Below are 57,671 nucleotides of genomic sequence, written 5' to 3' on the forward strand. Positions count from 1 at the left end.
AAAAGGCCAGCACGTCGTCATCAATGCACCCGCAGGCGGGGTGGGGCACCTAGCGATACAGCTATTGATGGATAAAGTAGACAACGACGATATCAAGGTCACGGTCATTTGCTCACCTGAGAAGTATGACAGGCTTGCAGACTTAATCGATAAAGACAAGCTGGCAGGCTGGATTGACTATACCAAAGACGCGGCGTTTCCTGATCTGCAAGCTGATGTGCTACTGGATCTGGTCGGTGATGAGGCAGGCGTACGAGCGCTGAGCGTGCTCAAGCCTGCGGCTCGGGTTTTTGTGTTGCCGACTATCTGGGTTGATAAACTCAAAGCAGCAGGTGAGCAAAAGCAGCTAACGGTCACAGGCTACAAAGCGCAGCGCAGCGGTGATGATATGGCGCGCGTTTTACAGCTCATCGCTGATGGAAAGTTACGCTTAAAGATTCAAAGCGTCTACCCACTCTCGGAAGTGGTGGCGGCGCATCATGAGCTACAAAAAGGCGATGCCTTTGGCAAGATAGTTTTACAAGTAAAATAAAAAACCGATTAGCCATACCCATGCAGTTATATTCGTTAAATTGACTGTATGTGCCGAAAGGTTAGGCTAATGCGCCCATCGGCGACGGTTTTTGTCTTAGTGATGCTGTGCTTCCAAAAGCGCTGCGTCTCGCCATGCATGACGATTAGCTGACCGGACTCAAGATAAAGCGCGACTTTGTCTTGAGTTTTTTTGTGCTTAAAAACAAATTTGCGTGTGGCACCCAGTGATAAAGAAGCAATCACAGGCCGCGCGCCCAGCTCTTTTTCATCATCGGCGTGGTAGCCCATACCATCATGACCTGTCGGATAATAATTGAGCAGACAAGAATTGAAACTGACATCAATACCGATGCTTGATAGTTGCTGTTCGATATGAAGTTTCACGTGAAACACGGTATCTGACCATGGCAGGCTGTGACGGGTATGCCCTGAGTACTGATAGCTCAGATCTTTTTCACCCATCCATACCACTTGGCGAGTGGTGATGTGCGTCTTGCCAAATAAGGTCACGCTATCAGGCTGCCATGGTAGCTCGGCCAATAATGCATCGTAGAGCTGGCAATCATCCTCGATGATACGGCCGAAGTCATTTACCCTACCATCATAAGGCAGTAAGTTATCGGTTGGGGCAGGGGCAAAAAGGTCGCTCATGGCTTATATTGCTTAGTTTAGTGACTATTTTCATAATGCTCATTGATAATTTGCGCGCACAGTTTGGGCGCTTCCATTGGCAAAAGATGGCCGTAATCTGGCAAAGAGATGATACTGTCGGCAGGGACAAATTTTTGCCACTGCTTACGGACTTTATTGCTGATAAATAAGGTTGGCTTACCCGTGATCAGTGTATAAGGGCAGCGGAGTTTTTTTAGAGCGGTGTCGATATGCGGCGCACCAAAATAGTTGGCAAGCTCTTGCTCTGGGGCAAACATCAGCGTGTGGCTACCATCAGCATTGACGCTCAAGCTTTGCTCAGCAAACACGTATAAATGCGCATCGCTAATGCGTTTGTAGGCTCGGTTGGCGCGTAGGGCTTGATAGTACGCATCAACGCTCGCCCAAATAGCGGGTTTGGTCAGCGTGCTTTTAAATGGCTCTCGACTGAGCAAAAACCGCCGCGGCAATAAGTTATATAGCCGCGCTTGGTTTTTGGTAAAGGTGACCGGCTCTATCAGATACAGCTGGGAGAATAAATCTGGGCGTTTGGCGGCGGCCATGGCGGTGGCAGTGGCACCTTGCGAATGACCGATACCAACCACAGGCCGATCTTGGGTGCGCTCCAAAAATTCAATCAATAGCTCAGCGTCTTGCTCACGAGTGAGGCGGCGTTTTTGCGGCTTATCGTACCAGTAGCCGCGTAGGGCAAGCGCACTGATATCAAACGCTGCTGCCAGCTCATGCAGCAGCGGCGTATAAGTACCGACCGTAAAGCTGTTGCCCCCATAAAAGTGCGCAGGCGCACGTTTGTTGTGCTCTGCTGCTACTGATGGGTTGAGACTGCCAAGGTCGTAGTAGCGTGCTTGTTTGCCGCTTAAGTTGATACGATGGGTAAAGGCTTCCATAAACTGCCCACTTCCTTATGTTTTATTTTTATGATGATGGCGGTCTAGGGGGTGTCTTCGCCCAAAAACCCGCCGCTTTGACGCTGCCACAAGCGCGCATAGACGCCGCCTTGTGCCAACAGCTCGTCATGGCTACCTTGCTCGATGATTCGGCCTTTTTCCATCACCACCAGCCTATCGAGCGCGGCGATGGTAGAGAGGCGATGGGCAATGGCAATCACAGTTTTGCCGGTCATGATATCGTTGAGGCTCTCGGTAATGGCAAACTCAATCTCAGAGTCAAGCGCGCTGGTGGCCTCATCCAATAACAAGATCGGCGCGTTTTTTAGCATAACACGAGAAATGGCGATGCGCTGACGTTGACCGCCAGAGAGTTTGACGCCACGTTCACCCACTTGAGTATCAAGACCTGTATTGCCTTTATCGTCATATAAGTCTTTGATAAAGTCCCATGCTTGGGCTTGTTTGGCGGCATGGATAATCTCTTCATCAGAGGCGTCGGGACGGCCATAAGCGATGTTTTCACGTACGGTACGATGCAGCAGTGAAGTGTCTTGGGTCACCATACCGATCTGCTGACGCAGAGAGTCTTGTGTGACGTCATCGATCGCTTGACCATCGATATATATCTTGCCGCGATCGACATCAAAAAAGCGCAGCAGCAAGTTGACCAACGTGGATTTGCCCGCTCCTGAGCGCCCGACCAAGCCGATTTTTTCTCCTGGTTTGATATCCAAATAAAAGTCATCAAGCAGCTTGACCGAGTTGTCTTGCGCCATGTCAGTGGTCGCTACCGACGGTTTAAACGTTTTATCGGTGGCGTGATGGGTATCGTGGTCTTCATTCTCATAGCTAAAGTCGACATGATCAAAGACGATATGTCCCTCGGTGACGCTTAGTGCAGCTGCGTTTGGCTTATCGACGATCGTCTGCGGCGCGGATAGCGTGCGCATGCCGTCTTGTACCGTGCCGATACTCTCAAAGAGGCTGGCAGTCTGCCACATGATCCAGCGCGTCAGGCCATTGAGCCGTAGCGCCATCGCCGTCGCCGCGGCAATCGCCCCGACCCCGACCGCGCTTTGTTGCCATAGATACAGGCCAATCCCTGCGGTACTACTGACCAAAATCACACTGATAAGATGGGTGAAGACCTCTAAATAGCTGACCCAGCGCATCTGCGCATGTACCGTTCCTAAAAACTGCCCCATGGCGTTTTTGGCATAACCAAGCTCTCGGCGTGAGTGGCTAAACAGCTTGACGGTCATGATATTGGCATAGGCATCGGTGATACGACCCGTCATCAACGCGCGCGCGTCTGCTTGTACGATGGCGGTTTGTTTGAGCTTTGGAATAAAATACCATATCGCCAGCGCCACCAGCCCAAACCACAGGATAAAGGGAATCAATAGTAAGCTGTCTAAATTAAATAAAATAATGCCACTGGTCACAAAATATACGGTGACATACATAAACATATCTGTGACGGTCATCACCGTATCACGCACCGCAAGCGCGGTCTGCATGACCTTGGCCGAGACGCGTCCAGAAAACTCGTCTTGATAAAACTGCATGGACTGCCCAAGCATACGCTGATGAAAACGCCAGCGCATCTGCATGGGAAACACGCCTTGCAAGGTCTGAAAATGAATAAACGAGGATAAAGCAATCCAAAACGGGCTGACAATCATCACCGCCAGCATCAGCAGCAGCATATCGCCTTTTTCTAGCCATAAGTTCTGCGGCGTATAGACGCCAAGCCAGTCGACGATATCGCCAATCCACGCAAACAGCATCGCTTCATAGATACCGATGCCTGCTGATAACACCATAAACAGCAGCAGCCAGCCGCGCAGTCCCTTTGTACAAGCCCACAAAAACTGTAGCATACCGTCACGAGGCGAGGGCAGCGGCATGGGGGTGGTGGGGAAGGCCGGTAAGCGGTTTTCAAAAAAGCGAAATAGAGCATTCATAGGCAGTGATAAAACATCAATAGCAGTACGCCAAAACAAACGATGACGGTCGTTATTTTGAATCTTTACTTTGTGATTGGGAGTGCTGGCTATTTTAGCAAAATTCCCTGTCAGACCTGCAGGCTAATTGTAATTGCGTGCATATAGATGCCATGAATATCAGCACAATAAAACACCAAAAAGCCATTGTTGTATTGGAAATATTTTGTTACGTTTTATGGTTTTTGTATTGTTTGCTATGGCTTTGCATATTGCTGACGCGCGATGTTGCTCTGACATGAATAAAGGATAGAGGTAGGGATTATGATGTATTTGGTGGTAGCAGTACTGTGCAGTGTGGCCGTCTCGGTACTGCTCAAAATCCTGCGGCAAAAAAATATCGATATTCGCCAGACCATCGTCGCAGGTTATCCTGTGGCTTTTTTACTGACATGGTTTTTATTAACGCCAGATGTCAGCGGTATAAGCACGCTTGGCAACGCTTGGGGCATCATTCTGGCGCTTGGGATACTGCTGCCGACGGTTTTTATTATCTTGGGCCGTGCGATTGTATCGGTCGGCATGGTCGCAACCGATGCCGCCCAGCGTTTGTCGTTGATTATTCCCATTATCGCTGCTTTTTTATTATTTGGTGAGGTGCTGACGGGTACGCGAGTGCTTGGTCTGGTCTTAGGGTTTTTGGCGTTGGGGGCTTTGGTTTACCGGCCCAAACATACCGGCAGCGGCGAGCACGCTAGTATAAGCCCGCCCGCCGCGCGTACCCCGCTATGGCTATTTGGCGTATGGGCAGGCTATGGCATCGTCGATATCTTGTTTAAACAAGTCGCCAAACAAGGCACGGCCTTTCCACTGACGCTGTTTGTCAGCTTTGGCGTCGCAGGATTGTTATTGCTGATTTATTTGCTTGTGACACGCGTGCGTTGGCAGGGTAGTGCCTTGGCAGCAGGGCTATTACTGGGCACTCTAAACATGGGCAATATCTATGCGTATGTGCGCGCCCACCAAGTATTGTCCGACTCTCCTAGTATTGTCTTTACTGGGATGAACGTCGGGGTCATCGCCGTCGCAACGCTCATCGGTGTGGCTGTGTTTAAAGAGCGGCTCGGTCGTATCAATGTGCTAGGCTTGCTGCTGGCGATTGGCTGTGTGGCGGTACTGTTTTTGGCATAAGGTTTTGGCATAAGAGTTTGATGTAAGGCTTTGGTGTACATGATTTGGCATAAAACTCTTATATTTATAGTCGATGCACTTTAAAAGAGCATGGCGCTACTGGGATGCTGTTTTCAAACGTAAGTTGCGCAGCCTCTGAGAACGCCGCACGCCAGTAAAATTTATACCAGTAGCGCGTTTAAGTTTATATAACCGTTTTATTTTCAACTGGCTATTTTTAACTGATATATCATAAAAATTGGCGGCGCTGTCACGCATCCTATATAGGCAGATAAAGCATCCTATGGTAAGGTTATCTACAAATAGCAAGGCTCATATAGATTGAGTCGACTGGTGATGTTTGGTTTCAATCAATAAAAATAGGATACCTTTTCAATGGAATACCAAAAACAACGACAGCGTATAAAGGATGGTTCAGGGTTTATCGCCGCGCTTGATCAAAGCGGCGGCAGCACACCAAAAGCCCTAGAAAACTACGGCATCAGCAGCGATGCCTATGACAATGATGACGCGATGTTTGGTCTGGTGCACGAGATGCGCGCACGCATCATGACCTGCGACTGCTTTGATAACGAGCGCGTGCTGGGGGCGATTTTATTTGAAGACACCATGGAGCGTGCGGTCAATGGCAAGCCAACGGCAAACTATCTGTGGGAAGATAAAAACATCGTGCCGTTTTTGAAGGTGGATAAGGGTTTGGCCGAGCAAATGAGCGGCGTACAAGTCATGCGCCCGATGCCAGAGCTAGACGCGCTACTGGATAAAGCCAAAAACTATCCGGTATTTGGCACCAAAATGCGCTCAGTCATTTATGAGCCAAGTGTCGATGGGATTGAGCTGGTGGTACAGCAGCAGTTTGATGTGGCTAAGCAAATCCTCTCCAAAGGCTTTATGCCTATCGTAGAGCCTGAGGTTAATATCGATAGCGCCCAAAAGCATGAGTGTGAAGTGATACTCAAAGCGGATATTTTGCGTAACCTTGAGCGTCTAAATGACGACCATCAAGTGATGCTCAAACTAACCTTGCCCACCGACGGCGGATTCTATCAAGAGCTGATCGATCATCCAAAAGTGCTCAAAGTCGTGGCATTGTCTGGCGGTTATAGTCGTCGTGAGGCCTGCGAAAAGCTTAAGCAAAATCCTGGTATGATTGCCAGCTTCTCACGCGCGTTTACCGAAGGGTTGAGCAAACAACAAAGCGATAAAGAGTTTGCTGATACCATGAATGCCTCGATTGCAGAGATCTATCAGGCCTCAAATGTGTAAACAGCTCTTTGGCCAAGAAATACTTATCATAAAAAAGCTCGCTTCTTATGCATGTAGAAGCGAGCTTTTTGCTATATAAAGTAATTAAATATACAGCTGTCAAATTAGAGAAGTTATACCTCTTTATACAGCTGTCGACCCTCGCTATGATATTTTTCAGTCATCTCTTGCATGCCTTGTTCAATATCAGCTGCACTCATCGCTTCTGTGCCTAAGCTTTCTGCCGCATCCAAACCCTTGGCGTACTCACGGACGTTTTGGGTGATTTTCATCGAGCAAAACTTAGGCCCACACATCGAGCAAAAGTGTGCCGATTTATGCGCGTCTTTTGGCAGCGTTTCATCGTGGTATTCGCGGGCGGTATCAGGATCGAGTGCCAGATTAAACTGATCATCCCAGCGGAACTCAAAGCGCGCTTTGGACAAGGCATTATCGCGAGCTTGCGCGCCTGGGTGGCCCTTGGCGAGATCAGCAGCATGCGCGGCGATTTTATACGTGATAATACCGTCTTTCACATCCTTTTTATTCGGCAGTCCTAAATGCTCTTTTGGTGTCACATAACAGAGCATGGCGGTGCCAAACCAGCCAATCATCGCCGCACCGATAGCACTGGTGATATGGTCATAACCGGGTGCGATATCGGTGGTCAGCGGCCCTAAAGTATAAAACGGCGCATCGCTGCAAGTCTCTAGCTGCAAGTCCATATTTTCTTTGATGCGGTTCATCGCCACATGTCCGGGGCCTTCGATCATCACCTGTACATCGTGCTGCCATGCGATTTTTGTCAGCTCACCAAGCGTGCGCAGCTCACCGAACTGCGCTTCGTCATTAGCATCTTGCAAGCAGCCAGGACGCAGACCATCGCCTAGACTAAAAGCCACATCGTACTGCTTCATGATCTCACAAATCTCTTCAAAATGCGTGTATAAAAAACTCTCTGTATGATGGGCAAGGCACCACTGCGCCATGATCGAGCCGCCACGCGAGACGATACCTGTCAAGCGATTGGCCGTCAGTGGCACATAGCGCAGCAGCACGCCTGCATGAATGGTAAAGTAATCAACGCCTTGTTCAGCTTGCTCGATAAGTGTATCGCGAAATATCTCCCACGTTAGGTCTTCGGCGATGCCGTCGACTTTTTCTAATGCTTGATAAATCGGTACCGTACCGATGGGCACAGGCGAGTTACGAATCAGCCATTCACGGGTCTCGTGGATATGATTGCCTGTCGACAAATCCATGATGGTATCTGCGCCCCAGCGCGTCGCCCATGTCATCTTCGAGACTTCTTCATCGATAGAGGAGCCGAGCGCTGAGTTACCGATATTGGCGTTAATCTTTACCAAAAAATTACGCCCGATAATCATCGGCTCAGACTCAGGGTGATTGATATTATTCGGGATGATGGCGCGACCGGCCGCGACCTCGCTACGTACAAACTCAGGGGTGATGATTTTTGGGGTGTTGGCACCAAAGCTTTCGCCGTCATGCTGACGCATATCGGTCAGCTCATGCTGCTTTTGCGTCTCACGAATGGCGATATATTCCATCTCAGGGGTGATGATACCGCGGCGCGCATAGTGCATCTGGGTGACATTGCCTGCTTTACCATTGACTTTTTTGGCGCGGCGCGGCTTATCGATATGGGCAAACCGTAGATTGGCTGTGGTGATATCACGCGCACGCGCTTGCCCGTATGAGCTGGACAAACCGCTTAGCTGCTCTGTATCACCGCGCTCGGCTATCCAGCCCTCGCGCAGTTTGGGCAAGCCGCGGGTTAGGTCAATTTGGGCATCAGGGTCGGTATAGACGCCTGAGGTGTCATAAACATAAAAAGGCGGGTTTTGCTCCCAGTCGGACTCATCAACGCCCTGAATAGGCGTGGGATCCAGCGTAATCTTGCGCATCGGCACTTGAATATCAGGTCTAGAGCCTTCGATATAGACTTTTTGCGAGGCGGGGAGAATGCGGTGTAGGTCGCGCGCGTCTTCTTCAAAGCGCGTGTCTTTGGCGCTACGGTGCGCAGGGGTTTTTAGCGCGTCAGCTTTTTTGTCAGAGGCGTTTTTCTGGGTCTTTGGAGGTAGGGTTGAGGTTGTCATATGCTGTCCTAGCGTGTTGGTTTTTGAATAAAAGCAACACCGCCAGAAGCTGCGGGGGTAGCACTTATCATCTAGACAATTTTTTCTGCGTCGTCGTTACTGGCTGTCAAATCTATCATCGCGAAAACCTGCCTTCGCGGAGGATGTCATCAACCTGTAAGCGACGCTTGGTATCCCTCATCATTATTGAGCACTACTTAACCCTATAAAGCTTAGCACCACCAAGCGGGTATTTAGGCTAACAGTCATGAGGATAACAAGGCATTTCTGCCCGTCTTTGCCATACATAATAAAGTGCTGAAGACTTCCCTGCGTCGGTACTAACCGCATCAGGTTCGGCGGGTGATCTCTCAGCGAATGTACAAAGGCAGTCAGCCATTCGTACACCGCACCCCGAGTCTGTCAGTGTTGTAAATCAGTCTCATACTAACAAACTTCTGCCATGAGGGCTACTGGTGTTTGACCATCGGTATGTCAGTCAACGTGTGCAAAATACCGTGAGTTATGACACGCAGGCTAATGAGTGTTAGCCTCAAGCGCCGACTGATTTGACCCTATTTGTCACGCACATAAAAGAGTTGGGCGGTTGTCATCAAACTGTCATAAAAACTTGTCAAGATGTCACACATGTCACCAATCATGCTTTGTTCAATCGTTGTCAAACTTTAGGAGTCCTACATGCGTTATTCGTTATTGGCAGTCGCCGTTAGTTGCACCTTAGTACTCACCGCTTGTAATAAATCCACCGACACCGCAGAGTCAGCAGCGCAGAGTGACACCAGCGCGGCGACAGTGGCCGAAACCACCAACACAGCGACATCCTCTCCAGCAAGCGATTTTAAATCAGCTGAAAACATCGCCATGAACATCACTGGTGCGGGCGCGTCGTTCCCGCAGCCTATCTATGCCAAATGGTCCTATGACTATAATGCCGCGACTGGCGGTCAGGTCAACTATCAGTCTATCGGCTCCTCAGGCGGTATCAAACAAATCCAAGCAAAAACCGTCGACTTTGGCGCATCTGACGCCCCGATGACCCCTGAAGAGCTGGACGCGGCAGGCCTTATTCAGTTTCCGACCGTTATCGGTGGTGTGGTACCGATTGTCAATATCGATGGCGTGGGGCCAGGTGAGCTAAAGCTGGACGGCGCAACCTTAGCCGATATTTATCTGGGTAAGATTAGCAAATGGAATGACCCTGCCATCACCGCCTTGAACCCAGATTTGACCCTGCCAGATGCTGCCATTACCACCGTGTTTCGCTCAGATGGCTCAGGCACGACCTTTAACTTTACCGATTATTTGGCGAAGGTTTCAACTGACTGGAAAAACAGCGTGGGTGTCGATAAAACCGTCAAATGGCCAACCTCTGCCACAGGGGCAGGCGGCAAAGGCAACGAGGGCGTATCAAGCTACGTCAACCGCATGAAAAACGCTATCGGCTACGTCGAGTATGCTTACGCCAAGCAAAACAACATGGCGCACGCTGCCCTCAAAAACGCGGCGGGCAACTTCGTGCAGCCATCTGCTGAGACCTTTGCTGCGGCAGGTGATATCGATTGGTCACAGCAAGCAGGCTTTTATAAAGTCATCACCAACTCTGAGACCGAGCAAGCGTGGCCCATCGCCGCTGCCACCTTTATCTTGGTACATAAGCAGCCAGAAAACCCGCAGCAAGTGGCTGGCGTGTTGAACTTCTTTGATTGGGCGTATGCCCAAGGTGATGATAGTGCCATGGCGCTTGATTATGTGCCTTTCTCTGATACCGCAGTGGCACTGTTTAAAGACAAGTGGAATGAGGTCAAAGGCCATGATGGACAGCCTGTCTACACTCCAGCTCAGTAGTTTGTCTATATATGTATAGCAGTACTTGTAAGCCCCTTTGAGACACCTATTCTCCGGTGGTTGTCTCAAAGGTTTTATCACAACAAATTCAAAAGTTGCGTCATCCATTACCGTTAATAGCACCCTTTATTAAGGTTTCGTTTGCTGTGATAAGACCTGATGAGTCTTTTCAAGATTTTGATTTAATATTATTTAATGCTGAGACACTTATGAATGATTTAAGGTCGCAACTGGCAAAACAAAAACGTTACGATGCACTATTTGTCAATGCCACCAAGGCATTTGCTATCCTCGTGCTGCTATCATTGGGCGGTATTTTGCTCTCTTTGATCATTGGCGCTTGGCCGAGTATTCAAGCATTTGGTCTCGGGTTTTATACCAGTAACAACTGGGACACGGTTGCCAATGAGTACGGTGCGCTGGCGCCGATCTATGGCACGCTGGTGACGTCGTTTATTGCTATTTTAATCGCTGTACCCGTCAGCTTTGGCATTGCCATATTTTTGACCGAGATGTGTCCGAATTTCTTAAAAAAGCCTCTCGGCATCGCCATTGAGCTGCTGGCAGGTATTCCCTCTATCATCTACGGTATGTGGGGGCTGTTCGTCTTTGCGCCGTTTTTTGGCGATCACATTCAGCCGTGGTTTATCGAACACGTTGGCCCTTTGCCTATCATCGGTAAGCTGTTTACCGGTGCGCCAATGGGTCTCGGTATGTTTACCGCTTCACTAGTGCTTGCCATTATGATCATTCCTTTTATTGCAGCTACCATGCGTGATGTTTTCTCTGTCGTGCCAGACCTGCTCAAAGAATCGGCTTATGGCATGGGTGCGACCACTTGGGAAGTGATGTTTAAGATTATCTTGCCCTATACCAAGGCAGGCGTGGTCGGTGGTGTCATCTTGGGACTGGGTCGGGCGCTGGGCGAGACCATGGCCGTGACCTTCCTTATTGGTAACGCCTTTAATATCAGTCCAAGTCTGTTTACCTCTGGCGTCACCATTACCTCAGCACTGGCCAATGAGTTTGCCGAAGCATCCAGTGAGCTGCATTTGGCCTCGCTGCTGCACCTTGGCCTCATACTATTTATCATCACCTTTATTGTGCTGTCGCTGGCTAAGCTCATGCTAATGCGTATGGACCAAAAAGCAGGCAACCGCTAATGATTCGATTGATTTGATAGGTTTTGATGATTATTGGTACTGATGAAAATATGGGAAATGAGTTTTATGCCTACTAATGCGATGCACTCAGCGTTACCTGCGCAGACTGGCTTTGATAGCCGCTACGACAAGCGCCTTTATAACAAACGGCGCTGGGCCAATAAGCTGGGTTTGGGTTTTGCCATGTCGGCGATGGTATTTGGCTTGATTTGGCTGTTTTGGATATTGGTGACGCTGTTTGTCGAAGGCTTTCAGGGCATGATACAGATGCCTATCTTTACCGCCGATACCCCGCCGCCGATGAGCGAAGGCGGCCTACGTAACGCCATTGTCGGTTCGGTGATGTTGGCGTTTTCAGGATTGTTTATCGGTGCGCCCATTGGCCTGATGACAGGGATTTATTTGTCTGAATTTGCGCAAGGCAGCCTGCTTGGCAAAGTGACGCGCTTTTTAAATGATATTTTGCTCTCTGCTCCATCGATTGTCATTGGTCTGTTTATTTATGCGCTGATGGTCAAAGGTCAAAGCTTCTCTGGGTGGGCGGGTGCACTAGCATTGGCACTGATTGTGGTGCCAGTGGTGGTACGCACGACAGAAAACATGCTCAATCTGGTGCCCAATAGCATTCGTGAAGCGGCCTATGCACTGGGCACGCCGAAGTGGAAGATGGTCACGCAAGTGACGATTAAGGCGGCTCGAGCGGGGCTGACCACCGGTGTGCTATTAGCCTTTGCCAGAATCACCGGTGAGACCGCGCCATTGCTATTTACGGCATTGAATAATCAATACTTTAGTACCGATATGGGCCAGCCGATTGCTAACTTACCAAATACTATCTACCAGTTTGCCATGAGCCCTTATGACAACTGGCATGCACTTGCATGGGCCGCTGCATTGCTGATTACCGCTTCGGTACTGGTACTAAATGTATTGGCAAGGTTTATCGGTGGTCGCAGCTCCAGCAAATAGCAGCCAGAGTCGATAACGCCTACCGCCAAATCACTTTACATACAGCATTTACTTAAATTTATATTCATCAAGCTAGGTTGGATAACATTATGAATGACGTCATCAGCAAAACGCGTAGCACAGCAGATAGCAGCAACTTTGATACGACCACAGCCAGCTTACTACATAGATCGATGGCGACGCCCACGCAACTGTCGCAGCCAAATTCGGCAAACTTAACCAAGCAAACACTGCATGATATTCCCAAAGACATGCCAGCAGCGAAGATGCAAATTCGTGATTTAAGCTTTTATTACGGGGAGTTTCAGGCGCTAAAAAACATCAATATCGACATTCCTGATAAAAAAGTCACCGCCTTTATCGGCCCGTCAGGTTGCGGCAAGTCAACCCTGCTCCGTACTTTTAACCGTATGTATGATTTATATCCTGGCATGCGTGCAGAAGGCAGTATCAACCTCGATGGCAAAAATATCTTAGGCAAAGACATCGATGTCAATTTGCTACGCGCGCAGGTCGGTATGGTCTTTCAAAAGCCGACGCCGTTTCCGATGTCTATCTATGACAATGTCGCCTTTGGTGTGCGTCTTTATGAAAGACTAAGCAAAGCTGAGCTGGACAATCGGGTGGAATGGGCGCTAAAAAAATCGGCACTATGGCCGGAGGTAAAAGACAAGCTCAAAGCCTCAGGTTTGTCGCTATCAGGCGGGCAGCAGCAGCGTCTGTGTATCGCCCGTAGTGTCGCTACCAAGCCTGAAGTGCTACTGCTCGATGAGCCAACTTCGGCACTTGACCCACTCTCGACGGGCGCCATTGAGGATTTGATTGAAGACTTAAAAAAAGACTACACCATCGCCATCGTCACTCACAACATGCAGCAGGCGGCGCGCGTCTCAGACTACACGGTCTATATGTATCTGGGCGATATGGTGGAGATGGGCGAGACCGATCAGATATTTACCACACCGGCGCAAAAAGCCACGGAAGATTATATTACGGGTCGTTATGGCTAATGCTGTACAGATTAAAACTATCGTTAGTCTTCAAGAACGAAAATACAGCCATGCCAGCAGCACGCCATCAATATACAGATATTCAGGGAATACCTCTTATGCAAAGTGACAAGCATATCTCCAAAAGTTTTGATCAAGATTTGGATGAAGCCATTCGTCTGTTTTTGGTGATGGGCGACCATGCAGCCAGCCAAGTTGCCAAAGCCATTCACGCCCTTATCGACAAGGATGACACACTGGCGCAAGAAGTCATCGAGATGGATTTTGATATCAATCGGCAGGAGGTCGAGCTCGATGAGCATATCTTGTTATTGGTCGCCAAGCGCCAGCCTGCGGCCGGTGACTTGCGTTTGGTGATGTCCATCAGTAAAGGCGTGGTGGATCTGGAGCGCATCGGTGATGAAGCGGTCAAAATCGCCAAAATGGCCAATAAGCTCGCCGCCCAAGGCAAGTCAGCGTATGGCTATGCCGAAGTGCAGCATCTGAGCAATCAAGTACGTCTGATGCTGCACAATGCGCTAGAGGCCTTTAGTCAGTCCAATGCTGAGCAGGCGTTTGAGGTGATGCGCAATGATGATGTGGTCAATGAAGAGTATCAATCAGCGATGCGTGCCTTGATGACTTATATCATGGAAGATGCGCGCCACGTCTCCAAGGTCATCAATATCGTGTGGGTGTTGCGCGCGCTCGAGCGGATTGGAGATCATGCGCAAAACATCGCTGAGCTGGTCATCAACTATATCAGCGGCCAAGATGTACGCCACTCAGACTATGCACTGGTCGAAAAAGCGGTACAAGAAGCCAATGATCGGATGGCGGCACGTCACGTTGGCGCAATGTCAGCGAACATGTCAACCACGGACGTTGGATTGCCAGATACGGATTAAAGGTGATAAGGGAATTTATAAAAATCCTACCTTGTGTGCACTAAGTGTGCACTAAAAGAACGCGCTATTTAAAGATAGCGCGTTCTAATATTTAACATATAGTCGATACACTCTAAAAATGTCATAGCGCTACTGGGATGAATTTTGCGCAGCCTCTGGGAACGCAGCACGCAAGTAAAATTTACACCAGTAGCGCGTTTAAATCCATAACACTTTTACATTCAGCTAACTATACTGGTATAAGTATAAAAGTAATGCCGAGTTTTTATTTTTCTGGTGTCCAGCCCTGCGCGCGCTCATAATCCTCGTTGTCCAAAAACTTCTCACGCTGCTCAGTCAAAAACTTTTTGGCCTCAGGGTCCATCATGCTTAGATGGTTTTCGTTGATTAGCATGGTTTGCTGCTCCAGCCACTCTTTCCACGCTTTGTCAGAGACTGTTTCTTGTAGCTCTTTGCCTTTTTGATTGGGGAAGGGTGGATGCGGCATTTTTGGTAGCTCTTGCTTGTATTTGCGGCAAAACACGGTATTGGCTTGCGGGTTAAAAGTCTCAGTCATTAGAGGCTCCTTATAAAATATGAATATCACCCTATGATAACGATCTGAGTAAATTTAGCAAAGGCTATCGGGTGTATAGACGGTAACAGCCAAGCGGTTTGATGAAAGTTTTGGCGATGTGATGACAAAAAAAACCCGCGCTAAGTCATAAGTGCTAGGCGCGGGTGTTGTATAGTGAGTTCAGGATAAAAACGATACAGAGAGACTGGGGTGAGTTTTACGCAGCATCTGTCCGCGTAGGCACAGCCCATAAGGAAAGTTTATACCCGTTCTGCGTCGAAATATCATGTCTCTGTTTATGCAAATTATGCAAAAGCTTTTAAGCGCGCGCGTCCATTAACCACCGCTTGCTTGACCTGATTGGGCGCGGTACCACCCAGATGATCACGGGCGGCGAGTGAGCCCTCTAGCGTTAAGTAATCAAAGACGTCATCGCCGATGGCGTCGCTAAATTGCTGAAGCTGCGCCAATGACAAGTCACTTAAATCAACGCCTTCTTTGATGCCTAAAGCCACAGCGTTGCCGACCACTTCATGGGCATCACGGAATGCCACGCCTTGACGTACTAGATAATCTGCCAAATCAGTCGCTGTCGCATAGCCCTTCATGGTCGCTTGACGCATACTGTCTTTATTTGGTGTGATGTTTGGTAGCATATCAGCGAATGCCAGTAGCGAACCTGTCAAGGTATCGACGCAGTCAAATAACGGCTCTTTGTCTTCTTGATTGTCTTTATTATACGCAAGCGGTTGGCTTTTCATCAGACTTAACAATGTCATTAATTGACCAAAGACCCGCGCCGCTTTACCGCGTACCAGCTCTGGCACGTCAGGGTTTTTCTTTTGCGGCATGATCGATGAGCCAGTACAGAAGCGATCGGGTATCTGTACAAAGTTAAACTGCGCCGACATCCATAGGATAATCTCTTCACTCATACGCGACATATGCATCATAAGGATAGAGGCCGCTGAGGTAAACTCAATGGCAAAATCTCGGTCTGAGACCGCATCGAGTGAGTTTTGGCAAATGCCATCAAACCCTAGCAGTCTAGCGGTGATGGTACGGTCAATCGGAAAGGTCGTACCAGCGAGCGCGGCACTACCAAGTGGCATCTGATTGATACGGCGACGGGCGTCGACGAGGCGCTCGGTATCGCGGTAGAGCATCTCAAACCATGCCATCACGTGATGGCCAAAGCTGACAGGCTGCGCGGTTTGTAGATGCGTAAAGCCTGGCATGATGGTGTCCGTATGCTGCTCGGCCAAATCCAGCAAGCCGTTTTGCAAACGCACCAACAGCGCGATGATGTTGTCGGTTTCTTCGCGTAGCCACAGGCGGATATCGGTGGCCACCTGATCGTTACGGCTACGGCCAGTGTGTAGTTTTTTGCCCACCGCGCCGACGATATCAGTCAGACGTGACTCGACGTTCATGTGTACGTCTTCTAGGGTGATAGACCAATTAAACTCGCCTGCTTCGATCTCAGCTAATACCTGCTGTAGACCATCGATGATGGTCGCCACTTCATCAGCGGTCAAAATCCCGCATTCTTTGAGCATGGTCGCATGAGCGATAGAGCCTTGGATATCATGTCGGGCAAAGCGTTGATCAAAGCCGACTGAAGCGGTAAATGCAGCAACGAAGCTGTCTGTCGCTTCACTAAAGCGTCCGCCCCACATCTGCTGGCCTGGCGCGCTGGCAGGACTGTTTTGCGCCGCGTTATTTGTTGTAGAGTCATCTGTGCTAGAATCAGAGACTGACACGTTTTTATTTAATTCAGGATTACTAGGGTTTGAAGAGTTGGCGTTCATATCGATACAAGACAAGTCAAGAGAATAAGAACTCAAGTATAGCAAATGATGATGTTGCCTTACTAGCGGAGCGCTTAGAGTTTTTTATCCCCAAGCTCATGGAAGTCATGAAGCCTTGGCAGTGGCTGATTTATATCTTTTTTTGGTCGCTGTTTGTGACGGTGATCGACCGCCATGACCTAGCTACTTGGTCTGACTTTATAATCAAGTTTGGCAGCCGAGTGATACAAAACACCTTAAGCATCATCCCTTCTTTATATATCATCGATTATCTGCGCCCTGTTTTTAAGAGCATGAGCATACCCAAGGTCAGTATGTATGTGCTCGCCATCCTTATGCTGGCCTCTGCTGTCTCTATGGCACTGGTCTTGCTGGTCATGATAAACATGGGCTGGCACGAATACAGCCTACAAAACTTCGTGTTAGAAGTGATTTTTGACTTAATCCTTGCAGGCGGTTTTACCTTGGTGTTTTTGTTGTACTTTTTGCGTCGTTATCGTGAGATGAATGCCCTTAATCAATCCTTTGAGCACAAACTAAACGCCCAAAACGACTTAATCAAAGCCCGTATCACGCCGCATTTTTTCTTTAATACTATCAACACACTGGTGTCGCTGATTGAGTCCAATCCAGCGCGCGCCTCCCAGTTACTACAGCACGTTTCAGCGCTGTTTCGCGCCAGCTTTAGTGGCGCGCGTGAGATCAGCTTTGAAGAAGAAATCGCTTTGTGTGAGCACTATTTGGCCATCGAGTCTAGCCGGCTATCTGACAAGCTCGATGTCACATGGCAACTGCCAGATGAAAACATCATGTATGACATGGTCATCACCGCTTTGACGCTGCAAAGTGTGTTAGAAAAAATGCTCCTTAACGTGGTGGAGATGACCACAGAGACGATTTTTATTCATATCAAAGTCACTTGGTATGAGCACCGCGTCAGCATCACCATCAGCGTCCAGCTCCCCAAAAAAACTTTGATGATCAATCATGACTTGCGCCAGCACATGAATTTTTATATCCAAGCAGAGCGTCTGCGTTCGTACTTTGGCCAAAGCGCCGATATCAGAAGCAAAGTGACCAACAGCCAAATCATTACCTTGATTGATTATCCGCTACAAGACGTCGGGATATAGTGGTCTGTCATCTAGCTATCTGTAAGCTAGCGATTATCAATAGCCACCTATTACTAATACAAACTTTTGTTTAATACGATTAATATAAAATATGGCACAGTTATTGCACCGTACTGTTTATAATCGGCACGATAATCGTCAATATCTACTATATATTTGACCGATAAATAAGCGCGGCCAGACCTACATTAAATGTTTAAAACACCTGCAATAATCAAACATTTTTTTATGCTAAGTCCTTGGGTGTTAGTGTTATTATTGATAGTAGGTTGATGAATTATTTCACTAAATCGTATTAAGTATGTCCTAAAACAGGAGTTTGCATGCGGATCGTAGTCTGCGATGATGAGCCATTGGCGCGCGAGCGTTTGGTCAGAATTGTACAAGAGTCAGGCCATCAGGTGGTGGCACAAGCCACGACAGGGGCAGAAGCCATTGTCGCTGTCAAAACCCAGCAGCCAGATATCATATTACTAGACATTCGTATGCCCGAGATGGATGGGGTGCGCTGTGCACAAGCGCTGAACGAGCTTGAGCATCCGCCAGCCATTATCTTTGTCACCGCCTACGATCACTATGCCATTGCTGCTCTCAAGGCTAATGCCATCGGCTATTTGCTCAAACCTGCCAACAAAGACGAGCTGCTGGAGGCGCTAAATAAAGCCAAAAATCTAAACGCCGCCCAGCTCAACGAAATCCGTAAGCTTGAAGACCCGGCAGCGCGGCCAATACGTGAGCATATCGCCGCTCGTACCCATCGCGGCGTCGAATTGATTAAGCTCACAGATATCTACTACTTTACTGCCGATCAAAAATACGTCAAAGTCCGTCACAAGGGTGGTATCGTATTGATTGATGAGACACTAAAAGAGCTTGAGCAAGAGTTTGAAGACCGGTTGTTCCGCGTCCATCGCAATGCCATTATCAATCTGAGCTTTTTGGACTACTTAGAAACCTTGGATGCCGGACAATATCAAGTGCGCTTTAAAGGCATTGATGAGACATTGGCGGTGAGTCGTCGCCACCTGCCAGCGTTACGCGATAAAATCCAAAGCATGTAAAGCGCTATCTGTAACTGACTGTTTTTATCAACCAGCGCCTGATATCTACATTCTTCTAGGGCGTGGATATCAGGTGTCAGTCGTTGTCGTACAATATTGTGAACACCTTGATAACCAACTGCATTAAGATCATAATGATTCCATGAAAACGCTCAAACTACGCATCAAAGACAAACACGCCGCTCAGCTCAATATCTTGGCTGGGGCGGTTAACTTTGTCTGGAATTACGTCAATGAGCTTAGTTTTAAACATCTTAAGCGTACAGGTCAATTCTTTTCAGCCTATGATTTGGCAGCTTATACCAAAGGTAGTGGCGAATATCTAAATCTGCACAGCCAAACCCTACAAGCCATCTCTGAAACCCATGCCAAGGCTCGTAAACAATTCAAAAAAGCCAAACTCAACTGGCGTACCAACAACCCAAAAGCCAAGAGAAGAAGTTTGGGCTGGATTCCTTTTAAAAAGACAGCCATAAAACACCTTTCAACCCGTCAGTCAGGCAAGAAAAGCCTTAAATCTACTATTCAGCTAAGCCTCGCTAAAGGCAAAAAACTTACTATAGATCTATGGGACAGCTATAACCTCTCGCTCTACAACATCAACACTTGCGAATTGGTACAAGACAATCGTGGTCACTGGTACGCCTGTATCACCGTCAAAGAACTTCCAAAGATTAAGTGCGGCACGGGTCAAGTCGGTATTGATCTAGGCTGTAAGGATTCAGCAGTCAGTAGTGATGGTGATCAGTTACAAATCAAAGTCACGCATCAATATGCTGAAAAACTGGCCATTGCCCAACGTGCTAAAAACAAAAAACGGGTCAAGGCCATTCACGCCAAGATCAAAAACACCCGTCAAGACTTAATCCATAAATTCACATCAAAGCTTGTTAAGGCCAACAGCTTAATCGTTGTTGGTAAAATCAAATCAACATCATTCACTTCATCCAAACTGGCCAAATCCGTCTATGATGCTGGTTGGTTTGAGATTAAGCGGCAACTGGACTACAAATGCGCGAACGCAGGTTGCCACTATATCGAAGTCAATGAAGCGTACAGCACCCAAACCTGCTCGTGTTGCGGCTCCCGCCAAGACAGTCCGAAAGGTAGAGAAGGTCTTGGTATAAGAGTATGGTTTTGTCGTTCTTGTAAAACGACCCATAACAGAGATGTTAATGGAGCAAAAAACATTCTCGCGGTCGGGCTTGGCCGTCTTTAGTAGGAATCCCCTCCGTTTAGGGAGGGGAGGAAGTCAAGCTTAAATAGGGGTATTTTTTTGCGTCAGCGTTTACTATCAACGAGTGATAGCGCCCATTTTTGTGGCAAATTGACCGTATCGTTTCATATAGAGATGATTCGCACTGATATTGTATATCAAACTTATTGAGGCCTTTTATGAGCAATCTGCAGCAACCTGCTTTGACTACCTTAAACATCGCCACGCGCCAAAGCCCATTAGCCTTATGGCAAGCTGAGCATATCCGCGATCGTCTGTTGGCGCTATATCCTGAGATGACGATTAATTTGCTAAAAATCGTCACTAAGGGTGACAAAATTTTGGACACGCCACTGGCAAAAATTGGCGGCAAGGGTTTGTTTGTCAAAGAGCTTGAGCAAGCGCTTTATAATAAAGACGCAGATATCGCCGTGCATTCGCTAAAAGATGTGCCCATGCAGCTGCCTGAAGGCTTGACGTTGGGGGTGTACTGCAAGCGCGCCGCCCCGACCGATGCGTTTGTATCCAATACATACGATAGTATCGATGCGTTGCCGCAAGGCGCTATCGTTGGCACCTCAAGCTTGCGCCGTCAGTGTCAAATCAAGGCTTATCGCCCAGATCTACAAATCAAAACCCTGCGTGGTAACGTTGGTACCCGTTTGAGCAAATTGGACGCAGGCGAGTATGACGCGATTATTTTGGCCACCAGTGGTTTGCAGCGTATTGAGCTGGACGAGCGTATTCGCGGTGAGCTGGATATCGATGCTTGTCTGCCTGCGGTTGGGCAAGGAGCGTTGGCGATTGAGTGCCGCGAGGGCGATGATGCAGTATTGCAGCTATTGGCACCGCTAAATGATAATAAAGCGCGTATTCGCCTGATTGCTGAGCGAGCCCTCAATCGTCATTTAGAAGGCGGCTGTCAGGTACCGATCGCAGCCTATGCGGTCTTGCAAATGGCAGACGAGACCGAAGACGATCGTGCGAAAAATACCGAAAATGGCAACAATGACGACGGCAACATATTGTGGCTGCGCGGGCGCGTGGGGCAGGCCGATGGTAGCGAGCTGCTAAAAGCAGAAAAACGCATTACCTTAACTGGTAACCAAGACGAGCAAGAAACTCAGGCCAATCAGCTGGGTATCGATGTGGCTGATATGTTACTTGCAGATGGCGCAGGCGCTATTTTATCAGCGATTTATGATACCAAATAATACGCAGATACCGCTGTCTGAACTCCAAGCCAGTAATTAAGACGGGTTTGCGACTTCTTTATTTCTTTTGATTTTTGTCATGGTACGTCTATGTCATCCACCTCATCTCATCCAACATCTACCGCTCGGCATAAGAGCGCGGCCCCATCAGCGCCTGCGCGCGTGGTCATCAATACCAGACCGGTAGAGCGTGCCGCTCCGCTGACGCAGCACCTACAAGCTGCGGGTCTAAGCGTGGTAGAGATTCCGATGCTGACGTTACAGCCGCGTCCTACCACAGATGCGGACATGGCGCTGATGCGTCAGTGGTTTGCAGGCGACTATCAGGCACTTGTCATCGTCAGTCCTACGGCAGCAGCAGCGGGACTAGCGGTTTGGCAAGCGCTTGCCCGCGAGTGCCATGCCCAGCACTCTGAGACGAATGGTGATAACCAAAATGATGAAAGCCAAAAAACTACCGAGCTGCAAACCCTCAGCGCTCCCAGTCACTTGATTGCGGTAGGAGAAGCGACAGCTGCGGTCTTAAATGAGGCAAAAATCAAGGCGGCAAGCTATCACGTGCTGCAGCCGCGCGTGGCCAATAATGAAGGCATGCTTGCGATGCCAGAGATCGACAGCTTGCAAGCAGGGGACAAGCTGTTGGTATGGCGCGGTCTTGGTGGCCGCCGTTTATTGGTTAACACGTTACAAGCGCGCGGTGTCCATATCGATAGCATCGCTTGGTACGAGCGTATTATGCCTCATGAGGCCTGTACGCAATACAATCAGTGGTTACAGCAGTTTGCTACGGCCGCTTCTTTGCCTAGCTCTCCATCATCAACATTAGCATCAGCACCAGAACCTGCAGAACCTGCAGAACCAGCAGCGCCAAGCACCGCTCAGCATCCACAGCCTATACCCAAACAGTCAAAACCGGTCGTTATCATTAGTAGTGCCACCGCCTTTGAGCATTGGCGGCAAGTGGTCAGTCAAGGTACGCGACAAGCAACTGATGAAACGAGTGCTAAGGATACTGCAAAGCAGCCATTGGCAGACAGTACAGGGGCTGATGGGTTGCCCAAGCTCAAGCTGTCGGACTTTGCTTATGTGGTGCTGGGTGAGCGCTTGGCCAATATGGTGGCCGATGAGCAGCTGAGCTACTGGCGGGTGGAGGATTTAGCACCAGCCACCATACTGGCTGCGATCAGTGCTTGATACGCCTAGGATATGGCTGTTTTGTCATCAGGATGATTATTCCCGTTTTATACGGCTTGCGACAACCATGACCCAATCTACCAGTAACGGTGCTGTACTATGTCTATGAACCCTGAGTCTTCATCCAAGGACCCTTCTGCTATTCAGCAGCGCCGGCAAGCAAATATGCTACTCATACGCTTGCAATGGCTGACGATTTTATTGCTTATCGCCGCCTTACTCTGGTTATATATCAGCCAGCAGCGTTTTGAGCAGAATGTCCACGAGCGTCTGCAAAGTAACGAGCAAGTTGTCAGCCGTTTAAACGAGATGGATGATCGCTTGTTTGCCATGAGTCAGCAGACGCTACCTGAGCCGCGCGTGGCAGCCAGTAGCCAAGCGCAAAATCAGCTGGATTTACTGCGTATTCAAATAAAAGCGGTGGATAGGCTGCTGGTGGATAACAACGATAGCGCGGCGATTGATTTGCTGCGGGGGCTACACTGGCAGCTGTCGCAAAGCAGTAATGAGATTGCCCCTGCGCTGACGGTGGTGATTAAGCAAAGCCTGCTAAAAGACATTGAGCGTCTACAAGCGCAAAGCGCGCAGCCAAGCCCGTGGCAGATGCATAACTTGGCCATGCAAAATATCCAAACCTTTTTGCAGCGCCATGAGCGTCACGATCATAAAGAGGGTAGCAAGGACAATAAAACCCCAGCTGCAAACACAGCTAAAGACAAAGAGGCACTGACCCGTAGACAGCTGGCCATCCACGAGACCATTATGACGCTCAATTTGGCCATGCAAGCCAGCAATATGCGCGACCGTGAGCAGCTCATCAGTTATCTGTCGCAGGCGCGCAAACAGCTCATAACCCTCACACCAAGCGCTGATGAGCGGCAGAAACAGACACAGGCCAACCTGCAAGCGTCAGATCAAACGGCCAATATCACGATGATGCAAGCGCCCAACGACGTGGCAGAGGTGATCAATTGGCTAGATCAATTGATTGTCGAAGCACCCAAGGCCACGGCGCTATTGACCACGCAAGTCTTAGCCAAATCGCAGCGCTAGTCGTTGGTGCTCGATGAGAAGACACACCCAAATAATAAAAAATAGGATGATAAAAAAGGACACTTTATGAACCGCTCCCTACCAGCCGATTTACCGACAGTCAATGAGCCCCTGCCGACTGAGCTGGCTCACTATCCCGTTATTCATCATCAACCGATTCACTGGGGCGAGATGGACGCCTTTAACCATCTAAATAATGTGGTGTTTTATCGTTATGCTGAGTCAGCGCGTATTGCTTATCTGCAGGCATTAGGCATGTTTGATGGCAGCATGGTGACGGTATTGGCACAGTCAAGCTGTCAGTATTTGCGTCCTGTGGTCTACCCTGATACTTTGTTATTAGGAGTGCGCTGCCAGCGTTTGGGCCGTACCAGTATCGTGATGGAGTATAGTTACTATAGTACGGCGCAAAGTCTGGTAGTGGCGACGGCTGAGGCGGTGGTGGTGCGCTTGGATAGCGCTGGCAAGGACAAGTTGCCGTGGAGCAGCGCCGAGCGCGCGCGCCTATTGGCATTAGAAGCGACCGTTGGTCATACACCTGAGGTCTGAGCCTCAACTTTTATAGATTCGCACATAAAAAAGCACGCTCAGTTTATAAGCGTGCTTTTTTTATGATTGATAAGGCCACTTAATCGCTATCGAATAGTGCTTAAATAATAATCACAGCGCCTAGCCTTGCTTGGGTGCATGCACAAAATCTACTACGTTTAGATCAAAGCCTGACAGTGCATAAAACTTCATGGGCGATGACAATAAGCGCATATCACGCACGCCTAAATGACGCAAAATCTGTGCGCCAACCCCGATGCTACGATACGGCTGCTGGGTGATGGTTGATTGCGATTGATTGTCCGCCGCTTTATCCAGCGCATCGCCTAGATCAACGGGCTGATTGCTACCAATCCAAACCAGCACGCCGCGCTCCGAGGCGCTGATTTCTTCCAACGCTGACTGTACGCTCCAGCCACTACGACCCGTCATATCGTTTTTGGCGGCAAACAAGTCACGCAGCGGATGGAAGCCATGGACACGGACAGTACTGACGCCTTCGCTGACATCGCCCTTGACCAACGCCAAATGCGTCTCTTCAGCGCCAAACTCACGGAAGCGGTGCAAGGTAAAAGTCCCATGCTCGGTCTCAAAAGGACGCGTCTCTACTTCTTCTACCGTTTGCTCGTTGGCGATACGGTAATTGATCAGATCAGCGATTGTGCCCATCTTGATGCCGTGCTCTTTGGCAAAGATTTCAAGATCGTCACGACGTGCCATCGTACCATCAGCGTTGATAATCTCGACGATGACTGCTGCAGGCTCCAATCCTGCTAGGCGAGCCAAGTCGCAGCCTGCTTCGGTGTGGCCGGCACGGTGCAGGACGCCGCCGTTTTGTGCCATGATAGGGAAGATATGGCCAGGTTGTACGATGTCTTCGGGTTTGGCTGATGCAGAGACCGCAGCCTGAATAGTGCGCGCACGGTCAGCCGCTGAGATACCTGTGGTGACGCCTTCAGCCGCTTCGATAGACACTGTAAAGTTGGTGCTAAACTTTGCTTCGTTGCGATCAGACATCAGCGGTAGTGCCAACTGTTGGCAGCGCGCTTGCGATAGGGTCAGACACACTAGGCCGCGAGCATGGGTGATCATAAAGTTGATGTCTTCAGGGCGCACATGGGTGGCGGCCATGATGATATCGCCTTCGTTTTCGCGGTCTTCATCATCCATTAAGATGACCATTTTTCCAGCACGGATGTCTTCGATAATCTCAGGAATGGTATTTAAACTCATAGTAAGTCTCAATATTTTATTATGTGTAGATAGGTGTGAGGTAACATATATAGCATGATCTGCCTATTGTAACAGCCGCTGACGCCATAGGCTGTTGCGATTAGGCAACGCGCCGCTGGCTACATTGATTCGATAAGGGGCACGACCCGGCTATAGGTACGGACGCTAGGCACGATTGCCTCATTGCTTATATATCATTATGAGGACATTTTAACGCTTTTCATCCTATCGTGCTGCCCCATCTCCAAACTATATCCCGAAGTCTGTCAAAAACAGCGTTCAGTATTACTAATAAACGGGCAGGTTTTAAGAATTACTGGCAGATTGGGATTTTAGCCAATCCATAAACTGCTTGCTGTGCTGCTCTCGCTGATTATCAGCAAAATAATAAAAGCGCGTACCCAGCAGCGTATCTGGCAGATAATGCTGCGGATAATAATGATTGGGGTAATCGTGTGGATAGGCGTAGCCCTGCCCGTAGCCTTGATGTTGCATCAATTTGGTCACGCCATTGCGCAGATGTAGCGGTACGGGAGAGGCGTCTTTTTCTGCCAAGGCCATCGCCGCATTTATTGCCTTATAAGTGCTGTTGCTTTTGGCACTGGTCGCCAGATACACCACCACTTGTCCTAATATAATGCGCGCCTCTGGCATACCGATGGACTGCACGCTACGCAGGGCGGCATCAGCGAGGAGTAGGGCATTGGGGTTGGCATTGCCAATATCTTCGCTCGCCAAGATGACCAAGCGCCGCGCGATAAACTCAGCTGGCTCTCCGCCCACCAGCATCCGCGCCATCCAGTAGAGCGCCGCATCAGGGTCGGAGCCGCGCACGGACTTTATCATGGCGGAGACAATATCGTAATGTTGCTCGCCGTCTTTGTCATAGCGTACCAGCGCCGTTTGTGCGACGCGAGCGACCAGCGCATCATCGATGATCAGCGGCGATTGTCTGGTATCCGCCGTTTGTATGGCCAGCTCTAGTAGATTAAGTGCCTTTCTGGCATCGCCGTGCGCCAGTTGGCCAATGGTGTCTTGTGCCTGCAAATCCACGGCCAAGTCTTTGAAAATACTATCTTCTGAAATGGCGCGCTGCAATACGGCGGCGATTTGCTCGGGTGTCAGTGGCTCCAAGCGATAAACCTGACAACGTGATAGCAAAGCATTGTTGACGCTAAATGAGGGGTTTTCGGTGGTTGCCCCAATCAAGGTAATATCCCCAGACTCGACCGCGCCAAGTAAGGCATCTTGCTGCGCTTTATTAAAGCGGTGTATCTCATCGATAAATACCACCGGCGACTCAAAGCTCAATGAGTCCTTAGTCTCCAGCACTTCGCGTAACTGCTTGACCCCCGTATTGAGTGCCGACAACGCATGAAACGGCCGACCCACGGCATCAGCCAATAGCATAGCAATGGTGGTTTTGCCGATGCCTGCCTCACCGTGCAAAATGATAGAGGGCAGATGGCCTTGCTCGACCAAGCGTCGTAGCGGTGCCCCAGCTGACAGCAGATGCTCTTGACCGATGATGGCATCGAGCGTCGCTGGGCGCATGCGCTGGGCAAGCGGGGTATCGGCATGAAAGTTTGGCGGCATAACACTCTCTATCGTTAATCAATGGGGCGGCAAAAGGATAGTCAATATAAAAGCACAGGCTCAGTATCAAATTAAAATGTATCGACTATATGTCATAGGATATCAATGACGCGTAGCACTATCCTAGCACTCCTTACCCTAATGTATAACTTCTGTCTTCGCGGCTTTTATTTTTATATCAAAAGCCTTATTAAACAAATAAGACAGCACCAGTTATAGCAGCACTTGTACTTCCTAGGTGTTTATCTAGGCACTTATATCTTATATAACGGTACTTATATTATGCACCTACATAACGGCATTGATTGTTTATGATACGTGAGACCATACAGCAGTTATTGAGCCAAGCGCGGCGTTTATCAAGTCATCAGCGCCCAAAGAGACGGTCGCGCCATCTGAGCGCAGGTGAGGTTGCGCTGGCTCGCTCGGTATTTGGCGACAGTATTAGGCTGGAGGATGTGCAATTAAAAACAGCGTGGTGGGTGCTTAGACATTATGCTGTCAGCCCCAATGGTCATATTTACTTTCATCCAGCAGACTGGATTACAGATTTTAGCCAGTCCTCCTTAAGTAAGCAAAGCTGGCTGATACATGAGCTAACGCACGTTTGGCAGCTACAGCAGGGTATCAAGGTAGTACGCGGGGCGTTGGTTGATCGGCGTTATGACTACGTATTTACAGTAGGCAAGCCCTTTTTTAAATATGGTATTGAGCAGCAGGCGCGCATGGTACAAGACTATTTTATCCGCCGCCAGCGTGGTCAGGACTGCCGTGATTTTGAGCGGTGTATACCGTTTTTGACGACCGCTTCTTGAGTCTGAGGTCACACGTTTAATGCCACAAGTCTACTGTTGTCACAAATCAACTGTCAACGTCGCCAGCTCGACACTCCGTTCACAATTGACGCTTCTTATTGACATCAATAACCACTATGCTAAATAGTGTTATGAGAGGTTTATGACCCAGACGCTAGCACAGTATCACTCAGCAACGGATGGCGGTGATACGCCTACCTTTTATTATTTTGCGTCAACTCATTATTTTGCGTCAACAAAGGATATGTACTCTGATGTATAAATTTTTACCAGATAAAGCCAAGAGTCATGATACCGCTCATGATAGTCATATGAATAAAACACCATCACCTAATAGTAAGTATGCTGCCATGACTGTACTGGCTGCGACGTTGAGTGGTGCATTGCTACTCGGCGGCTGTCAGCAGCAGACCGAGACCGCGCCTGTTGTCGATGATAGCCAAGCGACTGAGCAAGTAGCTAGCGAAGACAGCAAGCCTGTACCGCAAAGTGAGTCGGCGGCGGCGCGTATTGAGCAGTTTGAGCCAATTTATGTGACGCAAATGCAAAGGCTTCAGCGCCGGCTACAGGCCGAGTATGAGTCGCTGCAAGCGGCAGACTCGACCCAAAGTGCAGAAGATTTGTTGTTAAATAGTGCGGATACAGCAGGCGATAACACGACAAATAGCGGTGACGCCGCGACTGCCAATAACAATAGCAACGTCGATGCTAATGCTAACTCTGATACTAATATCAGTGCTAATGCCAATGCCGCCGCGACGGCTCAAAATAGTGAGCGTGGCGATGAGGCAGCAGCAGACATCAATACCAGCACAGAAGTGGGTGAGCGCGATTTGACCGTCCTCAAACGTATTAGCCTCGAGCCGCGCAAGCCTGTCATGCAAACAGAAGATGAGATCATCGACAGCTACCAGCAGGCAACGGCGGCACTTTATCAGCCAGTGATCACGCCGCTGAGCGCTGACGAGGTAGATACCTTGATAAACATAGCGACTTTGGTGCCGCAACTGTTTGAGCATGCTGAGATTGCAGGTAGGCTTAGTGCCAAGAGCCCGGCGCTGGCACGTCTTATCATTCAGCATCAGGTTTGGGAGCAGATAGAGGCGCAGCAAGTCATCGATATGCAGCAAATGAAGCTCAATCAACAACAAGAGTTTGAAGCGCTTATGGCCAAGTTTAACGAGACCATCAAGGGTTATGATGAGCAAATTGCCAAGTACGAACAAACGCTTAAAGCATTTGAATAAACAGCCACCGCTCAAGCTATGACGGCGACAGCCAGCATCACAGTGCTTATCTATCGTTCATAAAAAATCCCGCATATAGCGGGATTTTTTATGATTATTTTATACACATGCCGTATCTAAGCAGATTACTTGCGGTCTTCTACTTTGACAAAGTCACGATGCGTCTCGCCAGTGTATAGCTGACGTGGGCGACCGATTTTGAACGGTGCGCTGTGCATCTCTAACCAGTGGCTGATCCAACCTGAGGTACGCGCCAATGAGAAGATCACGGTAAACATAGACGTTGGGATACCAATGGCTTTTAGGATGATGCCAGAGTAGAAGTCAACGTTTGGATACAGGTTACGCTCAACGAAGAACGGATCTTCTAAAGCGATTTTTTCTAGTGCCATGGCCAGCTCAAGCTTAGGATCGTTGATGCCTAGTGCGCCGAGTACTTCATCACAGGTCTCTTTCATGACTTGGGCGCGTGGGTCGAAGTTTTTGTAAACACGGTGACCAAAGCCCATGAGCTTCACTTCACGGCTCTTCACTTTTTCCATAAATGCTGGCACGTTTTCGACAGTACCGATTTCATCTAGCATCTCAAGCACAGCTTCGTTGGCGCCGCCATGTGATGGACCCCAAAGGGCGGCGATACCAGCGGCGATACAGGCGTAAGGGTTGGCACCCGTTGAACCAGCTAGGCGCACAGTAGAGGTCGAGGCGTTTTGCTCGTGGTCTGCGTGCAAGGTGAAGATTTTGTCCATCGCGCGGGTGACCACGTCGTTTGGCTCATAGTCCACATCAGCAGGCGTGGCAAACATCATGTACAAGAAGTTCTCCGCGTAGCTAAAGTCGTTACGTGGATACATGAACGGTTCGCCCTGCGAGTATTTATAACTCATCGCCGCAAGCGTTGGCATTTTTGCGATCAGACGAATAGCAGTGATTTCGCGGTGTGCTTCGTTGCTGACGTCTAGGTTGTCATGATAAAACGCTGACAAGGCACCCACAACGCCCACCATGATCGCCATTGGATGCGCGTCACGGCGGAAGCCTTCAAAGAATTTACGTAGTTGGTCATGCACGCCTGTGTGCTTACGGATTTTTTCAAAAAAGTCCGCTTTTTGCTCAGCGTTTGGCAAGTCACCATGAATCAAGGCATAGGCCACTTCTAGGTATTCAGCATTGTTTGCTAGCTGATCGATAGGGTAGCCGCGGTGCAACAGCTCACCTTTACCACCGTCGATATAGGTAATTTTTGACTCAACAGGAGCCGTAACTTTGAAACCTGGGTCGTAAGACCAAAAGCCTGAGTCTTGTAGAGCAGCAATATCGATAACTGGGCGCCCTAAAGTACCTTTGATGATAGGAAGTTCGTATTCTTCACCATTGACGGTTAGTTTGGCATTAGTGTCAGCCATAAATTGCTCTCCATTGATTTAACTTGTTAGAATAAAATTACTATAGACGCATACCCTCGCGCCCAGGATTACTACAGGCGCTTACCCTCGCGCCATGCTCAGTCAAACGGTCAAAATACATTTAACACATTTAATATGCTGGGTATATTAGCAGCAATTCCCTGCGATTTGAAAAGACTTTTACCATCAATGCCGCTAATTGGCACGGTTTGGTCGTGTTTATTCACTGTAATTTTTGTATCAAAATATGTCTGATTGGTTATTTTGCCGCAAATCTTACTTTTTATTGGCGGCAAAGATGCGCTGTGATGTCACTTGGATTTTATAAGTATCAGACTCGGTATCCATACTTGGCGAGATGATTTGTCTGTGCAAGCTAGCAGTATGGATATGATAGACAAAGTACGTACGGCAAATTTTTTTAGGATTGCTGGTCGTATCGCTATGTTTGATAAGACAAAACGCTGTTGTATTGTGAACTGATTGTTCCTTTTTTACCACATAATGGATAAATTTGTAATTATCGCCCAGTCATTTTATAATTGCAGCTACTTAACTGGCACGAGTTTTGTGCGAATTGATAAGTGGTCATGATATAGTGTCGTCTAGAGCTTCTCTATTCATACTGGTATTCATATTTGGTTACAGCTGGACAATGTCAATAGACCCAAACCCAACCGACGGTTTGAATGTTCTTGTTAACTGTTCTATTTTTAAACACTTAGCGTCAGGTTTGCACCCTTATAGATAACACAATCACAAGATAACAAAACACGGTTATCTTGTGATAAGTGCGACCAGTAAAAATAGACTAGTTAATCGATCTTACTCATGTTTATTTTCTTTGTTGTATAATAGACAGGTTGTTTGACCGATCTGTTTGCCAAGCAGTTGTAAACCGAGCAGTCGTAGACAAAGTATCAATACCTTACCACATGATTCTTTCTTCACCTTTAGCACAAACTAAACGAAGTCAGCTAGCTCTTCCTTACTTTATTCGTCTCGTGTGTTGCTCTACGCTTAATTGACACAATCCCGACCTATGTCATGCGTTGATAGCAGATACAGGAGTATAACCGCAAAAAGGATGCCCGCTGTGAAAAGCAACCGACCTATTGATCTGCCTTTAAGCCAAGTGATTAGCGTTAATCGCTCACCGATTGCGATCGCTTCTATCTTGCATCGTATCTCTGGCATTATTTTATTTTTATTGATTCCTGTCATGCTGTGGTTACTACAGAACTCATTGGCGTCGCCTGAGAGTTTTGAGACCGTGTTTGACAACGTACTTGTGCGCTTTTTAGCATGGATATTTGTGGCTGCGATTGCTTATCACTTTGTGATGGGTATCAAGCACTTATTTGCTGATATGGGCATGAACGAAGAGCTAAAATCTGGCCGCGCCGCATCTAAGGTCAGTTTTGTGATTGCAGCGATTTTAATTGTCGCGTCATTTGTATGGGTGATGTTCTAATGATTAAAAATGATTCAGGAATCAAAAGCGCAACTGGTCTGACAGGTTCAGGCTCACGTGATTGGATTGTCCAGCGTATCAGCGCGGTCGTTTTGGCCGTTTATAGTGTGGTGTTGCTGGGTTTCTTTTTGACCCATGGCGATGTCACCTATCTTGAGTGGTCGTCATTTATGACCAGCTTACCGATGCGTCTGTTTAGCTTGGTCGCTGTAGTGGCACTTGCAGGCCATGCTTGGGTAGGTATGTGGACCGTATTTACTGACTATATCACCTCAGGCAAGATGGGTGAGAGCGCGCCAAGATTGCGTTTGGTATTACAGACTTTAATGATTATCTCTATTTTAGTCTTTTTATTTTGGGGCATCATGATTTTTTGGGGTAATGGCTTTGGTGTCGTTGCTGTTTAATGATGAGGTGAGCACCCAGATTGGGTGGTAACGCCAAAATATCGATAAAAAATGGATGGCCGTAAATGTGATTGATAGCTTGGTTATCAATGCCATTCATATATAGCCGAAAATAGTCATAGCATTGGGTTTGGCTGCTTATTTATATTATGTCTAATATTTTATGATTAAAAAGACAAATGCGCTGATAGGGCGCTCGATAGATAAGTCGCCGAGCATAATACCGCTCAGCCCAGTATAACGATAGATATGCAAATTAAGTGGTTAAAGGCTAGATGTGTCATGTGCTTTAGGTAAGCTGCACTGAGAGAATAAATATTGGTGTACAGACACAGGACAGATAGCCTTTTTATTTACTTCTAAGCATTAACAGGCATTAGGAAAACCGTAATGGCAACTAGACAAGATAATACCATTAGTAATATTAAGACCCTAAACTACGATGCCGTCATCGTCGGTGGTGGTGGTTCAGGGATGCGTGCTTCACTGCATTTGGCTGAATCAGGCATGAAGGTTGCAGTTTTGACCAAAGTATTCCCAACCCGTTCGCACACCGTCGCAGCCCAAGGTGGCATCGGTGCAAGTTTGGGTAACATGAGTAACGATAACTGGCATTTTCACTTTTATGACACGGTAAAAGGCTCGGATTGGTTAGGTGACCAAGACGCGATCGAATACATGTGCCGTGAAGCGCCAAAAGTCGTCTATGAGCTTGAGCACATGGGCATGCCGTTTGACCGTAACGAAGATGGCACGATTTATCAGCGCCCATTTGGTGGTCATACCTCAAACTATGGCGAAAAAGCGGTACAACGCGCGTGTGCGGCAGCTGACCGTACAGGTCACGCCCTACTACATACGCTGTATCAAAAAAACCTAGAGCAAGGCACCGAGTTCTTTATCGAGTGGATCGCGCTTGATTTGATCAAAGACGAAGATGGCAACATCAACGGTGTGGTAGCGATTGAGCAAGAAACTGGTACCATCGCTGTCTTCCAATCACCAATAACCGTGCTAGCGACAGGTGGTGCAGGCCGTATTTTCGCCGCGTCTACCAATGCTTATATCAACACAGGTGACGGTATTGGTATGGCCGTGCGTGCTGGTATTCCATTGCAAGATATGGAGTTTTGGCAGTTCCACCCAACCGGCGTGCATGGTGCCGGCGTACTATTGACCGAAGGGTGCCGCGGTGAAGGGGCTATCTTGCGTAACAAAGATGGCGAAGCGTTCATGGAGCGTTATGCGCCAACGGTCAAAGACCTAGCGCCTCGTGACCTTGTATCGCGCTCGATGGACCAAGAAATCAAAGAAGGCCGCGGCTGTGGCCCGAACGCTGACCATATCGTAATGGACATGACGCACCTAGGTGTCGATACCATTATGAAGCGTCTACCATCAGTGTTTGAGATCGGTAAAAACTTCGCCAACGTCGACATCACCAAAGAGCCAATTCCAGTTATCCCGACCATTCACTATATGATGGGCGGTATTCCAACCACGATTCATGGTCAGGTCATCGTACCAGATCTAGAAGCGGGTACCGATGAAAACGGTCTATACGCTAAAGGCAACGTGGTGAAAGGCCTCTATGCCATCGGTGAGTGTGCGTGTGTCAGTGTCCACGGTGCCAACCGTTTAGGTACCAACTCACTTCTTGACTTGGTGGTATTTGGCCGCGCAGCTGGTAAGCACATCGTTGATGAGTTCCACCATGCCGACCACAACTATAAGCCATTAGATCCACGTGTGCTTGACTTCACCATGCGTCGCCTAGACAAGCTGCAGCAGTCTACTGAAGGCTACAACGCGCAAGATGTCGCTGATGAAATCCGCGCTACCATGCAAAAACATGCCAGCGTATTCCGTACCCAAGCCATCATGGACGAAGGTGTCGAAAAAATCTTGGCACTGGGTGAAAAAATCGACAAGATCCACTTGGCTGATAAATCACAAGTCTTTAACACCGCTCGTATCGAGGCCTTTGAAGTGGCAAACTTATACGAAGTTGCGAAAGCCACAATGATCTCGGCGGCGCATCGTCACGAAAGCCGCGGCGCGCACAGTGTTTCTGACTACGATCGTCCAGAGGATGATGATTACGCACCAAATGGCCGTAACGATCACGAGTGGATGAAGCATACCTTGTGGTATTCTGAAGGCAACCGCATCATTTATAAGCCAGTTCGTAAAGTGCCGTTGACAGTCGACTATATCGAGCCAAAAGTCCGCGTCTACTAATATTGGACGCCGCGCCTGATATATACTCGATATATAAACTGCGCAAACGTTTTATCCCTTATTCATTTATTAAAAGGTGACCGCCAGCTACATGCACTTGCTCGCGCTAACGATAAATCAGTCGTTAGCGTAACGAGATTGCAGTCTTTGTATGCCCGCCATCACCTATGTGTGGAGTTTAGCATTATGAGCCGAGGTACTCGCACCATCGAAATCTATCGCTACGATCCTGATGTGGACGCAGCGCCGCGCATGCAAACCTATACGATTGAGCTGTTAGACTCAGATCGTATGTTGCTTGACGTGTTATTACGCCTAAAGAAAGAAGATGAGACCCTCACTTTCCGCCGTTCTTGCCGCGAAGGCATTTGTGGCTCTGATGGCATGAACATCAATGGCAAAAACGGTCTTGCATGTCTTATCAACATGAACACCTTGCCAGAAAAAGTCACCGTCCGTCCTCTGCCAGGTCTGCCTGTGGTTCGTGATTTGGTCGTCGATATGAACCAGTTCTACGAGCAATACGAAAAAGTACACCCGTACTTAATCAACGATCAGCCAGCACCGCCGACAGAGCGTCTGCAATCACCTGAGCAGCGCGAAAAGCTAAACGGCCTGTACGAATGCATCTTATGTGCATGCTGTTCGACCAGTTGCCCATCATTCTGGTGGAACCCTGATAAGTTCTTAGGTCCATCAGCATTGCTACACGCCTATCGTTTTGTGGCTGATAGCCGTGATAGTGACACGCAAGCGCGTCTTGCTCGTTTGGACGATCCGTTTAGTTTGTTCCGTTGCCGCGGTATCATGAACTGTGTGTCAGTTTGTCCAAAAGGCTTGAATCCAACCAAAGCAATTGGTCATCTGCGTAATATGTTGATTGACCAAGCAGGTTAATCGTTTATAATTGCATGGTTTTTTACAGATACTGTAAAAAAAACACCACCTAGCCATTAGGTGGTGTTTTTTATTGATTAGGGGGAGCGGGGGCTGCTCAACTGTGCCACCTACCTTTAAAGACAGCAGCGCAAGCGCGATGTGTTTTTAGCGTGCATCAATGACAGTATGATGGTAAAGCTATATTGACAGTACGTTGGTCATGTGTAAGAAGGCCTGTGATAAAGGCGCGCGCCCTATATAATTAGAGACGCAATACCAGTAACCTGATAGAAAAGTCATACGGGTAAGCGCACATTAGCTTAGGGTTTTGATGAGCTATCTGACTTTATTTAGGTAATTTTAGTGCTTGATTGAGCCGAATGCTTAGGAAGATTTTGCCACTTTAGGTATAATAGCAAGCCAGAATCAGCCAATAATGATATCATTATATTGATAATAGATATTCATTATGTAAATACCTAGTATTGAACAAACAAACTATGTCGTAAAAAGTAGACATGCTACCCTATACAGCAATATATATTGGCTAAGAGTGTCACCTATCTCATTGATAGGATAACGGTTCAGCCAAAATAGCCGTATAAAAGACTAGCTGAAAGCAGGAAGACTGGCGACTCATTAGTTGCTAGCGTAATACCTATACGCACCTAACCAGCCATATATGTCAGGTGGATATATACTATGAACTTGCCATACACCAGCATGGATAACCCATGGTTAATAAATGTTAGTTAATAGATTTGTTATGGCTTTTTGCATTATATATAAATTAATGTTGTGAAACGAGTTGGTTCAGAAAACTGAGCGTTCACAAATAGTTATATTTTTACCAACACTATTGTAATAACTGCGATCAGCACTACTTAGCTATTGTCGACACCGTATGTTAGCGGCAATGCAAAAATAGACGAGAGACGGTCAGCGGTCAATTTGTTTGACTCTTGCTTGACGCAAGTTACGTCAGAGGTTATCCAGACTTTTGACCACCAACAAGCGCTCAGTCAATAAACGCTCAGCCGCTGATGTGACACAAGGTTTACATAGCAGATATACGACAGATTACACAATAATAAGCACGATTCCATTCATTTATCTATCAAATAGACGATTATTATGAATAGTATAACCAAAGACGCAGCAGAGCTAGGACATACTGAACTGGCCGCTGACAATGCCAATTATATCGAAGCGCTCTACGAGCAATACCTAACAGATCCTGATAGTGTGGATGCGGACTGGCAAACGTATTTTGAACAGTACAAGTCGCCAAATGACGCCAAACACAATGCTATTAAGGATCAGTTTTTATTGCTGGCCCGCAATCAAACCGCCAATAAAGTCAACACCGACACCAGTAGCGCGCCTGCTGGCAGTGCTGACTGCGCGGACCCTAAACAAATGGGTGTACAGCAGCTGATCTCAGCTTACCGCCGCCGTGGTCATCGCCGCGCCAAGCTAGATCCATTAGACCTGCATCCGCGTGCCGAAGTAGAAGATCTGACGCTAGAGTATCACAATCTATCAGAGGCCGATCTCGATACGGTATTTCCAACCAATGATTTAAACATCGGTAAAGACGAAGCGACACTCCGCGAGATCATCGAAATTATGGAGCGTGTGTACTGTCGTTATATCGGTGTTGAATACATGCACGTGACCACCAGCACCGAAAAACGCTGGATGGAAAAATACCTCGAGACCAACCTAGGCTATATCGAATTTGATAAAGAAAAACGCCTATCTATCTTAGAGCGTCTGACAGCGGCTGAAGGCCTCGAGAAATATCTGGCTCGTAAATACACTGGCGTCAAACGTTTCGGTCTAGAAGGCGGTGAGAGCTTTATCCCAGCCATCAATGAAATCATCCAACGGGCTGGCGGCTATGGCACCAAAGAGATGGTCATTGGTATGGCGCACCGTGGCCGTCTAAACCTATTGGTCAATATCTTAGGTAAAAACCCTGCCGATTTGTTTGATGAGTTCGATGGTAAGGTACAGCCAGAAAAAGGCTCAGGCGACGTTAAGTATCATAACGGTTTTTCTTCTAACGTCATGACACCAGGCGGTGAGGCGCATTTGGCTCTAGCCTTTAACCCCTCGCATCTTGAAATCGTGGCGCCTGTCTTACAAGGCTCGGTACGTGCACGTCAAGTTCGCCGTAACGACCAGCCATTTATGGACAACCAAGACGGTAACTCAGTATTGCCAATCGTTATCCATGGTGATGCTGCCTTTGCCGGTCAAGGGGTGGTTCAAGAAACCTTCCAGATGTCACAGACGCGTGCTTATACCACGGGCGGTACGGTTCATATCGTGATCAACAACCAAGTCGGCTTTACGACCAGCCGTCAAGAAGACGCCCGCTCAACCGAGTACTGTACTGATGTGGCCAAGATGGTGCATGCTCCTATCTTACACGTCAACGGCGATGACCCTGAGTCTGTGGTGTTTGCCGCGCAATTGGCATTAGACTACCGTCATGAGTTTGACAAAGACATCATCATTGATTTGTTCTGCTATCGCCGTAACGGCCACAACGAAGCCGACGAGCCATCAGCGACGCAGCCTTTGATGTATGCAGTTATCAAAAAACTGCCTACGACGCGTACTATCTATGCACAAAAACTCATCGCCGATGGCGTCCTTAGTGCAGAAGAAGAAAAACAGTACGAAGATGACTACCGTGAGTCGCTAGACCGTGGTGACTATGTCGCTAATGCCTTGGTCAGCAAGCCAAACGAAGCATTATTTGTCGATTGGAAGCCCTATCTAGGCCATGATTTGGTCGATGAGTGGGATACCAGCGTCGATATCGAAAAATTAAAAGAGTATGGCCGCCGTATGGCGCAGATGCCAGAAGGCTACAAGCTACAGCGTCAAGTACAAAAAATGGTCGATCAGCGCCTAGCCATGCAGACAGGCGAAGAGCCATTGAACTGGGGCGCTGCTGAAACCTTAGCCTATGCGTCATTGGTCGATCATGACAATGTCTTGGTTCGTATCACTGGTGAAGATGTCGGCCGTGGTACTTTCTCGCATCGCCATAGTGAGATCTACAACGTCAATGACGGCAGCATGTATGTGCCCTTATCGCATATCAGCGAAGACCAAGCACGTTTTGCCACTTATAACTCGTTGTTGTCAGAAGAAGCGGTACTGGCCTTTGAATACGGCTATGCAACCACCGTACCAAACGCGCTAATCGTTTGGGAAGCGCAGTTTGGTGATTTCGTCAACGGCGCACAAGTGGTGATTGATCAGTTTATCTCAAGCGGCGAGACCAAATGGCAACGCGTTTGTGGTCTGACCATGCTGCTGCCACATGGCTACGAAGGTCAAGGCCCTGAGCATTCTTCAGCACGTCTTGAGCGTTTCTTGCAGCTATGTGCCGAAGACAACATGCAAGTGATTACCCCAACGACGCCTGCACAGATTTATCATGCCTTACGTCGTCAAGCGGTACGCCCGATTCGTAAGCCGCTTATCGTTATGTCGCCGAAGAGCCTGCTGCGTCATAAGCTGGCCACCTCTCACCTAGAAGAGCTTGCTAACGGTAAGTTTGAGACGGTACTGCCAGAGATGGATGAGCACAATGCAGACAACATCACTCGTATGGTGCTCTGTGGTGGTAAGGTCTACTATGATCTACTTGAGCAGCGCCGTGCGCTAGGCCTTGATCATGTGGCCATCGTCCGTATTGAGCAGCTTTATCCATTGCCAGAAAAACGCTTGATTGCTGAGATCGAAAAATACAGCAACCTAAAAGAAATCGTTTGGACGCAAGAAGAGCCATTGAACCAAGGTGCTTGGTACTATCTAGCGCCGCATATGTTCCGTATCGTCGTACCACATCCAACCAAGGCAAAAGTCATGGAGCCAGTGGCACGTCCACCGAGCGCCGCTCCTGCGACAGGCTCGCCAAAACTGCATGCTCAGCAGCAGCAAGCACTGATCGCTGGTGGTCTTGGTATCAGTGTCGATGAGCTGGCAAAGTAAGATAAGTGACAGACGTTACAAGTTATAGATTATAGAAGACACATGAGGCAGGCGATGACAGTCAGTACTGGCAATACCTATCAGTGACATTGTTGCACACAGTATTGACTGCCTATCACGACTTAATAACGCATATAAATATCCAAATCTAAGGAGTATCTCGATGGCTGATATCAAAGCCCCCGTTTTTCCAGAATCGGTTGCCGATGGCACGATCGTCGAATGGCATGTCAGTGAAGGTCAGCAAGTAAACCGTGATGACCTATTGGCTGAAATCGAAACTGACAAAGTTGTTTTAGAAGTTGTGGCACCTGATGATGGTGTTGTGACCAAAATCGTCAAGCAAGTAGATGACACAGTACTATCTGACGAGCTGATCGCTGAGTTTGAAGCGGGTGCAAGCGGCAGCGCAGACTCAAACGATGAGCCAGCAGTCAACCCAGACCAGCCAGCGGCACCAGTGCAAGCCAAGCAAGGTACAGATGGTGGTGAGCCAGTACAAGCCACTGACAAAAAAGCCGAAGCTGACCATAAAGATCAAAGCCCAGCCGTGCGTAAAGCAGCCAAAGAGTCTGGCGTAGATCCGAAAAACGTCGAAGGCAGTGGCCGCGGTGGCCGTGTGACCAAGAGTGATATGGCAAACCCAACGCTAAAAGCTGACAGCTCTATCAAGTCAGATAGTGGTCGTCCTGTGGCAGAGTCAACTGGCGAGCGCACCGAAAAACGCGTTCCAATGACGCGCCTACGTAAGCGTGTCGCTGAGCGCCTACTGTCAGCTACCCAAGAAACCGCTATGTTGACGACCTTTAACGAAGTCAACATGAAGCCATTGATGGACATGCGTACTAAGTACAAAGCCCAGTTCGAAAAACGTCATGGGGTACGTCTAGGCTTTATGTCGCTATTTGTCAAAGCGGCGACCGAAGCACTCAAACGCTTCCCAGCGGTAAACGCTTCGCTAGACGGTGATGACATCGTTTATCATGGTTTTTATGACATCGGTGTGGCGGTATCATCAGATCGCGGCCTCGTCGTTCCAGTACTGCGTGATACTGACCGTATGAGCATGGCAGACATCGAAGCCAAAATCCGTGAATACGGTAGCAAGGCGCAAGAAGGCAAGCTTGGTCTAGACGAAATGACAGGTGGTACGTTCACTATCTCAAACGGCGGTGTCTTTGGTTCACTGATGTCAACGCCTATCTTGAACCCACCGCAAACTGCTATCTTGGGTATGCATGCGATCAACGAGCGCCCAATGGCGGTCGACGGTAAAGTTGAGATCTTGCCAATGATGTACCTAGCGCTGTCTTATGACCACCGTATGATCGATGGTAAAGAAGCGGTACAATTCTTAGTGACACTAAAAGAATTGGTCGAAGATCCTACTATGCTTCTTTTAGACCTGTAAGCTTCTAAGCTTGTATTGGCAATCGCTGATACAAGTTTTTTAACTTTGGTATCGGCCATTGTCATTTGAGCAAAATTAAGCTTAGCAGTAATCAAGCCGTTTAGCTATGACGTTTAATTGTGACGTTTAATGAAAACGCAGTCATATAGGGCGGCGTTTGACGGCTGGCTGTTAGTACGCCTTATTGAGCTGTCTGTATTTGAGGCAGCCTATTGGCTACTATAGACGTCATCAAAACCAGACAGATGATTAACCCTGTGGTTAAAGATGAGATCGGTCGTTATTGCACAAAAGTGACACCATCGTGCCGATATACCTCACACAACATGAGCAAAATCTAAAATAATCTAAAAAAATAGGAACGTACTATGAAAGACAATTATGATTTGGTCGTCATCGGCGGCGGTCCTGGCGGTTATGAAGCAGCCATTCGCGCAGGTCAGCTTGGTATGAGCGTGGCCTGTATCGAAAAACGCGTTTATAAAGGCGAGCCTGCGCTTGGCGGTACTTGTCTAAACGTCGGTTGTATCCCATCAAAAGCCTTGCTGGATAGCTCGCATCGTTATGAAGCGACCAAGCATGACCTAGCTGAGCATGGCATCAGCACAGGTGATGTCTCTATCGATATCGAGCAGATGATCGTTCGCAAAGAAGGCATCGTCAAGCAGTTGACCGGCGGCGTGGCAGCATTGCTCAAGGGCAATGGCGTTGACTGGCTACAAGGCTGGGGTACGCTCATCGATGGTAAAGGTAGCGAGAAAAAAGTTAAATTTACCGCGTTAGAAGACGACAGCGAAACGACCATCACCGCAAAAAATGTCATTCTTGCGGCAGGCTCTGTGCCTATCGAGATTCCAGTGGCCAAAACTGACGGCGACCGTATCGTTGATTCAACTGGCGCGCTTGACTTTACTGAAGTACCTAAGCGCCTTGGCGTGATCGGTGCGGGTGTGATCGGTTTGGAGCTAGGCTCTGTATGGCGCCGCTTGGGTAGTGAGGTTGTGGTATATGAAGCACTACCAAGCTTCTTAGCTGCTGCTGACAAAGACATCGCCAAAGAAGCCGGCAAACTGCTGAAAAAGCAAGGCCTTGATATCCGAGTCGATACCAAAGTTACCAACGCTGAAGTCAAAGGCGATCAAGTCGTTGTGACCAGCGAAGCCAAAGGCGAGTCGAGCGAGGAGAGCTTTGATAAGCTAATCGTCTGTGTCGGTCGCCGTGCCTACTCTGAAAAACTACTGGGCGAAGACAGCGGTATCACCTTGACCGAGCGCGGTCTAATCGATGTCGACGATCAGTGTAAAACCAATCTAGACGGCGTCTATGCCATCGGTGATCTGGTACGTGGCCCTATGCTTGCGCACAAAGCGATGGAAGAGGGCATGATGGCCGTCGAGCGTATCCATGGCGAAAAAGCTCAGGTCAACTACGACACCATCATCAACGTCATCTATACCCATCCAGAAATCGCATGGGTTGGCATGACTGAGCAAGAAGCCGAAGAAGCTGGTTATGAAGTCAAAACTGGCTCATTTAACCTAGCGGCCAACGGTCGTGCGCTTGCGCAAAGCGAAGGCCAAGGCTCTATCAAAGTCGTCGCCGATGCCAAAACAGATCGCTTGTTAGGTATGCATGCCATCTCTGCAGGCGCAGGCGATATCGTCCATCAAGGCATGATCGCGATGGAGTTTGTTTCTAGTATCGAAGACTTGCAGCTGATGACGTTTGCTCACCCAACGATCTCAGAGGCAGTACACGAAGCGGCGCTATCTGCAGATGGCCGCGCCATTCACGCTATCCAGCGTAAAAAGCGTAAAAAATAAGTCGTTCGCTACCGTTGCAAAACAAGCAAACAAATAAGCAAGTATCGATTTATGACTTGACTATTTAGGCGTCAATGATAGTGCTGCTATCGGCGCTGCTGCTATGGTCATGAGTGCGCCAGGCTCTGGTCTACGCGCACTTATTTTCACTTTTTATTAATTGTAAAAAACAAGGGATACAATCAATGAATTTACATGAGTATCAAGCAAAAGAGCTATTAAAAAGCTACGGATTGCCTATTCAAGAAGGCATCATCGCCCACAATGGCGACGAAGCTGCTGCTGCTTTTGACAAAACCCCAACCGATATCGCCGTCATCAAAGCACAGGTACACGCTGGTGGCCGTGGTAAAGCGGGCGGTGTAAAGCTGGTTAAGACTCGTGAAGAAGCCAAACAAGTGGCAGAAGAGCTCATCGGTACCAACTTGGTCACCTTCCAGACTGATGCTGATGGCCAACCCGTCAACTTCGTCTTGGTTGCAGAAGATATGTATCCAGTACAGACTGAGCTATATCTTGGTGCTGTGGTCGACCGTGCTACCCGCCGTGTGACCTTTATGGCATCAACCGAAGGCGGCGTCGATATCGAAGAAGTCGCTAATGAGACACCAGAAAAAATCTTTAAAGTACATGTAGATCCATTAGTCGGTCTTATGCCTTTCCAAGCGCGTGATGTGGCGTTTAAACTTGGCCTAGAAGGCAAACAAATCAACCAGTTCGTAAAATTGATGACTGGCGCATACAAAGCCTTTGTCGAAAACGACTTTGCCCTAATGGAAATCAACCCATTAGCCGTACGCGAAAACGGCGAAATCGTCTGTGTCGATGGCAAAATCGGTATCGATTCAAACGCTCTATATCGCCTACCAAAGATCGCTGCGCTACAAGACAAAACGCAAGAAAACGAGCGTGAGCTAAAAGCTGCTGAGTTTGATCTAAACTACGTCGCCCTAGAAGGCAACATCGGCTGTATGGTCAACGGTGCGGGTCTTGCTATGGCAACCATGGACATCATCAAACTGTACGGCGGCAAGCCTGCTAACTTCCTAGACGTGGGCGGCGGTGCAACCAAAGATCGCGTTGTAGAAGCGTTCAAAATCATCCTAGAAGACAGCAGCGTAGAAGGCGTTCTTATCAACATCTTCGGCGGTATCGTACGCTGTGACATGATCGCAGAAGCCATCATCGCTGCGGTCAAAGAAGTCGACGTACAAGTACCTGTCGTCGTCCGTCTAGAAGGTAACAACGCTGAAAAAGGCGCGCAAATCCTAGAAGAGTCTGGTCTAAAACTGATCTCAGCTCAGGGCCTCGCAGACGCTGCACAAAAAATTGTCGAAGCTGTACAAGCTTAATACCGATTGCGCCAGCGCCTTAGAGTAGGGCGATAAAACCAAACTCTAAGCATATAAGCGCTATCGCATAGTCGTCAAAGCGTGATGGCACTTGCTAGGCTCGGATCGTCATTGTCAGATCATCATTGATAGTGGTCATCAGTCGTCAAGTCGCTGTCACAAGACAACCGAATACAAGGAAAAAATAATGAGTGTATTAATCGATAAAGATACCAAAGTATTGGTACAAGGTTTTACGGGTAAAAATGGTACGTTCCATTCAGAGCAAGCCATCGAATACGGCACCAAAGTCGTCGGCGGTGTCACGCCAGGTAAAGGCGGTCAAACGCACCTAGGCCTACCAGTGTTCAACACTATGGCGGAAGCGATGGAAGCGACTCAAGCGGACGCGTCTGTAATCTACGTACCAGCACCATTTGTACTAGACTCTATCGTTGAAGCAATCGATGCGGGCGTTAAGCTGATCGTTGTAATCACTGAAGGCGTACCGACTCTCGATATGCTAAAAGCCAAGCGCTATCTAGAAGAAGCGGGCGATGTGCGTCTAGTGGGTCCAAACTGCCCAGGCGTCATCACGCCAGGCGAATGCAAAATCGGTATCATGCCAGGCCACATCCATCAGCCAGGTAAAGTGGGCATTATCTCACGTTCTGGTACCTTGACTTACGAAGCTGTAGCTCAAACTACTAAGCTTGGTTTTGGTCAGTCAACCTGTATCGGTATTGGTGGTGACCCTATCCCTGGTATGAACCAAATCGACGCGCTAAAACTGTTTGAAGAAGATCCACAGACCGAGGCGATCATCTTGATCGGTGAGATCGGTGGTACTGCGGAAGAAGAAGCCGCTGCTTATATCAAAGACCATGTGACGAAGCCTGTGGTTGGCTATATCGCTGGTGTCACTGCTCCAGAAGGCAAGCGTATGGGCCATGCTGGTGCGATCATCTCTGGTGGTCAAGGTACTGCAGAAGAGAAGTTCAGAGCCTTTGAAGACGCTGGTATCGCGTATACACGTGACCCATCGAAGCTGGGCGATAAGCTAAAAGAAGTTACTGGCTGGTAAGGTAGACGTCAGCATAAGTCTACAAAAAGCCACGAAAGCTGTGTTGAATTATCAAAAAGACACCTCTACAATGGGGTGTCTTTTTTTGTTTGAAAAATTATGAAGAATAAAATCCTCGTCACAGGCGGCGCAGGCTACATCGGCTCTCATACTTGTATAGCCTTGCATCAGGCAGGCTACGAGATAGTTGTTTATGACAATCTATCTAATAGTAGCCGTGAAGCGATAAATCGGGTCTCTCACCTTATCGGTGCACCTATTGAGTTTGTTAAGGGTGATATCCGTGATGCCAAGGCATTGAGACAAGTATTTGACGCGCATCAATTCTTTGGTGTCATACATTTTGCAGGGCTTAAAGCTGTCGGTGAGTCCGTGGCCAAGCCCTTACTTTATTATAATAACAACGTCAGTGGCACCATTACCTTACTCGAAGTCATGGCTGAGTACGATGTTAAAAATCTTGTTTTTTCCTCATCAGCTACGGTCTACGGTGATCCTAAGACTCTCCCTATCGACGAGACTGCCCCGCGCTCCTGTACCAATCCCTATGGCCAGAGCAAGCTGACCGTCGAGCATATCCTAGAAGATCTAGCCGTCTCCGATACTAGCTGGAGTCTAATCTCTCTGAGATATTTTAATCCAGTAGGCGCGCATCCATCAGGGCAGATAGGCGAAGACCCAAACGATATTCCAAACAATCTCATGCCCTATATCTCGCAAGTCGCTGTCGGTAAGCTGGAAAAACTTAGCATCTTTGGCAATGACTATCCGACTATCGATGGTACTGGCGTGCGGGATTTTATCCATGTCACTGATTTAGCAGCAGGTCATGTCTCGGCACTGAATTATTTACAGCAGCAAGTCAATGTACAGCAAAGCTCAGCAGGGTTTTTGCCTATCAATTTAGGGACTGGCACAGGTACGTCGGTGTTAGAGCTGGTCAATGCCTTTACTGAGATCACAGGGCAGCGTGTGCCGTATCAGTTTGTCGCGCGGCGTGCCGGAGATATCGCCAGCTGCTATGCCAGTGCCGATAAAGCCAAAGCGCTACTTGGCTGGCAAGCTAAGCTGTCTGTCGCTGAAATGTGTGCAGATACCTGGCGCTGGCAAAGTCAAAATCCGAGTGGCTATAGCACAGCGCTATAATTTTATTTTGAGAACAAGTTAATATTACAAGAGATATTTATGAAAAAAGTATTAAGTATATTTGGCACGCGCCCTGAAGCGATCAAAATGGCTCCGGTCGTCAAGGCGCTAGAAGCTAGCCCTCATATCAAATCACTGGTCTGTGTCACGGCTCAGCATAGAGAGATGCTTGATCAAGTATTGTCGTTATTTGAAATCACCCCTGATTATGACTTAAATATCATGAAATCAGGGCAGAGCTTGACACAGGCTAGCTCAAGAATGTTACTTGCGCTTGAGCCCATTCTTGCAGAGTGTCAGCCAGACTTAGTCTTAGTGCATGGTGATACGTCGACTACGTTATGCGGCGCGCAAGCAGCTTTTTATCAGCAGATTCCTATCGGTCATGTCGAGTCTGGACTGCGAACTTATAATATCTATTCTCCTTGGCCAGAAGAAGCCAATAGACAGCTGACCAGTATCATTACTAAACTGCACTTTTCACCAACCAAAAGAGCGGCTCAGCACTTATATGATGAGCATAATAATCCTGATTTTATCTATGTAACAGGTAATACGGTGGTTGACGCATTATTGAATGTCAAAAATAAGCTAGAAACGAATGACGCACTGAGAGCTGAATTACAGCAACAGTTTTCAGAATTAGACTTTAGTAAACGCCGTGTCTTGATTACAGGGCATCGCCGTGAAAACTTTGGTAATGGCTTTGAGTCGATCTGCCAAGCCATTCAAGAGCTCGCAAAAAAATATCCAGAGTATGAGTTTGTCTATCCTGTGCATCTAAACCCGAATGTCAAGGAGCCCGTAGAGCGTTTGCTCAATGGTCTTGATAATGTCAAACTGATTAAACCGCAAGATTATCTGCCATTTGTTTATCTGATGAGCACCAGTTATTTGATTCTTACTGACTCAGGTGGTATCCAAGAGGAAGCACCATCTTTCGGTATTCCAGTATTAGTCATGCGTGAAACCACGGAGCGCCAAGAAGCAGTCGAAGCGGGAACCGTTAAATTGGTCGGTACGCATCATGCGACTATTGTGGCTGAAGTGAGCAATCTTATCGAAAACGAAGCTGTCTATGCAAAAATGAGTGAAGCGCATAACCCATACGGTGATGGTAAAGCCTCACAACGTATCACAGAGACGATTGTCAACTTCTTTGAAGCAAAAGAAGCCTAAACAGAATTGAATCAACTATAGATAAATGGAATAACATATAAATGAAAAATATTTGTGTATTTGGTTTGGGGTATATCGGTCTGCCAACCGCGGCGATGTTTGCGCATCATGGCGCTAGTGTCATTGGGGTCGATGTCAATCAACATGCGGTGGATACCATCAATCAAGGCAAAATCCACATCGTAGAGCCTGGCCTAGAAGCCATTGTAAAAAAAGCCGTAGATGATGGTAACCTTAAGGCTAGCCTCACGCCTGAACACTCTGATGCTTATCTGATCGCCGTACCCACACCATTTAAGGGCGACGACCATACCCCTGACCTATCTTATATTGAGGCAGTGAGTAAAGCGCTCGCACCTCTGCTAGAGAAGGGCGATGTGGTGATCCTAGAGTCGACTTCGCCAGTAGGCGCTACAGAGCAAATGGTAGAGTGGCTGGCGGCAGCACGTCCAGATCTGACTTTCCCTGATTATTATCAGCCTGATCATGAAGCGGATATCTTTGTGGCTTACTGCCCAGAGCGCGTATTACCAGGTAAAGTAGTCGAAGAGCTAATCTCAAATGATCGTATCATCGGTGGTATGACTAAAGAGTCGACTAAAAAGGCGCAGGAAGTATATCGTATCTTTGTGGAAGGCGACCTGCTAGCGACCAACTCTCGTACGGCTGAAATGGCAAAGCTGACCGAAAATGCCTCTCGTGATGTGAGTATTGCCTTTGCCAATGAGTTGTCTATTATTTCAGACAAATTAGATATCAATGTCTGGGAGCTGATTGAGCTGGCCAATCATCATCCACGGGTCAATATATTGCAGCCTGGCGCTGGGGTAGGCGGTCACTGTATCGCTGTCGATCCATGGTTTATTGTTAATCAGAATCCTGAAGAAGCACGTATTACACGTATGGCACGTGAGATTAATGATGGTAAGCCAAAGTGGGTAATCGCAAAGATTAATGAGCAAATAGAAGCGCTTAAGCAAAACGGCATAGATAGACCTACTGTAGCACTACTAGGTTTGGCCTTTAAACCTAATATCGATGATTTACGTGAAAGCCCAGCGGTTAATATTGCGAGAGACATGCTAGATGCTGATTTGGCTAAGCTGTTATTAGTTGAGCCAAATATTAATGAGCTACCTAAGAGTTTAACAGTAGGAAATTTAGTTGATTTAGACTTGGCGTTAGAACAAGCAGATATTGTTGCTGTATTAGTCGCGCATAGTGAGTTTGAAAACCTAAATTTATCGAAAAAACAAGTTGTTAACTTTGTCACTAATGGTTATTAACTCCTTACTTATGCCTAGTCGTAGATTAAAAGAATCTATGGCTAGGTATATTTTTCTATTTTAGCTTGCTTCACATCTATATTGCTTTGCCTAATCCTCAATTCACTTCTGCCTTAAATAATTTTGGTGACTCATGAAAAAGAAAATTATTAGTATGTTCTCAAGCAATATAAAGGAAATTAGTGACTCTGATCTTAAAGTTATCCGTGAACTCATTGAAAAGCGTGGAGGCTCTGTCAAAGCTCTAAAGGAATATATTAGAGAGCTAGAGCTAGAGAACGAAAGAAGTAGGAGGTGTAAAGCTAATGAGAAAAACACGATTTCTTATAAGCTTGGCAAGTCAATTATTGATGTCGCTAAAAGAGAAACAGGAATCAAGACTTTTGGTAAAGAGCTTTATTCTATTTACGTGGACTCATTGAGTAGAAAGAATCGTGACTTAAGTAAAGCCAACTTATTGTCTAAAGTGGTGCTGCTTAACGAACAAAAGCAAAAAGAAAGAGATGAAAGGGTAGAAAAATTAGTCCAAAAGAATTACCCAAACAGAAGTGAAGCTTTGGAGCCGCCTAAGAAAGTTAAGAAAGTACGTAAGCTTAATAATGAACATGTGAACTACCTCAGCTTGCAAAAGTCGTTTAATGATAAAAATACTAGAATTGCGGCAATTATGGATGAGTTCACATCGTTATGTTTCAACCCTGAGGCCGAAATTCTCCATATTATGCCAGAAAACTGGGAGTCAGAAATATCAGAATTTAAGCCTGATATGTTGTTTATTGAGTCTGCTTGGAAAGGTAAGGATGGGTTGTGGCAAACCAAAGTTAGTCATCAGGCTGATGAACTGTTAGCACTAATTAAATATTGTGAAAAAAATAATATAAGAACAGTTTTTTGGAGCAAGGAAGATCCTGTGCATTTTGGCACGTTCTTGGGGGTTGCTGAACGGGTTGATGTTGTATTTACAACAGACATCGATTGTATTCAGAAATATAAAAAACATTTAGGTCATGATAGAGTGTACTTATTATGTTTTGCAGCACAGCCAAAAACACACAATCCTATTGAGGTTTATGAGCGCAAAAACAAGTTTAACTTTGCGGGATCATATTATCTGAAATATCCAGTTAGACAGCGTGATTTCAGTGTTCTGTCTGAAGTAGCACAGGACTACCAAGGGCTTGATATTTATGATCGTAACTTCCATAAGCCACACCCACATTACGAGTTTCCAGAGCGATATCGTTCAATGATCTTAGGCAGTTTAGATCCGTCTGAGATAGATAAAGCTTATAAGGGCTATGTTTATGGTATCAATATGAATACTATTAAACAGTCACAAACGATGTTTGCAAGACGTGTATTTGAAATGCTTGCCTCTAATACTATCGTATTAAGTAACTATTCACGTGGTACAAGGCTGCTATTCGGTGATTTAGTCATATGCTCTGATGAAGCAAGTGAGCTTAAAAGGCAGCTAAAGAAGTTTACTGAAGATATCATTACTCAAAAGAAATACAAGCTTCAAGGTCTAAGAAAAGTATTAAGTCATCATACTTATCAGCATCGACTAAAGTATATTCTAGAAAAGTCATTCGAAACAGAGCTGGATATCAACAACTATCATATAGCAGTCATTTCAAAGGTTGAAAATTCAAACGAACTCGATAGCGTTCTGAACAGTTTTGAAAGTCAATGGTATCCAGATAAACAGTTATATATATTAGGTGATGTAGAGCTTCCAAACACTTTAGGAAGTAACATCAAAACTTATCGTGATGAGGATGACCTATTTGATGCCTTAGCTGGTACAAAACAAGATAGTTATATTGCTGTATTTAATCCAAACGATAGCTATGGGGAATATTACCTATTTGATTTGGTTCAGAGCCATACTTACTTGAATGAAGGTTTCAATTCGGATATTAAAGTTATTACTAAAGACAGCTACTTTGATAGTGTAAATAATCAAATACAGTTGGTCGAAGGTAATGAATATTTAGAAGTCGATAGTTTCAAGTGTAATAAGAGCTTGATTAGAGCTGACTTATTTCAGGAACTCTTTGTCGATAATGAAGGGCTTGACGCTCTACTTGAGTTAGAGGTACATAATAAAGCATTCTCAATTGACTGTTTCAATTATGTGCTAAATGGTGCTGGGCTGAGCGATGACACATTATTCGATGCACATGGTCAACTATCATTAGATGAAGGTGTTGATTATGAAAACAGGCTTCTTAAAGTAGCTGAAGCTATCGATATGAATAGTGCTAATGAGGAGTTAGGAAGCTATCAAGACTCAAATGCATTTATATTCTCAGCCAATGAGATAGATGGGCAACTAATTAGACCTCAAAGCAAACAAATCCAAATTAATAAGGATAAAGGATGCGTAGAGATTAAGTCTACTCTTCCTGATGATAAGCACGCGTATATCTATTTCAAAAAAACTTATACTAGAGAAGAAGTTAATTTAAAACTTAATAGCCAGTTTGTTGTTAATGCTGAAGCTAATATGGATACCCGTTCCGTATTTGTCTTCTTAGATGCAGAAAAAAATAAACTTTCGCATCATATAGCATCAGTTGGTTTTAATCATACGATGCCTATCCCTCCAGATTGTGTTTATATAAAGGTTGGCTTCAAAGTGACTGGTAATGGTCATTCATTAATTAAGTCAATAAACATTGGTGAAAAACGAGAAGCAGTAAATGATTTGGTTGCCAAAAGCAGTACTTTGGTGCTGGCTAAGCAGTATCCAGCATATGATGATCTATATAAGTATGGCTTCCTACATAGTAGAGTTAGAGCATATAAGAATCATAATCATATTGTAGACATACTACGATTTACAAACGATAACTCAAGTTTAGGTTTTAGAGAATTTGAGTCTATAGATGTATTTAGTGGTAATGAAAGTCATCTAAGAAACACTCTAGAATCAGGTCAAATAACAAATATTTTTGTTCATTTAATGGACAAGAATATGTGGAATATCATAAAAGACTACCGAGATTCCATCAAAATAACTATATGGCTGCATGGCGCTGAGATACAAAGCTGGAAGCGCCGAGAGTTTGATTTAGTTGGTCTTACCGATACTGAGGTAGAGAGAAAGAAAAAACTTGCTGATAATCGAATTGCGTTTTGGAAACAACTCATCAATGAAGAGTTAAATGAAAATATTAAATTAATATTTGTATCTAATACTTTCCTCAGTGAGGTTGAAGAAGATTTAGAGTTAACTATTCCAACTGACAATAAAATGGTCATCCATAACTACGTAGATAGTAGTATATTTAACTATCAAGAAAAAAATGTTAGTGATAGATTAAAGCTCTTATCCATTAGACCATACTCAGGTCCTAAGTATGGTAATGATATAACGAGAGATGCAATATTAGAGCTATCAAAATATGACTTTTTCGAAGATCTAGAGATTAATATCTATGGTGATGGTGAGGAGTTTGATACTATCAATGAGCCTTTACTTGAATTTGAAAATGTTCATCTGCATAAGCGCTTCTTAACACATGATGAAATAGCTGAGGCTCACAAGCAACACGGTGTATTCTTAAATCCGACTAGATGGGACTCTCAAGGAGTATCTAGAGACGAAGCCATGTCATCGGGGTTAGTAGTGGTTACAAATAAGGTAGCTGCCGTTCCTGAGTTTATTTCAGATGCTGAAGGTGCATTATTTGAGGCCGAAGATGTAGAGGAAATGGTTGAGAGAGTTAAAGAAATTATTAATGATTCTGAGGCTTTCTTAAAAAAATCAAGATCAGCTAATGAGAGAGCTAAAGAACAATGCGGTTTTGAGACAACAATACGTAAGGAGTTGGATTTGATTACGCATAATAAGTCTTAAATACATTTTTGATTCGATTATATAGTCAGCTCAAAATAAAATTGTTATGGCCAGGGCAAACATCATAAAACAATTTGGATAAGTCATTTTCCATCCAGCCTTGGCGTAGAAACTTCACCTGAGCCCATTTCTTTTCTATAGGGTTTAGGTCTGGGCTGTACGGTGGCAACCATAAAATACGATGCCCGTGCCTGTTTAGTAGCTTTTGAATACGCTTGCTTACTCTTATGAAATTTGGCGTTATCCATCACAATCACGCATTTTGTTTTAAGACTTGGGATTAGGGTTTGTTTGCACCAGTGATAGAAGACGATGCTGTTGATGTTTGTCTCAAAGTAATCAAGCGCAAACAGCATCTTTTCATACAGAGCACCAATAACGTTGGTTCGCTTTTTACCTTGCCAGTTGTAGCTATCGATACAAGGCTTACCAATCGGTGCATAACCATGAGAGCGAATGGTTTCAGACTCAAAGCCGCTTTCGTCCATATATACAATGGGGTAGCCTTGCTGCTTAAAGTGCTCAAGCTTATTCTGATACGCCACTCTTTTGATCGGACAGGCTTTTGGATGTTCTAAAGTCTTTTTTTTGACTGATGCCTAGGCGCTTTAGGGCATGATGAATGCCTGTTTTACTACAGTTTAAACGACGTGCTCGCTCGTACTGATAATCATCAGGATGTTCTTTGACATCATTGAGTAGCACGTCATCTGGTATTTTATAGGGTTTGGTTTGCCTGGTTGTTTTACTATGAACACGTCTCTTCCAGTTTTATATGGTGGTTGGGCTGAGGTTATAGAATTTAGCTGCCTCGGCAAAGGTCATACCCTCGTCTAAGCTTTTTAGTACTTGTTTGCGGAAATCTAGTGAGTAAGTCATGGTCTTTATAATAACAATTGGGTTTGATAATTAGTTTATAACATTTTTAAGTAGGATTGACTATAGATATAACATCTATATAAGTTAAAATTATATAGATGTTATTTTTTTTATTTAGTGATTAAGTAGAATATCCATGATTAAAGTTTCAGCAGATGAGAATTTTGATTACTATCTCAATAATAGTTTGAGTGAGTTGTTTATTAAACTACGAGTACCCAGTAGCAAATATAGTTATGCCTGCTATTTCTATGCTGATAATGCGATATATAAATTTCATTATCAGGACTCCCCAGTTTTTAAACTTTCTTATAACCTAGAGAGCTTGAAGTCATTAAAAATAAGGTTTTTCTTTCATGAGAGATCAACTGCTAAAAGAAGCTCAGTGTCATTAGATCTATCAAGTAGTATTGATGCTATTTTGAATTATGCAGAAATGTCCAAAAATGAGCTTATGGATCAACTTTGGAAGACAGAGCTCGATTATATTCTCGATAGTGAAACCTTCATAGAGCGTGGTAGGCTTTTAGTTGAAAGTAATCAATTACAGCTTTCAGGCTTTGACGCCGTTAATTGGAGCTCTTGGGATGAATGGGAACACGATCCTTTTAACAATAGATCTTGGCAGTGGACATTACACTGGTTCGAATTTATTAAAGGTTTAATGGCCTACCACTACAGAACCGGCGATCTTACTGCTCTTGAAGAAGTTAAGCGAGCGCTTACTAGTTGGATGAATACCTACTCAATGAGCTATGATGGGAGCTTCGAGTTCATACTCCATGACCATGCTACAGCTTTGAGGTCTGAGCAAGTCTTACTGTTTATTTACTACTTGCAATCTTATAACACTGAATGGTTAGATGCGAATATTACGTTTATTAATCAATTGGTTAATCTATTGATTGAAGTAGGACATAAGCTGTCTGAAGAAAGCTTTTATTCTAAACATACTAATCATGGGCTAGAACAAGTCAGAATGTTATTAACGCTTAGTGTGGTCTTTAAAAATCATAGTTGGCAAGATTTAGCGTTGACTCGTTTGAAAAGTGAGCTTGATTTTTCATTTACTGATGAAGGCGTACATAAAGAAAATAGTCCGGGCTATCATCAGTTCGTATTTAAATTATTTATCTCTATATTTAGAAAGCTACCCAAATCAGTGCTTGGTAATCTAGAAGTCGATTTTAGAGATAGAGCCAGTCATTCGCTTGAGTTTTTAACATATATATTACGACCGGATAGAAACTTACCTATTATTGGTGATACCCAACTTAAACCGACCACAGATGGGTATAGAGATTTTTTTAAAGGATCTATATATTATCAGCATTTTTTGTATGCTTTCAGTCAAGGCCATAGGGGCACTGCGCCAGTTGAAAATAACATAGTCTTTCCAAAATCAGGGTATGCAATATTTAGAAGTGGATGGGGGAATAAGAATAACTTCGCTAATAGCATTCATATCGTTTTTAAGGCAGGATGTCTAAGCAGATATCATCACCAGCAGGATGAAAATAATTTCGTCTTATATGGTTATGGAGAAGATTGGCTAATTGATTCGGGGCTATATAATTATATTGATAATGATCCTATCCGACATTATGCTCGTAGAAGACAAGCACACAATATCCCAGTCATATCTAATACCAATTATGAATTGGACTTCAATCATAGAATGGAGAACTGGAAGATATATGACTATAGTATAACTAATGATAAAGCGCATGTATCTGCAAGGAACACTGTTCTAAAGCATATAGAGCAGAAAAGAACATTAGAATTTAATAACATTGAAAAAGAAATTACTATACATGACAGTGTAATATGTCTAGATGAGAGTGATAGAGAAGTTAGGTTGTTGCTGCATATACCCAAAGACAAAAAAGTAGTGCTCACTGATAAAGGGTTTGAAATACTGTCAACAAAGCAGGATAGAAAGCTATTAATAACCCTATCGTCTCAACCTGATTTAATGGAGGTTAAAAGTGGGGTTGTTAATGGTAACGTTTATAGCATTGTGTCTAATACAGTGAATACTTATGAGGACAGTCAGGTAATAATTATGGCGTTTTATGATACTGACTCAGTGAATATGAAAATGAGAATGAGGTTTTTATAAACTAAGCTATATTTTCAGTAATAAGAGTCTTAGAAACACATTTCAAATATCTTTAATCTACTAGGGCGTGTCCTCAATTCAATCGATAGCCATCTAAATGGGCTAAAAACGGCTAAGTCTGGCCAAACGGTGTCAAATAGCTGACGAATATCTTGATATTATCTGCGCTATTTTCCTTGCTTGGCGGCAATTTATCTCATTTTTATCGCCATTTTTAAAATGAGGACAGGCCCTAGAATAAGCCTTATATGTTATGAACAACGAGATCAGTAGTCAAAAGTATATTGTAAGAAGTAGCTTTGAAGATATCATACTAAAGCTGCCTATTAATTGGAGACAAAATCCATTTAGCAATAAGAATTGGGTGCATCATTTCATGAGCCTAAGATGGGCTTTGAAAAAAGAGATGGAGCCTCTTAAACTAAAGCTTCTACTAACTGACTTCTATAATTATCATGTTAGAAAAGGGGCCAATAATCCTCATTATAATACAATCAGAGGTGATCATACTGCGGCTGAAAGAGTTAATGGGTTGTGCTTTGAATATGAGAGATTTAAAGATTATGAAGATCTAGCTTTACCCGGAGTTATTATTAGATTACTAAAGTCAGATATTAATAATCTGCTATCAGAGGAGATGTATAGAGCAGGTCATAACCATGCGTTAATGGTTGATAAGGCTTTAGTTAAGTGTGCAATTGATATTCCTAAGTTGAGACATCTGGTAGATTTGAATCATGTCCTTAATCGAGCATATGCAACTTTGAGTCAAATGTTCTATGAAGATGGCGTAACTAGAGAAAACTCAATCTCTTATCAGGAATATAACTTCAATATTGTTAATCAGTTTTGTGACCAGCTAACTGATTTAGATAGCTTAGAAGTGAATCCTACCGTTCTGGAAAGCCTATTTAGCTTTCTTAATGTAATTAAATCTCAGACAAAGGTATTATTAGGCTACGCTCTAAGAGAGAATGATACATACTTAGAGCTAGGAGATACGTTTAGTGATCCAAAGCTTGAAATATTGTCTGCTCTTAATAATAATGCAGATGATACTGAGTTATCACAATCAGCACGAGATTTATTAGCTCCTTATAGCTCAGAATCAGGTTACTATTGTAAGCATGGCTTGGTTCTATATAGACATAAAGAAAAAGACTATACAGTCCACTTTGGTCAGACCGTTATGTATGGCTCTAATAACCATAAACAAGATGATGAGCTTTCTTTTTGCTTATGTATAGATAATACGGATATATTTATAGATGCTGGATACAATGCTATTGTGAGTCAAGAAGAGCAGGATTATTTAAAATCTTCATTTGCTCATTCTACGCTCAATGTTATAGGCTCTGAATGGATCAGTTTTGATGAGCCTATAAAGTCCAACTCAATTCAAGATCTAAATTACAATGGTGCTCAGCTTAGCTATAACATGACGCATGAGCGGATTAAAGGGTTTACAGTTCATCTTCATACTAGTATAGAACCTAAGTCTCTAACTTTAAATTACTCATGCACTAACTCGAGTCAATTACCTATTTTAAAATTAAATAGGTTTATTTTATCAGTAGGGTGCAGTGTTGAGTTTGTCAATTCAAAGTGTTTAATAGTAAAAAAAGACAACTGTCGCGTAAAAATTACTGTGTTAGATGATATAGAAAGTATCACAGTTGGCAATGCTATATATACTAAATTTAATGGTGATATGGAGTGTTTAAACACTACCTCTATTGATATACTTTATTATTGTGAAAACTTAAAAGTGAAAGTTGATTTCTTACAATTTTAGCGCCTAACAGTGTTAGTCTAAAGTACTTGATTTACATCATTCAGGTGGTGCTACTGAAGAATGAGTAGCTGTTTTTTTTAAAGAATATTTATGAGGCTTATATGAAGGTCAGGATTTATGGTAGTTGCGTTTCACGAGATATATTGAGTTTTAATGATACCGACAAACTGGAC

General features: G+C 46.0%; 44 protein-coding genes, 1 pseudogene and 1 riboswitch (2 of these 46 only partly in view). Of the genes and pseudogenes, 33 read left to right on the top strand and 12 right to left on the bottom strand.

Annotated elements, in window-relative coordinates:
• Nucleotides 1-532, top strand: the 3' portion of a protein-coding gene (locus tag BTV99_RS05550) for an NADP-dependent oxidoreductase (protein ID WP_075101379.1). The gene continues 476 nt to the left of window position 1, outside the view; only the last 532 of its 1,008 coding nucleotides appear in the window; the start codon falls outside the window, past its left edge; it ends in the stop codon at nt 530-532.
• 35 nt (nt 533-567) lie between these two features.
• Here BTV99_RS05550 and BTV99_RS05555 read toward each other — a convergent pair whose 3' ends face one another.
• The 3 genes from BTV99_RS05555 to BTV99_RS05565 are packed head-to-tail and all read right to left on the bottom strand — an operon-like array spanning nt 568 to nt 4,063.
• Complete coding sequence (locus BTV99_RS05555; protein ID WP_075101380.1) at nt 568-1,185, bottom strand: alpha-ketoglutarate-dependent dioxygenase AlkB; 618 nt, start codon at nt 1,183-1,185, stop codon at nt 568-570.
• Between the two features lie 17 nt (nt 1,186-1,202).
• A complete protein-coding gene (locus BTV99_RS05560) occupies nt 1,203-2,093 on the bottom strand; it encodes an alpha/beta fold hydrolase (protein ID WP_075101381.1) in 891 nt (296 codons plus the stop codon).
• A 44-nt stretch (nt 2,094-2,137) separates the two neighbouring features.
• On the bottom strand, nt 2,138-4,063 hold the full coding sequence (locus tag BTV99_RS05565; RefSeq protein ID WP_075101382.1) for an ABC transporter ATP-binding protein: 1,926 nt from the start codon (nt 4,061-4,063) through the stop codon (nt 2,138-2,140).
• Nucleotides 4,064-4,366: 303 nt separating this feature from the next.
• Here BTV99_RS05565 and BTV99_RS05570 point away from each other — a divergent pair, with 303 nt between their 5' ends.
• Nucleotides 4,367-5,233, top strand: a complete 867-nt coding sequence (locus tag BTV99_RS05570; RefSeq protein WP_075101383.1) for a hypothetical protein — start codon at nt 4,367-4,369, stop codon at nt 5,231-5,233.
• Between the two features lie 375 nt (nt 5,234-5,608).
• Complete coding sequence (locus BTV99_RS05575; protein WP_075101384.1) at nt 5,609-6,499, top strand: fructose bisphosphate aldolase; 891 nt, start codon at nt 5,609-5,611, stop codon at nt 6,497-6,499.
• A gap of 113 nt (nt 6,500-6,612) precedes the next feature.
• On the opposite strand, the gene thiC is transcribed toward BTV99_RS05575, so the two are convergent.
• Complete coding sequence (gene thiC, locus BTV99_RS05580; protein WP_075101385.1) at nt 6,613-8,598, bottom strand: phosphomethylpyrimidine synthase ThiC; 1,986 nt, start codon at nt 8,596-8,598, stop codon at nt 6,613-6,615.
• Nucleotides 8,599-8,887: 289 nt separating this feature from the next.
• Nucleotides 8,888-9,004, bottom strand: a riboswitch (TPP riboswitch).
• A gap of 272 nt (nt 9,005-9,276) precedes the next feature.
• Here thiC and pstS point away from each other — a divergent pair.
• From pstS to phoU, 5 genes are all read left to right on the top strand, one after another.
• Nucleotides 9,277-10,443 carry a phosphate ABC transporter substrate-binding protein PstS gene (gene pstS / locus BTV99_RS05585; protein ID WP_075101386.1) on the top strand — a complete coding sequence of 389 codons (1,167 nt, stop codon included), beginning with the start codon at nt 9,277-9,279 and terminating at the stop codon, nt 10,441-10,443.
• A gap of 209 nt (nt 10,444-10,652) precedes the next feature.
• The gene (gene pstC, locus BTV99_RS05590) at nt 10,653-11,606 is read left to right on the top strand and encodes a phosphate ABC transporter permease subunit PstC (RefSeq protein WP_075101431.1); all 954 of its coding nucleotides are present in this window, start codon (nt 10,653-10,655) and stop codon (nt 11,604-11,606) included.
• 66 nt (nt 11,607-11,672) lie between these two features.
• Nucleotides 11,673-12,575, top strand: a complete 903-nt coding sequence (gene pstA, locus BTV99_RS05595) for a phosphate ABC transporter permease PstA (RefSeq protein ID WP_178377933.1) — start codon at nt 11,673-11,675, stop codon at nt 12,573-12,575.
• A gap of 89 nt (nt 12,576-12,664) precedes the next feature.
• Entirely contained in the window at nt 12,665-13,585 is a 921-nt protein-coding gene (gene pstB / locus BTV99_RS05600) for a phosphate ABC transporter ATP-binding protein PstB (protein WP_083608541.1), read from the top strand.
• Between the two features lie 98 nt (nt 13,586-13,683).
• Nucleotides 13,684-14,472, top strand: coding sequence for a phosphate signaling complex protein PhoU (gene phoU / locus BTV99_RS05605; RefSeq protein ID WP_075101387.1), 789 nt, complete (start codon nt 13,684-13,686; stop codon nt 14,470-14,472).
• A gap of 265 nt (nt 14,473-14,737) precedes the next feature.
• Here the strand turns inward: phoU and BTV99_RS05610 are convergent, their stop codons facing one another.
• Both BTV99_RS05610 and argH read right to left on the bottom strand, forming a co-directional pair.
• Nucleotides 14,738-15,028: an oxidative damage protection protein gene (locus BTV99_RS05610; RefSeq protein ID WP_075101388.1), complete on the bottom strand. Its 291-nt coding sequence runs from the start codon at nt 15,026-15,028 to the stop codon at nt 14,738-14,740.
• A 305-nt stretch (nt 15,029-15,333) separates the two neighbouring features.
• A complete protein-coding gene (gene argH / locus BTV99_RS05615) occupies nt 15,334-16,707 on the bottom strand; it encodes an argininosuccinate lyase (RefSeq protein WP_075101434.1) in 1,374 nt (457 codons plus the stop codon).
• A 113-nt stretch (nt 16,708-16,820) separates the two neighbouring features.
• Here argH and BTV99_RS05620 point away from each other — a divergent pair, with 113 nt between their 5' ends.
• The 7 genes from BTV99_RS05620 (at nt 16,821) to BTV99_RS05650 (ending at nt 24,259) form a co-directional block, all read left to right on the top strand.
• A complete protein-coding gene (locus BTV99_RS05620; RefSeq protein ID WP_075101389.1) occupies nt 16,821-17,972 on the top strand; it encodes a histidine kinase in 1,152 nt (383 codons plus the stop codon).
• A gap of 323 nt (nt 17,973-18,295) precedes the next feature.
• Entirely contained in the window at nt 18,296-19,033 is a 738-nt protein-coding gene (locus tag BTV99_RS05625; protein ID WP_075101390.1) for a LytTR family DNA-binding domain-containing protein, read from the top strand.
• Nucleotides 19,034-19,175: 142 nt separating this feature from the next.
• Nucleotides 19,176-20,252, top strand: coding sequence for an RNA-guided endonuclease TnpB family protein (locus BTV99_RS05630; RefSeq protein WP_075101391.1), 1,077 nt, complete (start codon nt 19,176-19,178; stop codon nt 20,250-20,252).
• A 176-nt stretch (nt 20,253-20,428) separates the two neighbouring features.
• Nucleotides 20,429-21,463: a hydroxymethylbilane synthase gene (hemC, locus tag BTV99_RS05635; RefSeq protein WP_075101392.1), complete on the top strand. Its 1,035-nt coding sequence runs from the start codon at nt 20,429-20,431 to the stop codon at nt 21,461-21,463.
• Between the two features lie 90 nt (nt 21,464-21,553).
• Nucleotides 21,554-22,657 carry a uroporphyrinogen-III synthase gene (locus BTV99_RS05640; RefSeq protein WP_075101393.1) on the top strand — a complete coding sequence of 368 codons (1,104 nt, stop codon included), beginning with the start codon at nt 21,554-21,556 and terminating at the stop codon, nt 22,655-22,657.
• Nucleotides 22,658-22,756: 99 nt separating this feature from the next.
• The gene (locus tag BTV99_RS05645) at nt 22,757-23,710 is read left to right on the top strand and encodes a hypothetical protein (RefSeq protein WP_075101394.1); all 954 of its coding nucleotides are present in this window, start codon (nt 22,757-22,759) and stop codon (nt 23,708-23,710) included.
• Between the two features lie 66 nt (nt 23,711-23,776).
• The gene (locus tag BTV99_RS05650; protein ID WP_075101395.1) at nt 23,777-24,259 is read left to right on the top strand and encodes an acyl-CoA thioesterase; all 483 of its coding nucleotides are present in this window, start codon (nt 23,777-23,779) and stop codon (nt 24,257-24,259) included.
• Between the two features lie 120 nt (nt 24,260-24,379).
• Here BTV99_RS05650 and ribBA read toward each other — a convergent pair whose 3' ends face one another.
• Together ribBA and BTV99_RS05660 are read right to left on the bottom strand one after the other, a co-directional pair.
• Nucleotides 24,380-25,492: a bifunctional 3,4-dihydroxy-2-butanone-4-phosphate synthase/GTP cyclohydrolase II gene (gene ribBA, locus BTV99_RS05655; protein ID WP_075101396.1), complete on the bottom strand. Its 1,113-nt coding sequence runs from the start codon at nt 25,490-25,492 to the stop codon at nt 24,380-24,382.
• A gap of 306 nt (nt 25,493-25,798) precedes the next feature.
• The gene (locus BTV99_RS05660; RefSeq protein ID WP_075101397.1) at nt 25,799-27,088 is read right to left on the bottom strand and encodes a replication-associated recombination protein A; all 1,290 of its coding nucleotides are present in this window, start codon (nt 27,086-27,088) and stop codon (nt 25,799-25,801) included.
• Between the two features lie 311 nt (nt 27,089-27,399).
• On the opposite strand from BTV99_RS05660, the gene BTV99_RS05665 reads away from it, so the two are divergent.
• Both BTV99_RS05665 and BTV99_RS05670 read left to right on the top strand, forming a co-directional pair.
• Entirely contained in the window at nt 27,400-27,903 is a 504-nt protein-coding gene (locus tag BTV99_RS05665; protein WP_075101398.1) for a type IV secretion protein Rhs, read from the top strand.
• 254 nt (nt 27,904-28,157) lie between these two features.
• Complete coding sequence (locus tag BTV99_RS05670; RefSeq protein ID WP_075101399.1) at nt 28,158-29,150, top strand: hypothetical protein; 993 nt, start codon at nt 28,158-28,160, stop codon at nt 29,148-29,150.
• 125 nt (nt 29,151-29,275) lie between these two features.
• Here the strand turns inward: BTV99_RS05670 and gltA are convergent, their stop codons facing one another.
• Nucleotides 29,276-30,556, bottom strand: coding sequence for a citrate synthase (gltA, locus tag BTV99_RS05675; RefSeq protein ID WP_075101400.1), 1,281 nt, complete (start codon nt 30,554-30,556; stop codon nt 29,276-29,278).
• Nucleotides 30,557-31,643: 1,087 nt separating this feature from the next.
• On the opposite strand from gltA, the gene sdhC reads away from it, so the two are divergent.
• The 13 genes from sdhC (at nt 31,644) to BTV99_RS05745 (ending at nt 52,702) form a co-directional block, all read left to right on the top strand.
• Nucleotides 31,644-32,030 carry a succinate dehydrogenase, cytochrome b556 subunit gene (sdhC, locus tag BTV99_RS05685; protein ID WP_075101402.1) on the top strand — a complete coding sequence of 129 codons (387 nt, stop codon included), beginning with the start codon at nt 31,644-31,646 and terminating at the stop codon, nt 32,028-32,030.
• Nucleotides 32,031-32,032: 2 nt separating this feature from the next.
• Nucleotides 32,033-32,437 carry a succinate dehydrogenase, hydrophobic membrane anchor protein gene (gene sdhD, locus BTV99_RS05690; protein ID WP_075101435.1) on the top strand — a complete coding sequence of 135 codons (405 nt, stop codon included), beginning with the start codon at nt 32,033-32,035 and terminating at the stop codon, nt 32,435-32,437.
• A gap of 390 nt (nt 32,438-32,827) precedes the next feature.
• The gene (sdhA, locus tag BTV99_RS05695; RefSeq protein WP_075101403.1) at nt 32,828-34,678 is read left to right on the top strand and encodes a succinate dehydrogenase flavoprotein subunit; all 1,851 of its coding nucleotides are present in this window, start codon (nt 32,828-32,830) and stop codon (nt 34,676-34,678) included.
• A gap of 186 nt (nt 34,679-34,864) precedes the next feature.
• Nucleotides 34,865-35,575, top strand: coding sequence for a succinate dehydrogenase iron-sulfur subunit (locus BTV99_RS05700; protein WP_075101404.1), 711 nt, complete (start codon nt 34,865-34,867; stop codon nt 35,573-35,575).
• A gap of 1,116 nt (nt 35,576-36,691) precedes the next feature.
• Nucleotides 36,692-39,574 (top strand): 2-oxoglutarate dehydrogenase E1 component, encoded by a 2,883-nt coding sequence (locus tag BTV99_RS05705; RefSeq protein WP_075101405.1) that lies wholly within the window; start codon nt 36,692-36,694, stop codon nt 39,572-39,574.
• Nucleotides 39,575-39,737: 163 nt separating this feature from the next.
• Nucleotides 39,738-40,985: a 2-oxoglutarate dehydrogenase complex dihydrolipoyllysine-residue succinyltransferase gene (odhB, locus tag BTV99_RS05710; protein WP_075101406.1), complete on the top strand. Its 1,248-nt coding sequence runs from the start codon at nt 39,738-39,740 to the stop codon at nt 40,983-40,985.
• Nucleotides 40,986-41,353: 368 nt separating this feature from the next.
• On the top strand, nt 41,354-42,808 hold the full coding sequence (lpdA, locus tag BTV99_RS05715; RefSeq protein ID WP_075101407.1) for a dihydrolipoyl dehydrogenase: 1,455 nt from the start codon (nt 41,354-41,356) through the stop codon (nt 42,806-42,808).
• 185 nt (nt 42,809-42,993) lie between these two features.
• Nucleotides 42,994-44,160, top strand: a complete 1,167-nt coding sequence (gene sucC / locus BTV99_RS05720; RefSeq protein WP_075101408.1) for an ADP-forming succinate--CoA ligase subunit beta — start codon at nt 42,994-42,996, stop codon at nt 44,158-44,160.
• A gap of 187 nt (nt 44,161-44,347) precedes the next feature.
• Complete coding sequence (sucD, locus tag BTV99_RS05725; protein WP_075101409.1) at nt 44,348-45,223, top strand: succinate--CoA ligase subunit alpha; 876 nt, start codon at nt 44,348-44,350, stop codon at nt 45,221-45,223.
• A gap of 99 nt (nt 45,224-45,322) precedes the next feature.
• Nucleotides 45,323-46,369: a UDP-glucose 4-epimerase GalE gene (gene galE, locus BTV99_RS05730; RefSeq protein WP_075101410.1), complete on the top strand. Its 1,047-nt coding sequence runs from the start codon at nt 45,323-45,325 to the stop codon at nt 46,367-46,369.
• Nucleotides 46,370-46,408: 39 nt separating this feature from the next.
• Nucleotides 46,409-47,548, top strand: a complete 1,140-nt coding sequence (gene wecB, locus BTV99_RS05735) for a non-hydrolyzing UDP-N-acetylglucosamine 2-epimerase (RefSeq protein WP_075101411.1) — start codon at nt 46,409-46,411, stop codon at nt 47,546-47,548.
• A 41-nt stretch (nt 47,549-47,589) separates the two neighbouring features.
• On the top strand, nt 47,590-48,834 hold the full coding sequence (wecC, locus tag BTV99_RS05740) for a UDP-N-acetyl-D-mannosamine dehydrogenase (RefSeq protein ID WP_075101412.1): 1,245 nt from the start codon (nt 47,590-47,592) through the stop codon (nt 48,832-48,834).
• 133 nt (nt 48,835-48,967) lie between these two features.
• On the top strand, nt 48,968-52,702 hold the full coding sequence (locus BTV99_RS05745; protein ID WP_075101413.1) for a glycosyltransferase: 3,735 nt from the start codon (nt 48,968-48,970) through the stop codon (nt 52,700-52,702).
• A 25-nt stretch (nt 52,703-52,727) separates the two neighbouring features.
• Here the strand turns inward: BTV99_RS05745 and BTV99_RS13870 are convergent, their stop codons facing one another.
• From BTV99_RS13870 to BTV99_RS13750, 3 genes and pseudogenes are all read right to left on the bottom strand, one after another.
• Nucleotides 52,728-52,871 carry a hypothetical protein gene (locus BTV99_RS13870; protein ID WP_372046512.1) on the bottom strand — a complete coding sequence of 48 codons (144 nt, stop codon included), beginning with the start codon at nt 52,869-52,871 and terminating at the stop codon, nt 52,728-52,730.
• Between the two features lie 82 nt (nt 52,872-52,953).
• Nucleotides 52,954-53,190: pseudogene (locus tag BTV99_RS13875) on the bottom strand (transposase); the annotation flags it as partial.
• Between the two features lie 40 nt (nt 53,191-53,230).
• The gene (locus BTV99_RS13750) at nt 53,231-53,419 is read right to left on the bottom strand and encodes an IS630 transposase-related protein (RefSeq protein WP_305956340.1); all 189 of its coding nucleotides are present in this window, start codon (nt 53,417-53,419) and stop codon (nt 53,231-53,233) included.
• A 298-nt stretch (nt 53,420-53,717) separates the two neighbouring features.
• On the opposite strand from BTV99_RS13750, the gene BTV99_RS05760 reads away from it, so the two are divergent.
• The 3 genes from BTV99_RS05760 to BTV99_RS05770 all read left to right on the top strand — a co-directional run.
• Nucleotides 53,718-55,703: a heparinase II/III family protein gene (locus tag BTV99_RS05760; protein ID WP_075101414.1), complete on the top strand. Its 1,986-nt coding sequence runs from the start codon at nt 53,718-53,720 to the stop codon at nt 55,701-55,703.
• Nucleotides 55,704-55,956: 253 nt separating this feature from the next.
• Nucleotides 55,957-57,498 (top strand): heparinase II/III family protein, encoded by a 1,542-nt coding sequence (locus BTV99_RS05765; protein WP_083608542.1) that lies wholly within the window; start codon nt 55,957-55,959, stop codon nt 57,496-57,498.
• A 101-nt stretch (nt 57,499-57,599) separates the two neighbouring features.
• Nucleotides 57,600-57,671, top strand: partial view of a DUF6270 domain-containing protein gene (locus BTV99_RS05770; protein WP_075101416.1) — the beginning only. 651 nt of this gene lie beyond the right edge of the window; the window shows 72 of its 723 coding nt (coding positions 1-72); it begins with the start codon at nt 57,600-57,602; the stop codon falls past the right edge of the window.

Source organism: Psychrobacter sp. Rd 27.2 (assembly GCF_001921755.1).
GTDB lineage: Bacteria > Pseudomonadota > Gammaproteobacteria > Pseudomonadales > Moraxellaceae > Psychrobacter > Psychrobacter celer.

Excerpts from the sequence above, each read along its gene's own strand:
- BTV99_RS05575 (WP_075101384.1), top strand. The coding sequence starts at position 5,609 with ATGGAATACCAAAAACAACGACAGCGTATAAAGGATGGTTCAGGGTTT.
- sdhC (WP_075101402.1), top strand. The coding sequence starts at position 31,644 with ATGCCCGCTGTGAAAAGCAACCGACCTATTGATCTGCCTTTAAGCCAA.
- thiC (WP_075101385.1), bottom strand. The coding sequence starts at position 8,598 with ATGACAACCTCAACCCTACCTCCAAAGACCCAGAAAAACGCCTCTGAC.
- gltA (WP_075101400.1), bottom strand. The coding sequence starts at position 30,556 with ATGGCTGACACTAATGCCAAACTAACCGTCAATGGTGAAGAATACGAA.
- galE (WP_075101410.1), top strand. The coding sequence starts at position 45,323 with ATGAAGAATAAAATCCTCGTCACAGGCGGCGCAGGCTACATCGGCTCT.
- BTV99_RS05660 (WP_075101397.1), bottom strand. The coding sequence starts at position 27,088 with ATGCCGCCAAACTTTCATGCCGATACCCCGCTTGCCCAGCGCATGCGC.
- pstS (WP_075101386.1), top strand. The coding sequence starts at position 9,277 with ATGCGTTATTCGTTATTGGCAGTCGCCGTTAGTTGCACCTTAGTACTC.
- pstA (WP_178377933.1), top strand. The coding sequence starts at position 11,673 with ATGCCTACTAATGCGATGCACTCAGCGTTACCTGCGCAGACTGGCTTT.
- BTV99_RS05700 (WP_075101404.1), top strand. The coding sequence starts at position 34,865 with ATGAGCCGAGGTACTCGCACCATCGAAATCTATCGCTACGATCCTGAT.
- BTV99_RS05570 (WP_075101383.1), top strand. The coding sequence starts at position 4,367 with ATGATGTATTTGGTGGTAGCAGTACTGTGCAGTGTGGCCGTCTCGGTA.
- BTV99_RS05705 (WP_075101405.1), top strand. The coding sequence starts at position 36,692 with ATGAATAGTATAACCAAAGACGCAGCAGAGCTAGGACATACTGAACTG.
- BTV99_RS05610 (WP_075101388.1), bottom strand. The coding sequence starts at position 15,028 with ATGACTGAGACTTTTAACCCGCAAGCCAATACCGTGTTTTGCCGCAAA.
- sucC (WP_075101408.1), top strand. The coding sequence starts at position 42,994 with ATGAATTTACATGAGTATCAAGCAAAAGAGCTATTAAAAAGCTACGGA.
- BTV99_RS05745 (WP_075101413.1), top strand. The coding sequence starts at position 48,968 with ATGAAAAAGAAAATTATTAGTATGTTCTCAAGCAATATAAAGGAAATT.
- wecC (WP_075101412.1), top strand. The coding sequence starts at position 47,590 with ATGAAAAATATTTGTGTATTTGGTTTGGGGTATATCGGTCTGCCAACC.
- sucD (WP_075101409.1), top strand. The coding sequence starts at position 44,348 with ATGAGTGTATTAATCGATAAAGATACCAAAGTATTGGTACAAGGTTTT.
- BTV99_RS05765 (WP_083608542.1), top strand. The coding sequence starts at position 55,957 with ATGAACAACGAGATCAGTAGTCAAAAGTATATTGTAAGAAGTAGCTTT.
- wecB (WP_075101411.1), top strand. The coding sequence starts at position 46,409 with ATGAAAAAAGTATTAAGTATATTTGGCACGCGCCCTGAAGCGATCAAA.
- BTV99_RS05555 (WP_075101380.1), bottom strand. The coding sequence starts at position 1,185 with ATGAGCGACCTTTTTGCCCCTGCCCCAACCGATAACTTACTGCCTTAT.
- BTV99_RS05665 (WP_075101398.1), top strand. The coding sequence starts at position 27,400 with ATGATACGTGAGACCATACAGCAGTTATTGAGCCAAGCGCGGCGTTTA.
- phoU (WP_075101387.1), top strand. The coding sequence starts at position 13,684 with ATGCAAAGTGACAAGCATATCTCCAAAAGTTTTGATCAAGATTTGGAT.
- BTV99_RS05645 (WP_075101394.1), top strand. The coding sequence starts at position 22,757 with ATGTCTATGAACCCTGAGTCTTCATCCAAGGACCCTTCTGCTATTCAG.
- hemC (WP_075101392.1), top strand. The coding sequence starts at position 20,429 with ATGAGCAATCTGCAGCAACCTGCTTTGACTACCTTAAACATCGCCACG.
- sdhA (WP_075101403.1), top strand. The coding sequence starts at position 32,828 with ATGGCAACTAGACAAGATAATACCATTAGTAATATTAAGACCCTAAAC.
- BTV99_RS05625 (WP_075101390.1), top strand. The coding sequence starts at position 18,296 with ATGCGGATCGTAGTCTGCGATGATGAGCCATTGGCGCGCGAGCGTTTG.
- BTV99_RS05560 (WP_075101381.1), bottom strand. The coding sequence starts at position 2,093 with ATGGAAGCCTTTACCCATCGTATCAACTTAAGCGGCAAACAAGCACGC.
- BTV99_RS05630 (WP_075101391.1), top strand. The coding sequence starts at position 19,176 with ATGAAAACGCTCAAACTACGCATCAAAGACAAACACGCCGCTCAGCTC.
- BTV99_RS05760 (WP_075101414.1), top strand. The coding sequence starts at position 53,718 with ATGATTAAAGTTTCAGCAGATGAGAATTTTGATTACTATCTCAATAAT.
- odhB (WP_075101406.1), top strand. The coding sequence starts at position 39,738 with ATGGCTGATATCAAAGCCCCCGTTTTTCCAGAATCGGTTGCCGATGGC.
- BTV99_RS05650 (WP_075101395.1), top strand. The coding sequence starts at position 23,777 with ATGAACCGCTCCCTACCAGCCGATTTACCGACAGTCAATGAGCCCCTG.
- BTV99_RS05640 (WP_075101393.1), top strand. The coding sequence starts at position 21,554 with ATGTCATCCACCTCATCTCATCCAACATCTACCGCTCGGCATAAGAGC.
- lpdA (WP_075101407.1), top strand. The coding sequence starts at position 41,354 with ATGAAAGACAATTATGATTTGGTCGTCATCGGCGGCGGTCCTGGCGGT.
- BTV99_RS05670 (WP_075101399.1), top strand. The coding sequence starts at position 28,158 with ATGTATAAATTTTTACCAGATAAAGCCAAGAGTCATGATACCGCTCAT.
- BTV99_RS05565 (WP_075101382.1), bottom strand. The coding sequence starts at position 4,063 with ATGAATGCTCTATTTCGCTTTTTTGAAAACCGCTTACCGGCCTTCCCC.
- argH (WP_075101434.1), bottom strand. The coding sequence starts at position 16,707 with ATGTGGGGCGGACGCTTTAGTGAAGCGACAGACAGCTTCGTTGCTGCA.
- ribBA (WP_075101396.1), bottom strand. The coding sequence starts at position 25,492 with ATGAGTTTAAATACCATTCCTGAGATTATCGAAGACATCCGTGCTGGA.
- pstC (WP_075101431.1), top strand. The coding sequence starts at position 10,653 with ATGAATGATTTAAGGTCGCAACTGGCAAAACAAAAACGTTACGATGCA.
- pstB (WP_083608541.1), top strand. The coding sequence starts at position 12,665 with ATGAATGACGTCATCAGCAAAACGCGTAGCACAGCAGATAGCAGCAAC.